General features: G+C 50.1%; 49 protein-coding genes and 1 other RNA gene (1 of these 50 running past the window's edge). 21 read left to right on the forward strand and 29 right to left on the reverse strand.

What is annotated here, in order from left to right; translation table 11 throughout:
- Positions 1-23 precede the first annotated feature (23 nt).
- Positions 24-212 carry a hypothetical protein gene (locus HUK38_RS08055; protein ID WP_182583817.1) on the forward strand — a complete coding sequence of 63 codons (189 nt, stop codon included), beginning with the start codon at positions 24-26 and terminating at the stop codon, positions 210-212.
- Between the two features lie 5 nt (positions 213-217).
- Here the strand turns inward: HUK38_RS08055 and tsaC are convergent, their stop codons facing one another.
- From tsaC to HUK38_RS15505, 3 genes are read right to left on the reverse strand one after another with little or no spacing between them, the layout of a single operon-like run.
- Complete coding sequence (gene tsaC / locus HUK38_RS08060) at positions 218-823, reverse strand: L-threonylcarbamoyladenylate synthase type 1 TsaC (protein ID WP_182583818.1); 606 nt, start codon at positions 821-823, stop codon at positions 218-220.
- 29 nt (positions 824-852) lie between these two features.
- Entirely contained in the window at positions 853-1,134 is a 282-nt protein-coding gene (locus HUK38_RS08065) for a circadian clock KaiB family protein (protein ID WP_182583819.1), read from the reverse strand.
- A 36-nt stretch (positions 1,135-1,170) separates the two neighbouring features.
- Complete coding sequence (locus HUK38_RS15505; protein ID WP_182583820.1) at positions 1,171-2,601, reverse strand: HD domain-containing phosphohydrolase; 1,431 nt, start codon at positions 2,599-2,601, stop codon at positions 1,171-1,173.
- Positions 2,602-2,795: 194 nt separating this feature from the next.
- Between HUK38_RS15505 and coaBC the strand changes: the two genes are divergently transcribed.
- The 6 genes from coaBC (at position 2,796) to ffh (ending at position 11,735) form a co-directional block, all read left to right on the forward strand.
- Positions 2,796-4,079: a bifunctional phosphopantothenoylcysteine decarboxylase/phosphopantothenate--cysteine ligase CoaBC gene (gene coaBC / locus HUK38_RS08075; protein ID WP_182583821.1), complete on the forward strand. Its 1,284-nt coding sequence runs from the start codon at positions 2,796-2,798 to the stop codon at positions 4,077-4,079.
- Complete coding sequence (gene dut, locus HUK38_RS08080) at positions 4,030-4,491, forward strand: dUTP diphosphatase (RefSeq protein WP_182583822.1); 462 nt, start codon at positions 4,030-4,032, stop codon at positions 4,489-4,491. Before coaBC ends, dut begins: the two co-directional genes overlap by 50 nt.
- 198 nt (positions 4,492-4,689) lie before the next feature.
- A complete protein-coding gene (locus HUK38_RS15120; RefSeq protein ID WP_238787533.1) occupies positions 4,690-7,302 on the forward strand; it encodes a phosphomannomutase/phosphoglucomutase in 2,613 nt (870 codons plus the stop codon).
- A 97-nt stretch (positions 7,303-7,399) separates the two neighbouring features.
- Positions 7,400-8,464 carry an MraY family glycosyltransferase gene (locus HUK38_RS08090; protein WP_182583823.1) on the forward strand — a complete coding sequence of 355 codons (1,065 nt, stop codon included), beginning with the start codon at positions 7,400-7,402 and terminating at the stop codon, positions 8,462-8,464.
- Positions 8,461-10,323: a polysaccharide biosynthesis protein gene (locus HUK38_RS08095; protein WP_182583824.1), complete on the forward strand. Its 1,863-nt coding sequence runs from the start codon at positions 8,461-8,463 to the stop codon at positions 10,321-10,323. Before HUK38_RS08090 ends, HUK38_RS08095 begins: the two co-directional genes overlap by 4 nt.
- Before the next feature lie 44 nt (positions 10,324-10,367).
- Positions 10,368-11,735, forward strand: coding sequence for a signal recognition particle protein (ffh, locus tag HUK38_RS08100; RefSeq protein WP_182583825.1), 1,368 nt, complete (start codon positions 10,368-10,370; stop codon positions 11,733-11,735).
- Between the two features lie 164 nt (positions 11,736-11,899).
- Here the strand turns inward: ffh and HUK38_RS08105 are convergent, their stop codons facing one another.
- From HUK38_RS08105 to lptF, 3 genes are all read right to left on the reverse strand, one after another.
- Positions 11,900-12,793, reverse strand: a complete 894-nt coding sequence (locus tag HUK38_RS08105; protein ID WP_182583826.1) for an HDOD domain-containing protein — start codon at positions 12,791-12,793, stop codon at positions 11,900-11,902.
- 277 nt (positions 12,794-13,070) lie between these two features.
- Complete coding sequence (locus HUK38_RS08110; RefSeq protein ID WP_182583827.1) at positions 13,071-14,990, reverse strand: GspE/PulE family protein; 1,920 nt, start codon at positions 14,988-14,990, stop codon at positions 13,071-13,073.
- Positions 14,991-15,022: 32 nt separating this feature from the next.
- Positions 15,023-16,165, reverse strand: a complete 1,143-nt coding sequence (gene lptF, locus HUK38_RS08115; protein WP_182583828.1) for an LPS export ABC transporter permease LptF — start codon at positions 16,163-16,165, stop codon at positions 15,023-15,025.
- 13 nt (positions 16,166-16,178) lie between these two features.
- Between lptF and bioA the strand changes: the two genes are divergently transcribed.
- From bioA to HUK38_RS08140, 5 genes are all read left to right on the forward strand, one after another.
- The gene (gene bioA / locus HUK38_RS08120) at positions 16,179-17,489 is read left to right on the forward strand and encodes an adenosylmethionine--8-amino-7-oxononanoate transaminase (protein WP_182583829.1); all 1,311 of its coding nucleotides are present in this window, start codon (positions 16,179-16,181) and stop codon (positions 17,487-17,489) included.
- Between the two features lie 83 nt (positions 17,490-17,572).
- Complete coding sequence (locus HUK38_RS08125; protein ID WP_182583830.1) at positions 17,573-18,136, forward strand: peptidylprolyl isomerase; 564 nt, start codon at positions 17,573-17,575, stop codon at positions 18,134-18,136.
- Positions 18,137-18,293: 157 nt separating this feature from the next.
- On the forward strand, positions 18,294-18,725 hold the full coding sequence (locus HUK38_RS08130; protein ID WP_182583831.1) for a DNA polymerase III subunit chi: 432 nt from the start codon (positions 18,294-18,296) through the stop codon (positions 18,723-18,725).
- Between the two features lie 26 nt (positions 18,726-18,751).
- Positions 18,752-19,142: RNase P RNA component class A (gene rnpB, locus HUK38_RS08135), an RNA gene on the forward strand.
- 92 nt (positions 19,143-19,234) lie between these two features.
- A complete protein-coding gene (locus HUK38_RS08140; protein WP_182583832.1) occupies positions 19,235-19,813 on the forward strand; it encodes a hypothetical protein in 579 nt (192 codons plus the stop codon).
- A 69-nt stretch (positions 19,814-19,882) separates the two neighbouring features.
- Here the strand turns inward: HUK38_RS08140 and HUK38_RS08145 are convergent, their stop codons facing one another.
- From HUK38_RS08145 to HUK38_RS08175, 7 genes are all read right to left on the reverse strand, one after another.
- Positions 19,883-21,016 (reverse strand): glycosyltransferase, encoded by a 1,134-nt coding sequence (locus HUK38_RS08145; protein WP_202985526.1) that lies wholly within the window; start codon positions 21,014-21,016, stop codon positions 19,883-19,885.
- Positions 21,017-21,143: 127 nt separating this feature from the next.
- Positions 21,144-22,118: a hypothetical protein gene (locus HUK38_RS08150; RefSeq protein ID WP_182583833.1), complete on the reverse strand. Its 975-nt coding sequence runs from the start codon at positions 22,116-22,118 to the stop codon at positions 21,144-21,146.
- Positions 22,119-22,220: 102 nt separating this feature from the next.
- The gene (locus HUK38_RS08155) at positions 22,221-23,150 is read right to left on the reverse strand and encodes a histone deacetylase family protein (RefSeq protein ID WP_182583834.1); all 930 of its coding nucleotides are present in this window, start codon (positions 23,148-23,150) and stop codon (positions 22,221-22,223) included.
- An 18-nt stretch (positions 23,151-23,168) separates the two neighbouring features.
- Positions 23,169-24,617 carry an Asp-tRNA(Asn)/Glu-tRNA(Gln) amidotransferase subunit GatA gene (gene gatA, locus HUK38_RS08160; protein ID WP_182583835.1) on the reverse strand — a complete coding sequence of 483 codons (1,449 nt, stop codon included), beginning with the start codon at positions 24,615-24,617 and terminating at the stop codon, positions 23,169-23,171.
- Between the two features lie 12 nt (positions 24,618-24,629).
- Entirely contained in the window at positions 24,630-25,616 is a 987-nt protein-coding gene (locus HUK38_RS08165) for a DNA-methyltransferase (protein ID WP_182583836.1), read from the reverse strand.
- Between the two features lie 128 nt (positions 25,617-25,744).
- Positions 25,745-26,026: an Asp-tRNA(Asn)/Glu-tRNA(Gln) amidotransferase subunit GatC gene (gene gatC / locus HUK38_RS08170; RefSeq protein WP_182583837.1), complete on the reverse strand. Its 282-nt coding sequence runs from the start codon at positions 26,024-26,026 to the stop codon at positions 25,745-25,747.
- Between the two features lie 71 nt (positions 26,027-26,097).
- Positions 26,098-27,576 (reverse strand): glycogen synthase, encoded by a 1,479-nt coding sequence (locus tag HUK38_RS08175; RefSeq protein ID WP_182583838.1) that lies wholly within the window; start codon positions 27,574-27,576, stop codon positions 26,098-26,100.
- Positions 27,577-27,740: 164 nt separating this feature from the next.
- Here HUK38_RS08175 and ilvA point away from each other — a divergent pair, with 164 nt between their 5' ends.
- The 3 genes from ilvA (at position 27,741) to HUK38_RS08190 (ending at position 32,393) form a co-directional block, all read left to right on the forward strand.
- Positions 27,741-29,288, forward strand: coding sequence for a threonine ammonia-lyase, biosynthetic (gene ilvA, locus HUK38_RS08180; protein WP_182583839.1), 1,548 nt, complete (start codon positions 27,741-27,743; stop codon positions 29,286-29,288).
- A gap of 104 nt (positions 29,289-29,392) precedes the next feature.
- Complete coding sequence (locus tag HUK38_RS08185) at positions 29,393-31,162, forward strand: SulP family inorganic anion transporter (RefSeq protein WP_182583840.1); 1,770 nt, start codon at positions 29,393-29,395, stop codon at positions 31,160-31,162.
- 268 nt (positions 31,163-31,430) lie between these two features.
- Positions 31,431-32,393: a serine hydrolase gene (locus tag HUK38_RS08190; RefSeq protein WP_182583841.1), complete on the forward strand. Its 963-nt coding sequence runs from the start codon at positions 31,431-31,433 to the stop codon at positions 32,391-32,393.
- Here the strand turns inward: HUK38_RS08190 and HUK38_RS08195 are convergent.
- The 4 genes from HUK38_RS08195 to HUK38_RS08210 form a co-directional block, all read right to left on the reverse strand.
- The gene (locus HUK38_RS08195; protein ID WP_182583842.1) at positions 32,381-32,959 is read right to left on the reverse strand and encodes a sigma-70 family RNA polymerase sigma factor; all 579 of its coding nucleotides are present in this window, start codon (positions 32,957-32,959) and stop codon (positions 32,381-32,383) included. The genes HUK38_RS08190 and HUK38_RS08195 overlap by 13 nt on opposite strands.
- Before the next feature lie 59 nt (positions 32,960-33,018).
- Positions 33,019-33,531, reverse strand: a complete 513-nt coding sequence (gene nrdR / locus HUK38_RS08200) for a transcriptional regulator NrdR (RefSeq protein ID WP_182583843.1) — start codon at positions 33,529-33,531, stop codon at positions 33,019-33,021.
- A 30-nt stretch (positions 33,532-33,561) separates the two neighbouring features.
- Positions 33,562-34,821, reverse strand: coding sequence for a serine hydroxymethyltransferase (gene glyA / locus HUK38_RS08205; RefSeq protein WP_182583844.1), 1,260 nt, complete (start codon positions 34,819-34,821; stop codon positions 33,562-33,564).
- An 85-nt stretch (positions 34,822-34,906) separates the two neighbouring features.
- Entirely contained in the window at positions 34,907-35,173 is a 267-nt protein-coding gene (locus HUK38_RS08210) for a ferredoxin (RefSeq protein WP_182583845.1), read from the reverse strand.
- Positions 35,174-35,445: 272 nt separating this feature from the next.
- Here HUK38_RS08210 and glgX point away from each other — a divergent pair, with 272 nt between their 5' ends.
- Positions 35,446-37,515 carry a glycogen debranching protein GlgX gene (glgX, locus tag HUK38_RS08215; RefSeq protein ID WP_182583879.1) on the forward strand — a complete coding sequence of 690 codons (2,070 nt, stop codon included), beginning with the start codon at positions 35,446-35,448 and terminating at the stop codon, positions 37,513-37,515.
- Between the two features lie 4 nt (positions 37,516-37,519).
- Here the strand turns inward: glgX and HUK38_RS08220 are convergent, their stop codons facing one another.
- The 4 genes from HUK38_RS08220 to HUK38_RS08235 form a co-directional block, all read right to left on the reverse strand.
- Complete coding sequence (locus HUK38_RS08220) at positions 37,520-38,443, reverse strand: DnaJ C-terminal domain-containing protein (protein WP_182583846.1); 924 nt, start codon at positions 38,441-38,443, stop codon at positions 37,520-37,522.
- A 7-nt stretch (positions 38,444-38,450) separates the two neighbouring features.
- Positions 38,451-39,908: a DUF945 family protein gene (locus tag HUK38_RS08225; protein WP_182583847.1), complete on the reverse strand. Its 1,458-nt coding sequence runs from the start codon at positions 39,906-39,908 to the stop codon at positions 38,451-38,453.
- The gene (dxs, locus tag HUK38_RS08230) at positions 39,905-41,842 is read right to left on the reverse strand and encodes a 1-deoxy-D-xylulose-5-phosphate synthase (RefSeq protein WP_182583848.1); all 1,938 of its coding nucleotides are present in this window, start codon (positions 41,840-41,842) and stop codon (positions 39,905-39,907) included. The genes HUK38_RS08225 and dxs overlap by 4 nt, the downstream gene beginning before the upstream one ends.
- Before the next feature lie 70 nt (positions 41,843-41,912).
- Positions 41,913-42,092 (reverse strand): hypothetical protein, encoded by a 180-nt coding sequence (locus tag HUK38_RS08235; protein ID WP_182583849.1) that lies wholly within the window; start codon positions 42,090-42,092, stop codon positions 41,913-41,915.
- A gap of 65 nt (positions 42,093-42,157) precedes the next feature.
- On the opposite strand from HUK38_RS08235, the gene HUK38_RS08240 reads away from it, so the two are divergent.
- From HUK38_RS08240 to HUK38_RS08255, 4 genes are all read left to right on the forward strand, one after another.
- Positions 42,158-42,895 (forward strand): thioredoxin fold domain-containing protein, encoded by a 738-nt coding sequence (locus tag HUK38_RS08240; RefSeq protein WP_182583850.1) that lies wholly within the window; start codon positions 42,158-42,160, stop codon positions 42,893-42,895.
- A 58-nt stretch (positions 42,896-42,953) separates the two neighbouring features.
- Positions 42,954-43,739: a PP2C family protein-serine/threonine phosphatase gene (locus tag HUK38_RS08245; RefSeq protein WP_238787535.1), complete on the forward strand. Its 786-nt coding sequence runs from the start codon at positions 42,954-42,956 to the stop codon at positions 43,737-43,739.
- A 69-nt stretch (positions 43,740-43,808) separates the two neighbouring features.
- Positions 43,809-44,585: a 4-hydroxy-tetrahydrodipicolinate reductase gene (locus HUK38_RS08250; RefSeq protein ID WP_182583851.1), complete on the forward strand. Its 777-nt coding sequence runs from the start codon at positions 43,809-43,811 to the stop codon at positions 44,583-44,585.
- Positions 44,586-44,601: 16 nt separating this feature from the next.
- The gene (locus HUK38_RS08255) at positions 44,602-46,161 is read left to right on the forward strand and encodes a hypothetical protein (RefSeq protein ID WP_238787536.1); all 1,560 of its coding nucleotides are present in this window, start codon (positions 44,602-44,604) and stop codon (positions 46,159-46,161) included.
- Positions 46,162-46,210: 49 nt separating this feature from the next.
- Here HUK38_RS08255 and hisF read toward each other — a convergent pair whose 3' ends face one another.
- The 4 genes from hisF to rsgA all read right to left on the reverse strand — a co-directional run bounded on the left by hisF (position 46,211) and on the right by rsgA (position 50,853).
- The gene (gene hisF, locus HUK38_RS08260; RefSeq protein ID WP_182583852.1) at positions 46,211-47,806 is read right to left on the reverse strand and encodes an imidazole glycerol phosphate synthase subunit HisF; all 1,596 of its coding nucleotides are present in this window, start codon (positions 47,804-47,806) and stop codon (positions 46,211-46,213) included.
- An 89-nt stretch (positions 47,807-47,895) separates the two neighbouring features.
- Positions 47,896-49,116 (reverse strand): sensor domain-containing diguanylate cyclase, encoded by a 1,221-nt coding sequence (locus tag HUK38_RS08265; RefSeq protein WP_182583853.1) that lies wholly within the window; start codon positions 49,114-49,116, stop codon positions 47,896-47,898.
- Positions 49,117-49,241: 125 nt separating this feature from the next.
- Positions 49,242-49,706 carry a rhodanese-like domain-containing protein gene (locus HUK38_RS08270; protein ID WP_182583854.1) on the reverse strand — a complete coding sequence of 155 codons (465 nt, stop codon included), beginning with the start codon at positions 49,704-49,706 and terminating at the stop codon, positions 49,242-49,244.
- Positions 49,707-49,854: 148 nt separating this feature from the next.
- The gene (gene rsgA / locus HUK38_RS08275; RefSeq protein WP_182583855.1) at positions 49,855-50,853 is read right to left on the reverse strand and encodes a ribosome small subunit-dependent GTPase A; all 999 of its coding nucleotides are present in this window, start codon (positions 50,851-50,853) and stop codon (positions 49,855-49,857) included.
- A gap of 72 nt (positions 50,854-50,925) precedes the next feature.
- Between rsgA and orn the strand changes: the two genes are divergently transcribed.
- The gene (gene orn, locus HUK38_RS08280) at positions 50,926-51,486 is read left to right on the forward strand and encodes an oligoribonuclease (RefSeq protein ID WP_182583856.1); all 561 of its coding nucleotides are present in this window, start codon (positions 50,926-50,928) and stop codon (positions 51,484-51,486) included.
- Positions 51,487-51,489: 3 nt separating this feature from the next.
- Here the strand turns inward: orn and HUK38_RS08285 are convergent, their stop codons facing one another.
- The 4 genes from HUK38_RS08285 to HUK38_RS08300 form a co-directional block, all read right to left on the reverse strand.
- Positions 51,490-52,773, reverse strand: a complete 1,284-nt coding sequence (locus HUK38_RS08285) for an alpha-amylase family glycosyl hydrolase (protein WP_182583857.1) — start codon at positions 52,771-52,773, stop codon at positions 51,490-51,492.
- On the reverse strand, positions 52,770-54,785 hold the full coding sequence (locus HUK38_RS08290; RefSeq protein WP_338065385.1) for a glycogen synthase: 2,016 nt from the start codon (positions 54,783-54,785) through the stop codon (positions 52,770-52,772). The genes HUK38_RS08285 and HUK38_RS08290 overlap by 4 nt, the downstream gene beginning before the upstream one ends.
- Before the next feature lie 15 nt (positions 54,786-54,800).
- On the reverse strand, positions 54,801-57,059 hold the full coding sequence (gene glgB, locus HUK38_RS08295; protein ID WP_182583858.1) for a 1,4-alpha-glucan branching protein GlgB: 2,259 nt from the start codon (positions 57,057-57,059) through the stop codon (positions 54,801-54,803).
- Positions 57,060-57,583: 524 nt separating this feature from the next.
- Positions 57,584-57,671 carry the 3' portion of a hypothetical protein gene (locus HUK38_RS08300; RefSeq protein WP_182583859.1) on the reverse strand. Its footprint extends 143 nt past the window's final position, so the window shows 88 of its 231 coding nt (coding positions 144-231); the start codon falls outside the window, past its right edge — the gene reads right to left on this strand; the stop codon is at positions 57,584-57,586.

Consider the following 57,671-nt stretch of genomic DNA (forward strand, 5'->3'; position numbering starts at 1 on the left):
GTGACTTGACATGGTGAATACTCATGGTTGAGTGGGAAAGAAATCTCCCCAGCCCAATTGTTTATTTAAATCCCCTCCCGCCTTTTACAAAGGGGGCAAGAATGACGACTGTATTAATTAACAGCCTGACCCTTTTGCAACGGGGAAATAAAAACCTTATTCAATTAATGATGCTGAATTGCAAAGATGCGGTGGGCGGGCAACCCAACTGACTGATTTAATTCCGTATTACCCGCCCCGTCATGCCATCCCGAATGACCGACGGCCGCCGCGCCCCGCCACACGGTGCGTTAATAATTAACTGTGGTAAATGTGCCAACCGCTGCCGCACCTGCAACGCCGTCCGCGCCGGCCGCCGTCCGGCTTGATTAGCACTGGTGGAAATGAGCGCCCCACCCCACATGTCGCACAATCGCAACACCAGCGGATGGGCGCTCACCCGCACCGCCACCTGCGCGTGATCGCCCGTCAACCAGCGCGGCGCGCTCGGGTGCGCGGGCAACAACCAAGTATTGGCGCCCGGCCAACTGGCATGAATCGCGGCCATTTGCGCATGATTCAGCGGTAAAACAAAGGGTTGCAGCGCAGCAAAATCGGCCGCAATCAAAATTAACCCCTTGCTGACTGTCCGCTGTTTCAGCGCCAGCAGGCGATTAACGGCGTCGCCATTGCGCGGATCGCAGCCCAACCCGTACACCGCCTCGGTGGGGTAGGCGATCACGCCGCCGGCAGTCAAAACCTGACGGGCAAGGCGCAGCGCGTGGGCGTGACTGCCAACCTGTTGTTTGGTCAGCAGATTTTGGTTAAGTGGCGGCAAACGCATCATGTCTCACCTGCGCAACAGCTTGTTAATCAACGAGTTGCGGCTAACATCCCCAAGCCGCGTCGCAGGCGCTCGACATCGGACAAATCACCGATCAGGCGGCGCTCCGGCGCGGGGGCGGTGACGACCACCGTTGGCGTTAATAAAATATGAAAGGGGATGGTGCATTCGGGATTTAATAGCACGTCCACCAATTCGAGCGCATAATCATCACCAAATTGTTCATAGCAAAAGTGCCGTAAATTATCTAATGCGCGGCAGGTTAACTCGCTGTCGCCGGCATGAAACAGCATTAAATGATAGGTCGCCATTTGTATCATTAAGTCCGCTAAAAAATGGTTAAACAATTACTCTGCCAGCAATGGATTGCCGGGGATTTCTAAATCAGCCACTTGTAATCCTTGTTGATTAAACAGGCGAATGCAGGCGGTGACGATGTCGGGATCATAATGATTGCCGCTGCCGCGTTCTATTTCAAATAATGCGGATACCAACCCGCGTGCTTCGCGGTAGGGACGGCGGGAACTCATGGCATCTACCACGTCGGCTACGGCTAATACCCGCGCCTCTAAAATGATTTGTTCACCTTGCAACCCTTGTGGATAACCGCTGCCGTTTAAGCGCTCGTGATGTTGATGAACCATTGCAGCGAGTGGCCATGGATAGGGAATACCGGCAATGATGTCGCGCCCGACGGTGCAGTGGGTTTTAATTAATAAATATTCAATTTCACTTAAACGCCCGGGGCGGGTGAGGATTTGTTCTGGCACATATAATTTGCCGATGTCGTGAATGATGCCGCCCATGTAAATACCTTCGACCGTATCAATTGGCAGCCCCAATTCAATTGCTAATAACCGCGCTAATGCGGCGACGCGGCGTTGATGACCGGCGGTGTAGGGATCGCGGGTTTCGACGGTGCGCGACATGGCGTCGAGGGTTTGCACCAGTGCGGTGCGCAGGCGGTCAGCGGTGGCGCGGTAGGCATCTTCGCGCCGCCGGCGCTGGGTGAGATCGCGCAGGGTCAAGACGTGTGCCGGCTGACCGTTCCAGGTCGTCACCGTTGCCCGCAGTTCAATCGGGACGCGCTGACCGTCGGGGCGGTGCAAATCCAATTCGCCGCGGCCGGTGTGTGAGGTCAAGCCGAGTGGAAAATCGGTCAATTCGGCTAATGTCCGCCCGAGGAGCGTTTGCGCGGCGGGATTGGCAAATTGGACACAGCCGTCGTCATCTGTGACTAAAATGGCATCGGCGTTGTGTTGAATCAGGTGCGCGAGTTGCGGATGGGCAACGGTGTTACCATTCGCCAACAGGTGATAGTGATCGAGGGCGATGGCGAATTGCCGCGCAATGGTGGCGAGAAATTGGATGTGCGCGGCGCTGAATTGATGCGTGCGCGAGCAGGTGGCCACGACAAAGATCGCGGTGTTGTAGCGATCACAGTTGATCGGGTAGGCGAGTACCGAGCGCACGCCGAGTGCCGCCAGCGCGATCAGCGGTTGTGGAAACTGCTGATAGTCTTCGGTGATGACGTAGGTTTGGCGGCGCAGCGCTTCACCGGTCACGCCCAATTGGTGGTCAAATGGTTGGCACAGTTGCGCACGGGTCACGGCCGGCAGCGGTTGCCCGGCGAGCGGACTGAGCCAGCGATACACCAGTTGCGTCCCGTTATTGGTCAGCACGGCAATGGCGGCGAATTCGGTGTCCGTCAAGCGCATCGCCGCATTGAGTGCCTGCTCGGCAAGGGTGTCTAAATTGAATGTCTGTTCGTGTGTCACGGCAACCGCGGAATTTGACCAACAGTGTTTGGTGCATCATAAACAAAGCGGCGGGAATGATACGATGCTTATTTGACGCGCATGGCACATGCTCACATGCCAGTCAGTGTCGCCTTTACAATTCACCGCAGACATGCGACCAGTCTAATTGTGACTGACCGATTTAATTTTTAATTGCCACCAATCTTGCCATCATGTCTAACAATCCACCGCCGCCGTCATCTCCCCGCATCCTCTTGGGTATCAGCGGTAGCATTGCCGCGTACAAAACGGCTGAATTAACCCGCCAACTGCGCCAGCGCGGCGCTGAGGTGCGGGTGGTGATGACGCCCGCCGCTGCCGAGTTTATTTCACCGCTGACGTTGCAAGCGTTGAGTGGACATCCGGTGCGCAGCGCGTTATTTGACGCGGCCGCCGAGGCGGGCATGAGTCACATCGAGCTGGCGCGCTGGGCAACGCAAATCTTGATTGCACCGGCGACTGCTGACCTGATCGCCCGCCTCGCGCACGGGTTAGCGGATGATCTGCTGACCACGTTGGTGTTGGCCACCAGCGCGCCGGTGACACTCGCCCCCGCCATGAATCATCAGATGTGGGCGCACCCGGCTACCGTCGCCAATGTCGCCCAACTGCGCCAGCGCGGGGTGCAATTCCTCGGGCCGGCAGTCGGTGAACAAGCCTGCGGTGAAATGGGCGCGGGGCGGATGGTGGAACCGGCCGCGCTGGTTGAACAGTGGTGGCCGCGGGTGATGCGGCACGGTGACGATGCCGAAGTTTTAGCCGCGCTGCGCGGGCTGCCGGTACTCATCACCGCCGGCCCGACCCGTGAAGCACTCGACCCGGTGCGCTGTTTGACCAATCACAGTTCCGGCAAAATGGGGTACGCGCTGGCGCAGGCGTTGACGGCGGCCGGGGCGGAAGTGACGCTGATTGCTGGCCCGACGGCACTGCCACGCCCGGCGCTTGACCAATTCGTCGCGGTCGAATCGGCGCTGGACATGTACGCTCAGGTGCTGGCGCGAGTTGCCGAGTGCGCCATTTTCATCGCCGCCGCCGCCGTTGCCGATTACCGCCCCGCGTCGCCCTTGCCAACCAAGTTCAAAAAACACACTGCCGACTTGACGCTACACTTGACGCGCAATCCCGACATTTTGGCCGACGTTGCCGCCCGAATCGCGCCACCCTTCACCGTCGGCTTTGCGGCAGAAACGGTGACAACGGTTGAAGAATTAGCCGATTTAGCCACCGCCAAACGGTTGAATAAACGGCTTAACATGATCGCCGCCAATCGCGTCGGTGGCGACAGCGGCGGATTTGAACGCGACGACAACGCGCTGCTCGTTCTCTGGGACGGCGGCAATCACCACCTGCCGTTACAATCCAAAACCCAACTCGCCGCCGCCCTCACCATCCTGATTGCCGAACGTTATGCCTTATCCACTGCAAGTCAAACTTCTCGACCCGCGCCTCGGGCGTGATTTTCCACTGCCGCACTACGCCACCGACGGCGCGGCGGGACTGGATTTACGCGCCATGTTGACTGACCCACTGGCGCTGGCCGGCGGCGCCACCGTGTTAATTCCCACCGGATTAGCCATTCACATTGCCGACCCGGGCGTTGCCGCGTTAATCATTCCGCGCTCTGGATTAGGGCATAAACACGGCATTGTATTAGGCAATTTAGTTGGGTTAATCGATTCGGATTATCAAGGTCAGATTTATATTTCCTGTTGGAATCGCAGTTACACACCCTTTCGACTCAACGTCGGTGAACGAATTGCGCAATTAGTCTTGGTGCCGGTTTTACAAGCCTCATTAGAAATTGTCACCGAATTTGACAGCAGTTCAATACGCGGTGAAGGCGGGTTTGGACACAGCGGACGGCATTAAAATAAATGAGTGCGGCGGATGCAATCATGCACAAACCTCATTATCTTTAACGACATTTATCCAATCAACACTAGGCGTGAGGAGTGACGCAACCGCGAATACTGTGGTTCGCAAACTCGCCGTATCCTATACATCAACAGCAAGACGCTTTCCCAATAAAACAATTCCCCAGCGAAAAGCGTGAGGAGACAATTCGGCATGAGTTCCCAATTAAAATCCGCCAGCCATCAAAATCGTACCAGCACACCCAAATACCGCAGCTTGCGGCGCTTTTGGTTAATCACCTGGGCGGGCGTGACTGTATTCGGTATTGCCGCGTTATTACTCGTGATCTGGCAAAGCCGCGCCGAGCAACAGCAATTACGGTTAGACCTCCTCCGCATTGGCAGCAGCAGCATTATTGAAGAACTCGCCACCCGCAGTTTTACATTACGCAATCAATTAGATGTTTGGGCCGCCGACCCGCACCTGCGTGACCTATTCAAATACGCCGATCAAAGCAATTTCACCGCCGAAAGCCAATTGCTCATGCAACGCCTCCCGACCGCATTAGCCATCAATTTATTTCAAGTTGAAATGACTGCCAACGGCGCCAACCTCCGCGCCATTGATGAACGCCGCCTCAGTTATGCCGGCATTGATTTAGTGCGCCAAGTAATGAAATCTAAACAGGTTTCATTATTAGAAGCACACCGCGTCAATCAACAAGACGCCCATTTAGCAATTGCCCAACCGGTCTTGAGTGATGATGGCCAACAGGTCGTGGGCGTGATTCATCTTGCCCTGCCATTATCATTATTGCCTAAACCGTCTAAACAACTAGCCGCAACCGCGCAATTAACGATCCAACAAACCATTGGCAATGACAGCATTGCTATTAATACAAAAAATGCGCCGCCACCGCCGCCCACGGCAATTATCTACACCGCCACTGTGCCAATGACCCGCCTAAACGTGACCGCCTGGATGGCAATGCCCGAATGGTACACCACCCAATTAGCTTGGACGGCACTCGCCCTCGCGTTATTATTAATAGCGTTCTATACAGCGCTCATTGCCGCATTGGCCAGTGCGCAGCGCCGGAATCTATTCAATGATGTGCAGTATTGCACCGCAACGCTCACTGCATTGGCGAATAATCAAGTCCCCCCCAAACGCCGCCTGCGCAATCAAGAATTCATCCCACTCGATGCCGCCCTCACGCATTTAACCGAAGTGTATGGCAATCGCGTTGTCAGTCATCAAGTGGCAGGACATGACGCACAGACTGAATTTGACGCTGATCTAGCTGCTAACTTCCCCGATCTACCGGCAACGTCGGTGATGTTGTCCAATCCAACCGCCATCGTTAATCCACCCAGTACGCATTCAGTTTCATCTACCCATTCATTAATAAAAACCACCTCCAGTCCGCGCCTGGAATTATTATCCGGCACCATGCCAGCGCGAGTATTTCGCCCCTATGATATTCGTGGATTAGTGGACAGCGAAATGACTGATGAATTCATGCAATTATTAGGTCGCGCCGTCGCAACTGAATCACTCGAACGCGGCACCGGTTCAATGTTGGTGGGACGTGATTATCGCCCCAGCAGTGAACATTTAACTGCCGCGTTAATAATTGGATTGCGTTCCAGTGGCTGCAATGTCATTGATTTAGGGCAAGTTCCGACACCGGTTTTGTATTTTGCTAGTCAACTAGCAGGAAATATCTCAGGTGCCGTCGTGACCGCCAGTCATCATCCAATTGAATACAACGGATTAAAACTCGTATTCGCCGGACAATCGGCCACGCCATTAACTATTGCCAAATTACGCCAACGTTTGCAACATGGTCAATTCACCAGCGGCGACGGTAGTTATCACGAACAATCCGTATTAACCGATTATTTAGATGAAATAGAACAAAACATTCGACTCACACGGCCATTAAAAATTGTCGTGGACGGCGGCTTCGCCACCCCTGCATTAGTTGCACCGCTACTGTATCAAGCATTAGGGTGCGAAGTGATTGCATTGCGATGTGATTTAAATGATGCCCAGGCCGGTGTGTTAATTCCCAATCCGGCTAAAATTGATAGTTTGCAATTATTAGCAGATCAAGTATTAGCCAACGGCGCGGATTTAGGGTTAGGTTTCGGTGGTGATGGCGACCGCTTAGGTGTAATTGATTCCAGCGGGCAAATGATAACCACCGACCGCGTGTTAATGGTATTAGCCACACATTTACTATCGCAATTACCCGGCAGCGACGTTTTATTTGATGTTAAATGCAGCAGCCGCTTGGCTGAAATCATTCATCATCACGGTGGTCGGCCGGTCATGTGGAAATCCGGTCATGCGTTCTTAAAAGAAAAACGCCAAGAATTAAATGCACCATTGGCCGGCGAATTTAATGGACATATTATGTTTGCTGATCGCTGGAATGGCTTTGATGATGCCTTTTATGCCGGCGCCCGCTTATTAGAAATTCTCACGCAGGACTCACGCCCCAGCAACGCCGTCTTCGCCGATTTTCCAATTGGCATTGCCACACCCGAATTGATTTTACCGGTCGCCACGGGTGAAGAACAGGAAATCATGGCAATGGTATTAGAAGCCAAAGGGCGTTTAAGTGGTGTGCGCGTCACCACCATTGATGGCTTGCGTATAGATAGTGAACAAGGCTGGGGATTAGTGCGCGCTTCTAATACCGAACCGGCGCTCAGTTTCCGCTTTGAAGCCGACGATCAAGTGACATTAAACAAATTACAAGACCTATTCCGGCGGCTAATGAAAGTCGTGGCACCAAAATTAACAATGCCGTTCTAAGTGCAATGACTTGTCATTTAGTCAACAACGAGTTTTAATTAAAAAGTTGCGTTTTTAGTTTGACGGTTTATTATTTCATGTTAATTGCCACCACACCATGAGTTTATTCACTACATTTGCTATTACGACAGGTGTGACCTGCCTCATTAGCGCCGGCATCACACGCTGGCTCATCACCCGCCCCGCGTTATTTGCCAGCATTCTTGACCATCCCAATGCCCGTTCATTGCATCAACAACCAATTCCCCGCACCGGCGGCATTGCGATATTCATTGCCATTCTATTCGGCGGCGGCGCGATGATTGCTATCGTACCACCGCTCACCAATGCACAAATGACCCGCAGTCTTGTATTATGTTTAGCTGTTTTATTAGTCGGTGGCGTATCGTTTTTAGATGACTGGCGACAAGTAGCACGGCGCTACCGCTTATTGATTCATTGCACCGCTGCATTACTCGTGTACAGTGCTAACTTAGCATGGGATTATTCATGGTTGCCAGGTAGCACGGGATTAATGCCCAGTTTTATTGCGCTACCACTCACCCTTTTATTTATCATTTGGATGATTAACCTATACAACTTTATGGATGGCATGGATGGCTTTGCCAGCTCACAAGCAATCATTGGTTTCAGCGCATTAGCAATACTCGGTATTCACGCCGGCGATTGGGTATTTACCGGTTTCAGTCTGGTGATTATTGCCGCTGCATTAGGGTTTTTAACGGGTAATTTCCCCCCCGCCCGCATCTTTTTAGGTGATCTTGGCGCTTCACTATTTGGCTTACTCGCCGCAGTCTTGATACTCTGGGGTGCGAATGACGGGCTATTTTCATTATGGATTGGCGCATTAGCCTTTTCACCGTTCATTGTTGATGCGACCTGGACGCTATTGCGCCGCGCAATGCACCGCGAACCCATTTGGAATGCTCATCGCTCACACCATTATCAACGCCTCGTGCTATCCGGTTGGAGTCATCGCAAAACTTTATTGGCAAGTTATCCAATCATAATTGCCGCCGCTGCGACCGCTGTTGCTGCTGTATCATTAGCGCCCATCGAGCAATGGCAATTACTTTTTGGCTGGGCGGGCATCTATAGTTTAATTCATCTCAAGGTGCGATTTGTTGAACGTCATCATTCATCATCCCCGAATAATCCATGAAACGCTGGTATGAACGGCTGCGGTCACGCACCGCCGCTTTATTACACGATATTTTAATGATTCCCGCGGCCTGGCTGCTGGCATTTTGGACCCGGTTTAATTTTGAAACCATTCCCGACCCGTATGCAAACAGTGCCATCATCACGCTCGCGTTAGTTGTTCCAGTCTGTGCCGTTAGTTATTGGCAATTTGGCTTATATCGCGGCGTGTGGCGCTTTGCTTCACTGCCAGATTTAACCCGTATTGTTCAAGCAACCCTGACCGCCACCGCCGCAATTTTAGCACTGCTGTTCATTGTTAATCGGATGGATTCAATTCCCCGTTCAGTGCCACTGCTATTCTTGTTATTTCAATTAGTCTTACTCGCTGGGCCGCGCTTGCTATACCGCTGGATAAAAGATCATCGCCTCACATTGAGCAATGGACAACGGGTGTTAATTATTGGCGCGGGACGGGCAGGTGAAATGCTGGTGCGCGACATGTTGCGTGATCCACATCGCACTTATCAACCCGTGGCCTTTATTGATGATCGCCCGCGTCGAGATGGCGGCGCTATTCATGGTATTCCAATTCACGGCAACACGGCGCGTCTTTCTGAATTAGTGACGGTGCTCAGTATTGATCTAATTCTATTGGCCATTCCAAGTGCATCCGCGCCCGTCATGCAACGGTTAGTTGAATTATGCGAACAAACGCAATTGCCATTTCGCACCGTCCCACAATTACATTCACTCATGTCTGGGCAGGTGACTATTAACCAACTGCGCGAAGTGTCAATTGAAGATCTACTCGGCCGCGAGCCAGTGACATTAGATTGGGATGCCATTCGTGCTGAATTAGCTGGACGGGTGATTTTAATTACCGGCGCCGGCGGCTCTATTGGCGCTGAACTGTGTCGGCAAATCATTCCTGCCGGCATTAAACGGTTAATTCTCGTGGATCATTGCGAATTAAGTTTATACCGCGTGGATATGGAATTGGCGGAAACCTATCCGCAATTACCCCGGCGACGTTATTTGTTCAATGTCGCTGATGCAATTGCAATGCAACGGTTATTCGCTCACGAGCAACCCAGTATTGTTTTCCATGCCGCAGCGTATAAACATGTGCCATTATTAGAAGACCAAATTGATGCCGCTGTGCAGAATAATATCATTGGCACTTATACGGTTGCGCATACCGCCCAATGTTATAGGTGCGAGCGTTTTATATTGATTTCAACCGATAAAGCAGTGAACCCAACCAATGTCATGGGCGCGAGTAAACGGGTGGCTGAATTATGCTGTCAACGCCTGACGCGATTGCCGAATTCACCCACCCGTTTTATTACCGTGCGCTTTGGCAATGTATTAGGTTCTACGGGGAGCGTTGTGCCGTTATTTCGCCGTCAAATTGCACAGGGCGGGCCGGTGACAGTCACTGATCCAGAGATTGAACGCTACTTCATGACGATTCCTGAAGCCTGTCAATTGATTATGCAAGCGGCGGCAACGGCGAATGGTGGTGAGATTTTTATTCTCGATATGGGTGAACCTGTGAAGATTCGTTTTTTAGCTGAACAAATGATTCGTTTATCTGGTCGGCAACCGGGGAGTGAAATTCCTATTCAATATATTGGATTACGGCCCGGCGAAAAACGCTTTGAAGAATTGTTTTATGCGAATGAAAATACAATGGCAACGGCGCATCCAAAAATCCGCGTTGCGCGTCCGATCAATTCACCTCCCACGTTTGATCCTATTGCGATAATTGATGAGTTGAATACTGCACTGGCGGCGCATGATGTTTTACAATTGACGCGACTATTAAAACATCTTGTGCCAGAATGGCAGCCGGATGTCAGCCATGCTTTTCACTAAATCATACCATTATTCCTTCGCCAACCATTTAGCAGCAATTACCTATGTTTAATACTTTACAAACCCGTTTTGGTGACGTTGTTAAACACCTACGCGGTCAAGCCCGTTTAACTGAAGAGAATATTAAAGACAGTTTGCGCGATGTGCGCATGGCATTATTAGAAGCCGATGTTGCATTGCCAGTGGTGCGCGATTTTATTGAACAAATTCGAGTGCGCGCCCTCGGTGCCGAAGTTGCCCGCAGCCTCACGCCGGGGCAGGTTTTAATTAAAATTGTCCATGATGAATTAGTTAAACTCATGGGTGAAGTGAATGAAACACTTAATCTCAACACGCAACCACCGGCGGTCATTTTATTAGCGGGATTACAGGGATCGGGTAAAACAACGAGTGCGGCCAAATTGGCGCGTTGGTTACAAGAGCGGCATAAAAAGCGGGTGATGTTGACTAGTTGTGATGTGTATCGCCCTGCCGCAATTGAGCAATTAGCGACATTAACCGCCGAAATAAACGCGACCTTTTTTCCCAGTGATGTTCATGCTAAACCAGCGCAGATTGCATTAGCGGCATTAGAGGCAGCGCACAAACAACTCTATGATGTGTTAATTGTAGATACCGCTGGACGGTTGGCAATTGATGCAATGATGATGACCGAAATTCAACAGATTCATGCGGCACTTAATCCAATTGAAACCTTGTTTGTTGTAGATAGCATGACGGGTCAGGATGCGGCAAAAACGGCGCGGGCATTCCATGAAACCTTGCCATTAACTGGCGTGATTTTAACAAAAGCGGATGGCGATGCACGAGGCGGCGCGGCCTTGTCTATTCGCCAATTGACGGGTCAACCAATTAAGTTTATTGGTGTGGGTGAAAAGACAGCGGCATTAGAACCCTTTTATCCTGACCGTTTAGCATCACGCATTCTTGGCATGGGCGATGTGGTGACGCTGGTTGAAGAAATGCAGCAAAAATTCGATCATACCCAAGCAGAGCAATTAGCAAACAAATTGCGCAAAGGGCGCGGATTGGATTTAGTTGATTTTCGTGACCAATTAAACCAGATGAATAAGTTGGGCGGGATGACTGGGTTATTGGATAAATTGCCTGGGATGAATCAAGTGCCAGATCATGTGAAAAATCAAATCAATGATCGTGAATTGATGAAGCTGATTGCAATCATTGATTCGATGACACCGCAGGAACGCGCTTTCCCCCAGATTATTAAAGGATCGCGGCGGCGGCGTATTGCATTGGGGTCGGGAACGCGAGTGCAGGATGTCAATCAACTGCTAAAACAATTCACCCAAATGCAGAAAATGATGAAGAAGATGAAAGGCGGGAATATGGCAAAATTGATGCGGCAAATGTCTGGCAATCTGCCACCCGGGATGGGCTTGCCATTCAAATGATTGAGTTGTAACGCGCTTCAAATCAACAGTCAGTGACACATGTTGGATAGTTAATTATTGATTGAGAGGGCGGCGTTTTGCGCTATTAAAGCTCGATTTGAACACAATCAACGACTTTTTAATTACAGTACACTGCTGATTAGAATAAAAGCAGTATTGAACGATCACATAAGATGAAGCATTGGAGTTATTTCCTGATTATCGGTTAAAAATTCGTTTGTATCGAGTCGGGTGACGGCATCTTCAAGCATCACTTCTAATTGTGCCAATCGAATTTCTTTAATGCCTAATATCTGGGATTCTGAAGTCGCTGCTAAAACAATGTTTGGCTCTGCTGGTTGCCCAACCCCGAGTTTGTGATGAATAACATTAATTAAACGCACCATGACTAATAGGGTATTGGATTCATCAATCTCTTCGTTGTGATGATCGCGGGCGACAGTGGCATACATGTCCGGTAATTCCCATTTTATCATTAACCGATACCCTATATCGGTGTGCATAGATGTTAATACTTCTTCGATCAGAGCATCGGTGAGTTTAATTTGATAGTTTTCATTTGTCGCCGCTGCATCTAATGCTTTAAGCAAAAATAATTTACCAATGTTATGTAGCAAACCGCATAAGAATGCTTCTTCAGTCTGGTTTGCATAACCAACATGTGGCGCTAACCATTGCATTCCCGTTGCTGTCAATAATGAGTGGCGCCATAGATCAGGCATATAACCTGACACCATTTTCAATTTGGCAGTATGCACTAAAAGTTGCGATGCAACCATTGCCAGGCTTGCAACACGACTCATTCCCAAGCGTTGCACTGCGCCTAATATTGTCGTGACCTGTTTTAATCCGCCGTAAAATGCCGAATTAGCTGTTTGTAAAATACGCACGGCTAACGCTGGATCACACATAATTAAATCGGTGAATTGTTGCAAGGTAATCTGTTTAGAATTTTTCAGTTCTTGCAACTTTAACGCGACAAGATTAAATACCGGTAATTGGGTACTATTGGTGTCGAATTCTTCTTCAATTAAATCGCGTAAAGATTTTTTGGACACTGCTACCTCGATAATATTTATTAGCATTGCTAATTTGATGACACAGAATGCTGCATTATTTCTAGTGTGATCAAAAACAAACTATTCAGTAATGTCAGCATGGTCTCTATTGCAATTAAATTGGTTTGAAATCCATTCGTGCTTTAGTGAGTAATGTCGAGCGTTAGTTAAACGATTGACAGAATCCATTAAACACTCGCTGATCCACCGATTAAAGCACCTTCTGACAAAAGATCGTCAATACAAACATGCTCGCTAAAGCGTGCAAGTTTATTTATCAACTTTGACCAACTAATCGAATAATTTCGCGTAAGGAACGTGGACGCCCTAAACGTGGTAGGTGACGTAGTGCTTCTTGCAAACTAGTGGACCCTTGAGCAGCTTTTGCTAAACCATCTTCCATTAACGTCACCAATCCAGAGGTATCAATACTAATACGACGAATTTCGGACGACGTTTTTTTACTAAGAATAGCGTCGCGCACCGGTTCATTCAAAACTAATAATTCAAAGATACCAACTCGTCCGGCATAACCAGTAAAATGGCACTTTTTACACCCCCGTCCGATTTGAAATTTTGCTGCAGCAATATCCGCAGGTGCCCAGCCAATCCGTTGTAATTCATGTGCTGTTGGTCGATAAGGTTCGGCACATTGGCTACAAACACGCCGTAATAAACGCTGTGCAAGAATTGAAACAACTGTTGATGAAATTAAAAAACTTTCAATTTGCATATTCATTAACCGCAATAACCCACCAATACTATCTTCGGTATGAAAGGTTGCTAATACCTTGTGTCCAGTTAGCGCCGCTTGAATAGCAGAATCCGCCGAAAACCGGTCACGGATTTCACCAATCACAATCACGTCTGGATCCTGACGTACCATGTGACGCAAGGTTTCATCAAAGGTTAAATTAATTTTAGGATTCAGACTACATTGCGCAATTCCATCAATCACATATTCTACCGGTTCTTCGGCGGTAATAATGCAGCGTTCACTGTCATTTAAATAATTCACACAACCATAAAGACTGGTCGTTTTTCCCGAGCCAGTTGGACCTGTAATTAAAACAACGCCACTGGGTAAATCTAACGCATCTTCTAAAAAAACGTCTAACATGCCACTTGCTAACCCGACTTCTTTAATATCAAGCAGCATTGCTTTACGACTTAATAACCGTAATACAATTTTTTCACCAAAAATGGTAGCATAAAAGGATGCACGCACATCACAAGAGCGACCAGTACGCGCATCTTCAAAACGAAATCCGCCATCTTGATGCCGTCGTTTTTCAGTAATATCTGCTGAGGCTAAAATCTTAAGGCGACTGGTAATAGCTGCTGCTAATGTTAAATCAACTTCTTTATGAAGAATTAATGCTCCATCACGCCGCATTCGAATACGCAGTATCTGTCGCATCGGCTCAATATGAATATCACTAGCACCAAATTCCAATCCATCTATGATTAAATCATTTACAAAGCGGGAGGTATTTGCTTCATCTGATACTGCCACTCGTTGACGCGCATATTGCCGGCTATTCTCAAACTTTTTAATTGCATCTTCAAGCGCTCGCCAAGTACAAATTGCCGGAATAACCGTATCAAACACCGCTTCTGCACCTAAACGAGCGGTTGTGTCTAATGGATTAGTAAATGCAACTAAAATACCATCAGGGCGACGCTGTAAAGGGAGTGCTTGCAAATTACGACACCAATCCGGTGAGATTTGCGTTAATAATGCTTGATCGATTTCACTAAACACCGGTTCTTCGTGTAAAAAATCTAATTGATCGGCCAGTACTTCAATCAGACGCTGTTCTTGAATCATGCCCATTTCTACCAACACTTCACCGAGGCGTTTATTTTGAAACGCTGGATCGTTTTGCGCTTGAAGTGCGGTACGAAGTTCAATTGCTTTAATTAAACCAAGCTCTACTAATAAATTGCCCAGTGGCACAGCTTGACGATTCGTGCGCAAGGTTGCACGTAATTGTTGTTGATTAATATATCCCAAATCCAATAGGACACTCGTTAGTGAGTAATTATCGCCTAATTTAGTGTGTATGCGATACGCATAATTTAATTGCTCTTGCATTAATAATCCATTTTCGATTAATAACACTGCGATCTGATTATTGACAGGTGGCGAGATATTCGATTGCATCGTATTCGGTAAAGTGATGATATTGCTCATAGTATTGTTAAGTCTCAGTGGTAATAAAACTATTAACCATGTAACTGCGAAGAACGCAGCATGGGATTAAATGACTCAAGACGTTTCAACCAAAAACTACTTGGAACAAGTGCTGCTATCACAATTACGACCACAACAATCTGATACCACAAACTCCCCAACCATAATGGTGAGACACCGTTCTCTAACCAGTTTTCGGCAAGCCGTTGTAAATTAAAAAAGGCAAAATACGCAAAAAATGCTAATAACCAACGTCCATTGCCGGCATGACGTGGCGATAAAGTTATTAATGGGATAGCAATCAACAATAACGCAAACACAGCTATTGGATTGGCAACACGATGCTCCAATTCAGCACGATTTGCGCGTTGCATTGTCATAGTTGTTTCTACGGTTGTGAATAAATCACGAGTCGGTTTACTCGATTGCTTGCGCGTCGCCACTGGTAAAAGCGTATTATTATCTGGCAAATGCAAATGATAACGACTGAATTCACCAATGCTGTAAGCACCAGTGCCAGGATTACCGTCATAACGACGACCATTGTATAAAACAATAGAACGCTCTCCAGTTTCTAAGTTTTCATTATAATACCCTGCTTCTGCTAAAATTAAACGGATGGGAACATGGCGTTGATCTTGTAAAAAAATCCCTTGAAAATGTTTATCCTGATTAATAGCGGCGGCATAAAATACTACCTGACCATCTGCCTGTTGATAATAACGTCCAGCGCGAATACCGGCGATTTGAGTTGCCTGTTCTTGCTGTAAATCACGAATAGTTTGAATCTGCGCAGCAGCATAGGGCTGTATGATGAGGGCTAACCAAGCAGTTAATATAGCTAATGGAATAGCGAAATATAATAGGGCGCGGTATAACCCTAATGTACCAATACCGCAGGCTTGTACCGCAATTAACTCGCTGTCACGCGCCATGCGGCCTAGCGCCATGAGAGTGGATACAAAAAAAGCGGGCGGTAATAATTGCGCACTATCACGCAATAGCTGATAGCCTAAAAAGCGGAACGCAATAGTTGTATTGAGCGCCCCAAGATTAATCTCTTCTAAGGTGCGCAAAAACAGTAAACTCATCGTTACTAATAATAATGTCACCATAATAGCAGTGAATACTTTAGCAACTTCAGTCAATACATAACGATCAAGAATAGTCAACATTTGAGAAGTTCCAATGACATTAACGCCCAATCCCGATGCCCCATTTTTTAATTGGGCGCAGCTACTGGCGACCGACGCGGCGCATGTTTGGCATCCTTATAATACAGCACCGGCGCGGGACATGGTATATCCTGTTTGCGCAGCGCAGGGTTGTTTGTTGGAATTAAGTGAAGGTCGGTTTTTAATTGATGGCATGGCATCGTGGTGGTGTGTCATTCATGGTTATAATCACCCCGTATTAAATGCTGCATTAACATCGCAATTAAATTGTGTTGCGCATGTGATGTTTGCCGGCTTAACACATGCACCCGCTATTCAATTAGTTGAGCGCTTAGTTAAATTGACACCGGCGCCATTACAGCGCGTTTTTCTATGCGATTCTGGTTCAATTGCCGTCGAAGTCGCATTAAAAATTGCATTACAATATTGGCAAGCACTGAATGAACCGCAACGCACACACTTTTTAAGTTTTCAGCAGGGGTATCATGGTGATACTTATCATGCCATGTCAGTGTGTGATCCCATTACAGGAATGCACCGTTTATTTACAGATTCATTACCACAGCAATTCTTTGCGTCCGCCCCGACGCCGAATTTTGGTCAATCCTGTACTGATGCTGATGTGCATGAATTGACCCAGTTATTAGAACAGCATCATCAGCAACTTGCAGGTGTCATTATAGAACCCATTGTACAGGGCGCGGGCGGAATGCGGTTTTATTCGGCAGAATATTTAATACGGCTGCGCCAATTGTGCGACCATTTTAATGTATTACTCATTGCTGATGAAATCGCCACCGGCTTTGGCCGTACCGGACGATTATTCGCCTGTGAACACGCTGGTATTAGCCCAGATATTCTCACTTTAGGCAAGGCTTTAACTGGTGGTTATCTCACGCTCGCTGCCACATTGACAACCGATGTTATTGCGGCGACACTCTCCGCCCACGCCCCTTTATTACACGGGCCGACCTTTATGGCTAATCCACTCGCTTGTGCCGTCGCCAATGCGAGTATTGATTTATTATTAGCCAGCGATTGGCAAACGACAATTCAACGAATTGAAAACGGCCTGCGTTGTGGATTAGCACCGGCGCGCACTTTGCCAAATGTGATTGATGTGCGCGTATTGGGTGCAATTGGCGTGATTGAAATGAACGCGCCAGTTGTATTAGCGAATTTTCAACGCCAATGCGTCGAACGTGGGATTTGGGTGCGTCCTTTTGGACGGCTGGTGTATCTAATGCCGCCCTATATCATTGATGATGCGCAATTGACCTATTTGTGCCAAATGCTGATTGAGATTCTCTCCCAAAACAAATAACACTATTGCCAATAGCCACTGCTCTATGCTAGGATTCAATCTCAGTTTTCAACCACTTTATTTGCCCAAGAGGGTTTTACATCATGCGTTTATCTACTGTCACCTTTGCCAGTTTATTAGCAATCACCGCAACCCAATCTATTGCCGCCACCAATCCACACATTGCCATTGATGTCAGTATTGATGGTCAAGCGGCCGGCACGGTTGAATTCGAGTTATTTGCCGACGTGGTGCCGAAAACAGCAGAGAATTTCCGCGCACTTTGCACGGGCGAGCGCGGTGAAGCATTGCGATATGCCGGCAGTCCATTCCATCGTATTATTCCTGATTTTATGATTCAAGGTGGCGATTTTACCAATGGAAATGGCACGGGCGGCCAATCAATTTACGGCGAACGATTTGCTGATGAAAACTTTACATTAAAGCATACACAAGCTGGGTTATTATCAATGGCGAATGCTGGACCCAATACCAATGGCTCGCAGTTTTTTATTACCGTTGCACCGACTGACTGGTTAGATGGCAAGCATGTCGTATTCGGGAAAGTCGTAAAAGGCATGGACGTGATTAGCAAGATTGAAGCGCAGGGAACGTCCAGCGGCCGGCCGCTCAAGCCAGTGGTATTAGAGCGTTGTCGGCAATTATAATCACACGGTTTGACTAACCAGTTCAATGAGATTATAGTGAATCACCTGGCGGTGTTCATTCGTATTCATCGCCAATTTGTGCATCACTTGACGCCGTTACTGTTCAACACTGCCGCCGCTTTTAATTCCTTTATTTATTTTACAGCGCGACTAGGCTATGACACGCATTGACTTTTACTCATTGAAAGAAGGCAGCACTAGCAACCGTTTAAGTTTGACCTGTCGCTTGGTCGAACGTATTCGAGCGGCCGAGCGGCGCATCCTGATTTATTGCCCAGAATTTGCAATTGCGGAACAACTAGATCGGTTATTGTGGGTCTTTCGTGATGGCAGTTTTTTACCGCATGGATTGATTAACAAAGTTGATGTTGAATTAACACCGGTATTGATTACTACGGAAGATCATGCCGCCGGTGAGCATCAGGTGTTAATTAACTTGTCATTCACTGTGCCGAGCTGTTTTAATCAATTTGAGCGCGTGTGTGAACCACTTGATCGTCAGCCTGATATTCTCGCGGCCGGGCGTGAGCGGTGGAAGTTTTATCAAGCGCAAGGCTGTTTATTGCAGCACAATCCAGTTGCAGATTAACCGCCAATTCGATTAAACTCATTACGGGAGTTGGTTAGACAGTCGCTGCTGCGCTGCTGCCAGCGTCGGTGGAGGAAAGTCCGGACTTCATAGGGCAGGGTGCTAGGTAACGCCTAGACGGTGTGAGCCGATGGAAAGTGCCACAGAGAATAGACCGCCAACCCCGTTCACTTGACTGAAATTAAGTATCGGGCGGCAAGGGTGAAACGGTGCGGTAAGAGCGCACCGCGTGGCTGGCAACAGGCACGGCACGGCAAACCCCACCCGAAGCAAGACCAAATAGGGAAGCGATGCGATGCAAGTCGCGGCAGGTTGCCCGCCTGAGTTTCCGGGTAGGTCGCTTGAGGCGCTCGGTGACGGGTGTCCCAGATGAATGACTGTTCACGACAGAATCCGGCTTAACGACTGACTCCCACTTTTCAATTCAGTTCATTTCAAATCTTATTTAACTTAATTGCTAAGTTAATTCTAAAATTCCCCTCTATCTATTTGCTACTGCCGCAATGACAATGCAATCTAAACCACGCCGTTCATTGTTCCTGTGTATTATCACTACTGCGACTTTATTTGCGTTATTTGGATTTGCAGCGGGCTGGTTGGTTCACGGGTTCATTACACCACCACCGGCTGCTTTACCACCGCTGGTCGGGCTGCCTTATGCTACCAGTACCCCCCAATTTGCCACCTACACCAATCAACGGTTTCATTACAACTTGACCTATCCCAGTCACCTTTTATATCCACAAGGTGAATCCGATAATGGCGATGGTCAAACGTTTTTATCCAAAGATGCCACAGCAAAATTAACGGTGTTTGGTAGTTTTAATGCAGAAGAAGAAACGCTCGATGCCGCATTTAATACCGCGCTGCAAATTGCTGCGATGAATGAACGTGTCATCACTTATCAGCGCAAGGCAGATAATTGGTATGTTCTCTCCGGCTACGATCACGGTGCAATTTTTTATTCCAAGTTCTTTTTAATTGACGGGCAATTGATTGGGTTTGACCTGATGTACAGCGAAGAACAACGGCGTATTTGGGACGAAGTCACCAATCAAATCAATGCTAGTTTCCGTCCACAGGGTTAATTGCCAACTGCAAATAAATCCTCGCGGGATTGAAATAGCGCACCGCCCGTTAATGTTCGTTAATCAATTTTAGTCACCCGCCACTCCACCATTTTTTAATAACGCCAAATAACGGGCGCTGCTCATCTCTATTGTATATTCACTCACTGCCGCCCGCAATTGTGCCGCCGGTAATGGATGATCTAAGGTGTGTGCAATCGCTGTTGCAAGCGCCGCTGCATCACCCACTGGCACTAATGCGCCGAATTGACCATTAGCTAATAACTCCGCCGGTCCACTCGGGCAATTTGTTGCAACAACCGGCGTCCCTAATGCCATTGCTTCCGTTAATACATTGGGCGATCCTTCCCACCGCGACGATAATACAAAAGCATTTGCGCGTGCTAATACCGAATAAGGATTTGCATAAAAACCCGGCAATTGCACCACATCCTCTAATCCCAAACTGCGAATGAACTGTTTTAATTCAACCCGCCCGCGGCCTTCGCCCAGGATGATTAAACGGCAGGGGCGTTGTTGGCGTAAAATACCAATAGCGCGAATTAACGTCGGAAAATCTTTTTGCGTTTGTAATCGCCCAGCGCCAACTAAAGTTGGAATACCATCATTGGCACACAACCAATGATGTGAACAGGGCGCCGCCGCGAGGTGTTTTAATTCAGGCGTAATGACTGGATTGCGAATGACGGTAATCCGTTGACGTGGTAATTGCGCGAGGGTGGCAATGTCAGCGGCGACGCCTTCAGAAACGGCAATGATCCCATTTAATGACGGATATAACCAGCGCAATGGAGCGCGGCGCACCCAGCGATAGAACGCGGAGTGATCGGCAATGGCAGTTGATAAATGCGTCCCGAGGCGCAGGATAATTGGCGTTTGAATACCGGCGACATGACGCGCAATAACTGCGGCGCGCCCCGCCCGTTCTTTTACGGCTAGTAATGCGAATGGACGGCGGCACCGCAAATAATGTGCTAATTCAGGAATGACTAATAAGCTGTGTCGGGCGCGCAATGGAATGAGGTTGACTGCGGGCGGTAATTCAATTAAATGTGGGCTGTCACGGCGCATGATTAATAATTCAACTGTGACGCCTTGTTCAATAAAACCACGCATTAAATTGATTAACATACGCTCTACACCCCCGCTGCCGGAAAAAGAGGCGAGAATAGCCAGAGGGGCGGAATGATGATCGGCAGTCATGGTGAGGTCATTCAGTTGGGAGACGTGATTGATGTGAATAATGCAATCAATTCTATAACGGATAAATGATTCTAAATTTTGATTAACTTAATTTAATCGTCATGGTCGTTTTAAAATCGTATTGTGATTAACAGCAGCGCCCCGCTTCAACGGGCAATTGCGTTAATAACTGCAACATGGCATCAATTAAACCCCGCTCATGTAGCGGTAAATTGAACATAAACCGCCCACCCGCCCCAACTTGATAGGCGTGACCACCTAAGTCTAATTGTGTCCCCGGCGGCGCCTGCCCTTCGATGCGCAAATGTCCCCAAACTGCAACTGTTGTATTTGGGTAAGGTGACAGCGGTCCACTACCCGCTAATACAGGATTTTTTGTAAAATCAACGGGTTGTATAGTTGTAATCGGCGGGGGCAGCTGTGAGGAACACTCAGCAGCGGTGACGTGCTGCAAGGGGACATTTGCGATTTCCGCCACAGTGGTATGACTGAATTTGAACGGTGCTACCGTCTCCACTGCGGCGGTGGCGATTGGAAGGGAATGTAGAAATGCAGCGCCAACTGCTTGACTTAACTGTAAATAATTTGACCGCACCAGCATCAACCAACCGCCGTCTGCAGTGGTGACACCCAACTCAGCTTGATAATTGCCAACCAGTGTTGGCGCCAAATAATAGGCATATCCGCGACGTTGCGCATTGGCGACAGTTAGGTACGCAACAGCGACCAGTAACTCAGCGGGTTGTTGACCTTCCGCAACGCCCCGTTGGTAAAGACGCAACATTAATTGCGGTTGCACGAGTCGGGCTGTCAATGCCGTCAAGCTAATAACAAAATTCTCATGCGGCAGATTCCAATTCAACGCTATACCACCGCTTATTGGATAAAGCACCATACCAACTGTTTGCGTACATAATGGAAAAGGCGCGGCGGGTGGTGTAGCAGCTAATAAATCAAGCGTTGGTTCAAGCGCAATGACATCTTGAGTGAGCGACTGCGCAGTGCGATTAAGAAGTGTCGTCGCCAACGTGGTCAAAATCAATGTGCCTGCATTACGAAAGTTAATAAAGATGGCGGGGGTTATTTCCCCAATCGTAGTCACAATCTAATTGGCGAGGCGTAGGTTTTTATTATAGGTGATGCCAAGTGATTGAATAAAAATGCGCGCCGAAAATCAAACTATGACCATGCGCTTCACCGCTGATTAATGTCCAATCAATTCGTCAATATGCACTGCGACGCTGCGACCTAATGCAGATAAATGATAGCCGCCTTCTAAACAAGAGACCACGCGCTCATTCGCGTGACGCACCGCTAATTCATGCAATGATCGCGTTAACCACGCATAATCCGGTTCACGCAATTTGAAATGTGCCATATCATCTTCGGCATGACCATCAAAGCCAGCTGAAATCATAATCAATTGCGGGGCGAATTGATCTAAACGCGGCAGCCAGGCCGTTTCAATAGCAGCGCGCAATGCCGCACCATCCGTCCCGCTCGGCAAGGGTAAATTGATGATATTTGACGCTTGGCTATTAGCACCACTGCCAGGATAAAATGGATGTTGAAAACTGGAGCAAAATAAAACGCGCTCATCACCGGCAAAAATATCTTCCGTGCCATTGCCGTGATGCACGTCAAAATCAATAATGGCAATGCGTGTTAATGCGTGTTCGGCTAACGCATGAGCCGCGCCAATAGCCACGTTATTAAAAAAACAAAAGCCCATTGCTTGATGACGTTCGGCATGATGACCCGGCGGGCGAATTGCGCAAAAGGCGGCATGATGACGTTCACTCATCACTAAATCAACGCCTAAAATCGCCGCACCCGCAGCGCGTAACGCGGCGGATAAACTGCCAATAGACATGGCGGTATCACCATCTACCCACGTTAAAATATCATTCACACGGGGCGCGGCGGCAAATATCATGTCAATATAATCGGCATCGTGAACGCGCAATAATTGTTCACGGGTAGCCAATGGCGCATCATAATGCGTCATTAACATTTCCATGCCGGCAGCAATTAAGCGGTCATTAATTGCGTATAAGCGTTCCGGCACTTCGACATGGTGTGCGCCCATGCGATGTTCATAGCAGTCTGGATGAGAAATGTAAGCTAGATTCATAGCCACCTCATGCGCAATTTATATTAAAGGTGCGGCGCGGTGCCAATCGGTGATTTGTTGCAGGCGATGTGCAAGATTTAATAACCGCGCTTCTTGAAAATCATTTGCCACTAATTGTAACCCGACGGGGAGTCCATTCACCGGCGCGACAGGTAATGATAACCCAGGCAGTCCGGCTAAATTGGTGGAAATCGTGTAGATGTCATTTAAATACATTGCCACCGGATCATCACATTGATCGCCTAATAAAAAGGCAGTGGTCGGCGCAGTTGGACCTAAAATGACATCTACATCTTCAAAGGCGCGTTGGAAATCATCTCGAATTAACCGCCGAATCTGCTGCGCTTTCAAATAATACGCATCATAATAGCCGGCCGATAAGACATAGGTGCCGATCATAATACGGCGTTTGACTTCGGCGCCAAAGGCTTCAGCGCGACTGCGGCAATATAAATCATTTAAATCACGCGGGGCAGTGCAGCGATGACCAAAGCGCACTCCATCATAGCGGGCTAAATTGGATGAGCATTCGGCGGGTGCAATGACGTAATAGGCTGGGACGGATAGGGCGCTATTGGGTAAGCTAATATCACGCACTCGGGCGCCAAGTGATTCATAGAGTTTAATTGCTTGTTGAATTGATACGGCGATGTGATTATCTAATCCAGCGCCGAAATATTCACGCGGTAATCCAATGGTGACGCCATGCAAATCATTATTCAAAGTGGCGCTATAATCGGGAACGGCGACATTGGCGCTGGTGGAATCACGCGCATCAAATCCTGCCATTGTATTTAATAAAACAGCGGCGTCGGCGGCGCTGCGGCTCAATACGCCCGCTTGATCGAGGCTAGAAGCGAATGCAATCATGCCCCAGCGAGAGCAGCGTCCATAGGTCGGTTTAATTCCCGTAATACCGCAAAAGGCGGCGGGTTGGCGAATAGAACCGCCGGTATCAGTGCCGGTTGCGGCAATACAGAATTGGGCGGCGACTGCTGCTGCGGAACCCCCCGAGGAGCCGCCCGGGACGCGGGTTTTATCCCAGGGATTTTTCACTGCACCGTAATAACTGTTTTCATTCGATGATCCCATAGCGAATTCGTCCATATTGGTTTTACCCAATAAAACGACGCCAGCGGCGGCTAATTGACTCACGACCGTTGCGTCATACGGAGCAATGAAGTTATCCAGCATTTTTGATCCACAACTGGTGCGAATACCGGCAGTGCAAAAAATATCTTTATGCGCAATTGGAATGCCGGTTAATAAATGACAATCGCCCTGAGTTAATAGCGCGTCAGCCGCATCCGCTTGAGCGAGTGCTAATTCTGGCGTGACGGTAATAAAACTGTTCAATTGAGCATCATAACGGGCAATACGGTCTAATAGCGTTTGGGTCAATTCCCGACTGGAAAAGTGCCGCTGCCGCAATCCGGCGCTGAGTTCGGCAATGGTGAGATCAAGCATGGCAGGCGGTTCCTAATCTAATGTTTGATGCGGGCGTATTTTATTTGAATTTCTTTGTTCAGCCAATTGATAGTGCAATGTATTTCTTTCCCAAAACACCCCGCCCGAATAACCCTGAATGGTTTTGTCAATATCGGCTTGTGCCAAGCGTTTTTCAGCCCACAGACAATACGCTTCATTCATTTCAATGCCAACATATTGGCGCTCTAATTTCTTGGCAACAACGGACGTAGTACCAGAACCAAGAAACGGATCTAATACAATGCCATGCACTGGACAACTGGCTAGAATTAACTTGGCAATTAACTTTTCGGGTTTTTGCGTGGGATGATCGGTATTTTCAGGCATTGACCAATACGGAATGGACAAATCATCCCAAAAATTACTCGGATGCGTTAAACGAAAATTGCCCTCTTGCGTGATTTCCCAATCTTTTGGTGCGCCATCTTGTTTATACGGCGCCATCACTTTGCGTTTTTGTTTAACCGCATCCACGTCAAAATAATAATCATCATTAGACATCACGCCAAACCAAATATCTTCGGCGGCATTTTTCCAATTCGTTTTCGCACCACGTCCCTTTTCCCGTTGCCAAGTAATGCGGTTTTTTATTTGTACTGTGTCACGCATCACTTGATAAAGACACGCTGAATTCTGCCAATCACCGCATAAATAAACCGAGCCGTTAGGCTTTAGCACTTTAATGAGTTTTGGAAACCAACTGCGCAAATATTCAAGATAAGTTTCATCATCACGCTTGGAAAATTTGAGACCGTGAAAATTCTTGTCGAGGTTATATGGCGGGTCAATAATGAGCAAATCCACGAATGACTGCGGCAGAGCGTCAATGATTAACAGCACATCGGCACAGATGGTTTTATTTATGATTGTGCTAATAGTAAGCGGCTGATTTGAATCAAGTAGCTTTGTTTTATAAAACACTTTTTCGGTATCGTCAACCGTTAATGTTCTATTCCGTGCCGCCCGTACTTTTTGCATGACAGGTGTCTCATCATTCGTTCATACTGACCCGCATTGTTCCGTTTTAATAGAGACCGGTTGCGCGATCCAATAATGCGCAAATACAAGCACGGCGAGAGGTGTTACTATCGCTGTCTCCTGAATATTTATTCAATGACACGCGGCACCAAATAAAACCCCTCGCGTGTAAGGGGTGCGCTCTGTTGAAATAATTCCCGCTGATCCAATTCAGTCACTTGATCGGCGCGCAGGCGTTGCGTTAATTGCAATGGATGCGCAAGTGGTGTGACTGCGGCGGTATCTACTGCATTCATTTGTTCAATCATCGCCAAGATTTGGGTTAATTCCTCGGCGTAATGCGGACATTCTGCCGGCGCTATTGCCAGTTTGGCTAATTCTGCAATACGAGTGACGGTTGAAGTTTCCATAAATAGCGTCTCAGGTTTCAATGAAAAATGGTATTAAAACGGTGGCGGCATTTACCATGCAATCGTGCTGCTCAAGCGGGCAAATCACGGCAAATATGATGGTAAATATCTAAATAATGTTGGCTTGGACGGCGCCATGAATTATCGGTGCGCATCCCATTTAAACGCAATTGCCGAAAATGATCGGGATGATGAAACCACAAACCAATAGCGCGTTTCAATGCAGATTCAAGTCCCGCCGGTGTTAGTTCATCAAACACATAACCATTGCGCTCTTCAAATGGTTTGTCGCTATAATTGGCATCAAATACTGTGTCGGCTAATCCGCCCACGCGCCGCACAATAGGAACACAGCCATATTTCATGGCAATCATTTGCGTTAATCCGCAGGGTTCATAGACGCTGGGAATTAAAATCATATCCGCACTAGCATAAATCAAATGTGCCAGTTCTTCATCATAACCTAACTCTAAATGACAGTTGGGATTACCCAGTTTATCGCACTTGGCTTGTTGAAATTCGGCATCAATGGCTGGATCAAGCGCACTACCCAATAACACAAATTGGCAGTTTTCAGCTAATACATAATCAATGGCATGGCGAATTAATTCGACGCCTTTTTGCCGATCTAAACGACTGACCACTGCAACAATGGGTTTTAAGCCTGATGCTAAATTGAGCCGCCGCCGCAGTGCCGTTTTATTCGCTGCTTTACGGCGTAGATCATCGGCGGTATAACGACTGGTAATTAACGGATCGGTAGCAGGATTCCAGGTTGCATCATCAATTCCATTTAATACTCCGCCGAATTTTTGGTCATATTGGCGTAATAAGGGTTGCAATCCCATGCCTTGTTGTGTGTGTTGAATTTCCCAAGCATATTGCGGTGACACGGTCGTGACAAAATTAGAAAAAACAATACCGCCTTTCATTAAGTTCAATAACTGTGGATTACTGGGGTCTTGCAGACGATCCGCTGTTAATAGCCGCGTCACCTCTAATCCATTCATTTGCAATACATGCGGGTCGGTTTGACCTTGATAACCGACATTGTGCAGAGAATAACACACGCGGGTGCGGTTCATACCCAAACGTTCGTAAATTTCATATAATAGCACTGGTAATAAACCGGTTTGCCAATCATTGCAGTGAATGACATTGGGATGTTGACCAGTCATTAAAAAGTATTCTAAAACGGCCCGGCAAAAGAGCGCAAAACGATCCATGTCATCAGGTTCACCGTAAATACGCCCGCGGCGAAAAAAGCCTTGCGGTGAATGCGGCTCAATAAATAAACACCGCAGTCCATCTACGTCACCGCTTTCAACCGTACAGGGAATACGCCGATCATAAAAGGGCACCCATAAATCCCGATACACTGGCTGGAGATTTTGAATAAAACTGGTGCGCAATACATCATATTTTGGTAATACGATGGTGACTTCGTGACCCTGTATTGTCAGCTCACGCCCTAATCCCTGGATGAAATCTCCGAGGCCGCCGGCTTTTGCCACCGGCGCACATTCGGCGCTGACCATAACGATGTACATAGCAATTGATCCTAATAAACTGGCGAACGATTTGTGCGCATTTTAATTAAATAACGGTCGCAGGTGCGCGAGACTCAATGGTGACGATGATTTTACCACCAGACTTGGTGCAATCTGGGTGGTCACTTGATTTGCACCACAAAAACCGTAAAAATGGTCACATCATGCCGCAATCTTACCTTGAACGTATCCTAACTGCCCGCGTTTATGACGTGGCGCATGAAACACCACTCACCCGTGCGCCGTTGTTATCGCGCCGATTGGGTAATCATGTTTGGCTAAAACGCGAAGATTTACAACCGGTTTTTTCATTCAAATTGCGCGGCGCATATAATAAATTGCATCAATTAGATGCGACAGCGCGGGCGCGGGGTGTTATTGCAGCCTCAGCCGGTAATCATGCGCAGGGCGTGGCGTTGGGCGCGGCGCGATTAAAAATTGAGGCAATGATTGTCATGCCATTAACCACGCCGACTATTAAAGTTCAAGCGGTGCGGCAATACGGTGCGCATACCGTTTTGTATGGCGATTCTTATGATGAAGCCTATGCACATGCGCGGGCGCTGGCGAATGAACGTGGCTTGACTTTTATTCACCCGTTTGATGATTTGGATGTGATTGCCGGGCAAGGCACAATTGGTATGGAGTTGCTGCGCCAACATCCTGAGCCGCCTGCGGCAATTTTCGTACCAGTTGGCGGCGGCGGGCTGATCGCCGGCATCGCCGCTTACGTCAAATCGCTGCGCCCGCAAGTGCAAATCATCGGCGTTGAGCCAGCAGAAGCGCCCACTTTACACGCGGCGCTGGCGGCGGGTGAACCAATTGAATTACCCGAAGTCGGGTTATTTGCCGACGGCGTGGCGGTGCGGCGAATTGGAATTGAACCATTTCGCATTGCGCGCACCTGTGTTGATGCGGTGATTTTAGTGACGGCGGATGAAATCTGCGCGGCAATTAAAGATATTTACGATGACACGCGGGGAATTGCCGAACCGGCGGGCGCATTAGCGATAGCGGGATTAAAACGCTATGTTGAGTTGAATAAAATCAGCGGGCAATCTTTAATTGCGATTGAAAGTGGGGCGAATAGTAATTTTGATCGCCTGCGTCATGTGGCCGAGCGCGCTGAATTGGGTGAGCGCCGTGAAGCGTTATTAGCGGTTGGTATTCCTGAACGCCCGGGGAGTTTTTTAACCTTTTGTAAAGCATTGGGCAAGCGCCAAATCACTGAATTTAATTACCGCTATTCGGATGTGAATACCGCGCACATCTTTGTCGGCGTTGAATTGGGTGGCGGCATTGATGGACGTCACGAATTGATTGCGCGATTAGAAAAAAAAGGGTTTCCCGTCCTTGACATGACCGATAATGAAACAGCTAAATTGCATATTCGGTTTATGGTCGGAGGTCATGTCGCACAAATTGATAATGAGCGACTCATTCGCGTTGAATTCCCCGAACGTCCGGGGGCGTTATTGCGCTTTTTAACGCAATTAGATCGGCAATGGAACATCAGTTTATTCCATTATCGCAATCACGGTGCCGCCTACGGGCGGGTGTTAATGGGGATTCAATTAGCACCTGAGGCGATGACTGATTTAACGCAACTACTCAACACGTTGGGTTATCGTTATTGGGATGAAAGCAATAATCCCGCCTGTCGTTTATTTGTCGGCGCCCATTCCTCTACACCACCCGCAACGGCGGGTTAATCATTGCGTTGGTATTGGTAGTCATTGTCACCCTAAGCAAGGGTTGTTTAGCGTGTCATTGCTATGGTTGATTGTTATTTATCATTATGAAGGGACACGTTGTTATGCCCACATCTGGAACTGTGCATTCTCACCGCCTCAGTTGGTTATTTCCATTTGTATTATGGTTACCCAAAGTAAAGGCGGGCGATGTACGCGCTGATCTCATTGCTGCATTCACTGGCGCCATTGTGGTATTGCCGCAGGGCGTCGCCTTTGCCACCATTGCCGGAATGCCGCCCGAATACGGACTCTATGCGGGCATGGTGCCGGCGATCATTGCCGCTTTATTCGGTTCATCACGGCATCTAGTTTCAGGACCAACGACCGCCGCATCGGTCGTCTTATTTTCATCGCTCTCATTGATGGCGATTCCTGGCACACCCGATTACGTCACCCTCGCATTAACCCTGACCTTGATGGTTGGCGTATTAGAATTATTACTTGGCTTCGCTCGTTTAGGGGCGCTGGTTAATTTCATTTCCCATGCTGTCATTGTCGGATTCACCGCCGGCGCGGCATTTTTAATTGCTGCTAAACAATTAAAACACTTCTTCGGTGTTGACATGAGCAGCGCTGGTGAATTGCACGATATTTTAATTGAGTTTAGCCATCACATCACCGAAATCACCCCGGGCGCCACCCTAGTTGCGGTGATTACTCTACTGGTTGGAATTGAAGTAAAGCAGCGCTGGCCGAAAATACCCTATATGATTGTTGCATTATTAGCCGGCAGTTTAGTCGCCTTTGGATTAAATACATGGTACGGCGCTGAATACACTGGGATTACCACAGTCGGCGCTTTACCGGCAAGTTTACCGCCATTATCCGCCCCAAGTTTTGCATTTGAACACATTCGGCAATTAGCCCCCACTGCATTAGCCGTCACCCTGTTTGCATTAACCGAAGCCGTCTCAATTGGCCGCGCTTTAGCGGCTCGCGGCGGCTATCGAATTGACGGCAATCAAGAGTTTATTGGACAGGGTTTATCCAACATTGCCGGCGCATTTTTCTCCGGTTATGTCGCCACCGGTTCATTCAATCGCAGCGGCGTCAATTATGAAGCTGGAGCGCGCACTCCATTAGCTTCAATTTTCGCTGGCATCCTGTTGATGTTGATTGTGTTATTAGTCGCACCCTATGCCAGTTATTTACCCAAAGCCGCGATGGCGGGTATCTTATTTTTAGTCGCTTGGGGGTTGATTGATTTCAAAGAAATCCGCCATATTCTGCATTCTTCTAAACGCGAAACCGGGGTGTTGCTCGTCACCTTTTTATCCGCACTATTCCTAGAATTAGAATTCGCCATCTTTGCCGGCGTTTTATTATCATTGGTGTTGTATTTAGAACGTACGTCAAAACCGCGTATTGTCACATTAAGTCCTGACCCTCGTTTACCCAAACGCGCCTTTTCGAGCGAGCCAGACGTGCCGCAATGTCCGCAATTACGGTTTATTCGGATTGATGGCTCATTATTCTTTGGTTCTGTGGCACATATTGAACGCGCATTTGATGTGTTACGCGCTCGGCATCCCGACCAAAAGCATTTAGCGATTTTAGCGGAAGGAATGAACTTTGTTGATTTACAGGGCGGACAAGTTTTATTAGATGAAGCGATTCGGCGGCGTAAAAATGCCGGCGGATTGTACTTAATCAACGTAAAACAAGGCTTGTGGGATACATTAGAAGCGAGCGGTTGTATGGAAGATGATGAGGCACGCAATGTATTTCAAACGAAAGAAGCGGCAATTAAAGCGCTGTATCATAAACTCGATAAACGCATTTGCGAAACCTGTGATAAACGCATCTTTAATGAATGTCGCGTGAATAGATAGCGGTGGTTATTTAGTGAATAACTTGGGTTGGATTGATCGAATAAACCCAACCCGTTATTGCCACCAGCGAATGATACTTAGCGCGGGGTCACTTGCCGTTATGCTATACGAATTATGTATGAAATGACTTGAATAATCCCGCCGAGCTAGTTGACTGCACTTGTTTTTTTGACCGCATTGGTTAAGCTAGGCGTTGAACCCAGTGTGCCGTTCGTTGTTAGCACACTTCAACGCCGAGCGCTTACTTTTGACTTGTGCGGAGTCACCCATGTCTCATCAATTCACCTCTCCCACCATTAACGCCGACATTGCGAATGAACATATGAATAATATTAAGCATGAACGGCGACATTTTCTTATTCAACTTGCCGCCCTCAGTACCGGCTGTCTATTGAATACAACGAGTTTATTGACCGAAGCGGCGCCCCAATCGCCATTACAACGCCAAGTGGCCGCATTACTTTATCGGTTTCGTCAACAAGGTTTGATTAACTCCGCTGAAGGAACTTCATGGTCGGTGTATGATTTCACCAGCCAACGTAAATTGGTGGCAATTAATGAAGATGCACCACGCCAAGCTGCAAGTATGATTAAACCGCTGGTCGCATTAGCGTTTTTCTATACCGCCCGGCGGCGGGGATCAGGCTTGCGTTATACACCTGAAATTCGCGCCACAATGGAGCGCATGATTCGCAATAGTGATAATAACGCCACGAATAAAATCATGCATTTGGTGAGTGAACATAATGGCAATCGTGGCCCAAGCGCAGTGGAAATGGTATTAAAACGGGATGCGCCGGGTATCTTTGCGCAAACCGATATAGTTGAATACATTCCACCGAATGGCCGTACTTATAAAAACCGCGCTTCTGCCCATGATTACAGCCGTTTTCTTTATGCACTGTGGTTGGATCGCCTGCCGCAAGCAGCCGAATTACGCAATTTAATGGCTTTGCCGAATCGTGATCGTATTACCACTGGTGTGAGTGCAATTCCAGCGCATGTGCGGGTGTATGATAAAACGGGTTCAACTGCGCAATTGTGCGGTGATATGGGAATAGTTTCGACGCAAATGCGTTCGGGGCGGCCGCATGTGTATACCTTTGTTGGTATTATTGAACGTGACCAAAGTGGTGATTATGGTAGCTGGATTAAATCGCGGGGGGATGCAATGCGTGGCGTATCAAAACTGGTGTATCGCTATATGGAAGAGCGGTATCAATTAGTGTAATACGGCGGTGTAATCACTGCGCAAAATACTGATTGATTAAAACAACACACGCGCCCGCTTGTATCAAATCGCACCCCGCACTGACGTATTAACTGTTGTTTTAGACGCACCCGAGCGCGTTGAATACGCGATTTAACCGCAGACAATGACAATCCCAGTCGTTCAGCTAATAACTGCTGGGGATGTCCTTCAAGATCACAAAAGGTTAATGCGAATTGATCGGCAGTAGATAATTGCGTAAACACAGTTGGCAAACAATGCGCTAAGTCATCAACGGGCGGACGTTGATGATTGAAAATGTCCGGCAATTCATCAAATAACGGCAACATGGGACGCCGCTGTCGTTGCCGATCAACTAATAGGTTGCGGGTAATTTGAAATAGCCAAGCACGGGGTTGTTGTATAGCACAAAAGCCCCGTCCTTGTTGTAACGCATTAATGAAAGTATCATGCAAAACGTCTTCCACATCAGCCGGTTCTGATAAGCGGTGACGTAAATAACGCTGCAATGACGGGGCTTGTGTTGACCAGGCGGTTAATAAACAGAGCGGGGGTGATTGAATCATTATAGAAAGTCACTCATTGATCCAATAATGCCTTGTCCATCCAGTATTTGCGCTAGTTATTAATTACACAAATCCAGCCCGACAAATAAATCTAATTGCGCTTGCCGTGCTTCTGGTGATGGCAAATGTTGCAACCGTTCTATTTCCTCTTTAAATGCCATAATATCATCAAATTTGCGATACACCGATGCAAAGCGCACATAGGCAACGGGGTCAATATCGCGCAATTCATCTAATGCACATTCACCGACTTCACGGGTGGTAATTTCATTCGTACCTAATGCTAATAACCGCCGCCCAATCCGCGCCACCATTGCCTCAATCACATCAGCGCTAATTAACCGCTTTTCGGATGCGCGCAAAATACCCGCCAATAATTTTTGCTGATCGAATGGCACCCGCGTACCATCTCGTTTCACAACGCGGGGCATTTCTAATGCAATAGATTCATAGGTATTAAATCGTTCACAACAGATGCCACAGCGCCGCCGACGTCGCACCTGATCGCCCTCGGGTGATAAGCGCGAATCAATGACTTTCGTATCAGGAGCGCCACAATAAGGGCAACGCATGGGCGGACGGCTCAATAATAATTAAGGCAATTAGGGACGGGTGTACACGGGGAATTGTGCGCACAGGGTTACTACGCGGTTTTTAATTTTGGCAATGACCTCTGCCGCACCGCGACTATCAATAATGTCGCACATCCATTCGGCTAATTGACGCGCTTCATTCACACCAAACCCGCGTGTGGTCATTGCCGGCGTCCCAATTCTAATGCCGCTGGTAATAAATGGTGACTGCGGATCATTCGGCACGGCATTTTTATTCACGGTGATATTCGCCGCCCCCAACCACGCATCCACGTCTTTACCAGTTAAGCCCTGTTCAATAAAGCTGACCAAGAATAAATGGTCATCCGTGCCGCCAGACACGACTGAATAACCGCGTGTCATAAACACCTCAGCCATGGCGCGGGCATTGGTAATAACTTGCTGTTGATAGACTTTGAATGCCGGCTCCATTGCTTCTTTAAACGCCACCGCTTTGGCGGCAATGACGTGCATTAACGGCCCGCCTTGAATACCGGGAAAGACTAATGAGTTGAGCTTTTTTTCAATCTCGGGATTCGCCCGCGCTAGAATTAACCCGCCGCGTGGCCCGCGTAATGTTTTATGCGTAGTAGTGGTGGTGACATCGGCAATTGGCACGGGATTGGGGTAATAACCAGCGGCAACTAAACCGGCGACGTGTGCCATGTCAACAAATAAATATGCGCCCACGCTGTCGGCAATAGATCGAAAGCGCGCCCAATCAATTACCCGTGAATACGCGGAGAAGCCGGCAATCATCATGCGCGGGCGATGTTCATTGGCTAATGCTTCCACTTGGGCATAATCAATTTCACCCGTGTTGGCATCAATGCCGTATTGGACAGCGCGATAGAGTTTACCGGAGAAATTGGGTTTAGCACCATGCGTTAAATGGCCGCCGTGCGCTAAACTCATGCCCAAAATCGTATCACCTGGTTCGCATAATGCCATATAAACGGCGGCATTGGCTTGTGATCCTGAATGCGGTTGGACATTGGCATAGGCGGCGCCGAATAATGCACAAGCGCGATCAATCGCTAATTGTTCGGCAATATCAACGTATTCACAGCCGCCGTAATAGCGCCGCCCCGGGTAGCCCTCCGCGTATTTATTGGTTAATACCGAACCTTGCGCGGCTAATACACGCGGGCTGACATAATTTTCGGAGGCAATTAATTCGACGTGTTCTTCTTGTCGCCGTTCTTCATTGCGCAACGCGGCAAATAACTCGGCATCATAGTCAGCCAGTGATTGATTAGACTCAAACATAACACCATTCCAGTTTCATTCGCATCAGCGGCGTGACACCGCTGATGATGTTTAATAGTAAAGCACCCAGATGTGCAATGAACAATCACCAATCGGCGGCGTGATCGCGGGCGGCACGTTGTTCGGCGCTGGGGAATACGATTTGCCCCTGTTCATCTAATAATAGAATTGCTAATGTTGGGCAACTTTCGGCAATGATGCGCAGGCGCGCTTCATCCAGGTTAATTGCACCAGTGGCGGCGGCGCGGAGTTCGCCATCCACATGGGCTTCACAAAACATGTGCGGTTGTCCGACCCAGCAGGTGCCGCAGCCAATACAAGCGATTTGATCAATGTCAATTTTTTTAATCATGGTGATAAATAAAAAAGCGTTAAAGGAGGGTAACGGTTGCGTGAAAACAACTGTTTATATTACCCCGTCTGCGCATTCTGTGCATTGCATCCTGTCAACTGCGCGCCCGTCGCCTGCTTAACCATGACCTGCTGCCCAGGCACTGGTATCCTAACGGCACGATTTGTCAGGGGCGCGGCGCATCAACACAACTTGTGCTGCCAGGCTGACAATTGCTGCCGTTATCTGCTGTAACGAACGGATTTTATCTAGGTTTGAGGAGAACATGAGTGATGCGCGTTTATGAGGTGTTGCCCGGTAACTGGGATTTGGCCGGGGCGACCTTCGTCGCTGACGGAGTCAATTTTTGCTGTTTTTCGCGTTATGCCACGCGAGTTGAACTGCTGTTATTTGACCGTGACGACAGCCCCCAGCCGTTTCAAATGATTACGCTCGACCCACGCATTCACCGCACCTTTTTCTTTTGGCATTTATTAGTCAAAGATTTACCCGACGGCATATTTTACGGTTGGCGGATGGATGGGCCGAGTAACACCCGCGAGAGCGGCGGCCGCTTTGATCCGCACAAACTGCTGCTCGATCCCTGGTGTACCACCGTCAGCAATCGCCTGTGGGAGCGCCGCCGCGCCTGTCAAGCGGGTGATAATGTCGCGCAGTCCATGCGCTCACAGGTGGTACGCGATCATTATGATTGGGAAGGCGATTGTCATTGCACCATTCCATTAACCGACGCGGTGATTTATGAATTGCACGTCGCCGGTTTTACGCAACACCCATCCGCGCAAGTCACTCACCCCGGCACTTTTTGCGGGTTCATTGATAAGATTCCGTATTTACAGGAATTGGGCATTACGCACGTTGAATTATTACCGATCATGGCTTTCGACGTGCAGGACGTGCCGCCGAAAACTGCCCATCTCGGTTTGAGCAATTATTGGGGCTACAGCACCCACAGTTTTTTTGCACCGCATCCCAATTACAGCGTTGATCCACAGCGGGCGCGAGATGAATTCCGCGATCTGGTCAAAGCACTGCACCGCGCCGGCATCGGCGTCATTCTCGACGTGGTGTTTAATCACACGGCCGAAGGCGGCGCAGATGGGCCGTTAATTAACTTCAAAGGCATCGGCAATGAAGTCTTTTATCATCTTGATTTATTAGATCGCAGCCGTTACCGCGATTACACCGGCTGCGGTAATACGTTCAATTGCAATCATCCGCTGGTCACGCGCTATTTGATTGATTGTTTGCATTATTGGGCGCATGAAATGCACGTTGACGGCTTCCGCTTTGATTTAGCCAGCGCAATGGCTCGCGGTGAAGATGGCAATCCACAACATCACGCGCCGGTCTTATGGTCAATTGAATTATCCCCCGAATTAGGGCGGGCGCATATTATTGCCGAAGCGTGGGACGCGGCGGGTTTATATCAAGTCGGTGACTTCCCCGGCTTTCGCTGGGCGGAATGGAATGGGCGGTATCGGGATGTCATTCGTGCATTCGTGCGCGGTGATGGCGGGTTAATTGCCGAAATCGCCACGCGCATTGCCGGCTCTAGTGATTTATACGAAGTGCGCGGCCGCCGCCCGGCCAATTCTGTTAATTTTGTCACCTGTCACGACGGGTTTACTTTGCATGATTTGGTCAGTTACAACCAAAAACAGAATCAAGCAAATGGCGAAAATAATCTCGACGGGCATAATCATAATTTAAGTTGGAATTGCGGCATTGAAGGCGCGACCACTGATCCGGTTATTCGCGCCCTGCGCCAGCGTCAAGCAATGAACTTCATGGCGATTTTAATGCTCAGTCAGGGCGTGCCAATGATGTTATCGGGGGATGAAATCCTGCACACTAAAAACGGCAATAATAATACCTATTGTCAAAATAACGCGCTGAGTTGGTTTGATTGGAATCAATTAGATCAGCAGCAAATGATGCGCGAATTCACACGCGGCATGATTGCGCTCCGCCGTCGCCATGCCACGCTGCGCCGTCGGTGGTTTTTAACCGGCAAACCCGACGCCCCGGGGCGGCTGCCGGACATCCGCTGGCACGGCGTGGACTTGGATAAACCGGCGTGGGATAGCACGACCAGTCAGTTGCTCGCGTTCACACTTGCCGGCATTGCCGAAGCGGAGGAGCATTTGCACGTCATTCTCAACATGAGCAGCGTTGGGCAGCGGTGCGCCATTCCCGACATCCCCGGGCGCAGTTGGTGGCGGGCAGTGGACACCGCCGATCAGCGCCCACTGCTGGCGCTCGGTGAGCAGGCACCGGTGCATGGCAACCGCATCGCCGTCGCCGCCCGCAGCGTGGTGGTGCTGGAAGCGCGGGTGTGAAACGTCATTCCTGCGCAAGTGTCGCTCGCGGTTGAAATGCGCTGAATTGCTCGGCCAGGCGTTCAAAGACCGCCCGCTGCGCATCAGTTTTCACCGGCGGATTGACAATTTCTAATTGCACCAGCGTATCGCCGGGCGGATTACCCGTTAAACCCCGCCCGCGCAAGCGCAACTTTTGCCCCGACTGCGACTGCGGCGGAATGCGCAAACTGATCGCCCCACCCAACGTCGGCACCGTGACCGTCGCCCCGAGTGCCGCTTCCCAGGGCGCAATCGGCAACGTCAAGGTCAGGTGTTTGCCGTCCACGCGGTAGAGCGGATGCGGCGCCAGATGCACCTCGACAAACAAATCGGTCGCCACCCCGCGCACCGTCGCCCCCTGACCGGCAAGGCGAATCTGCTGCCCATCAGTCACACCGGCCGGGATGCGAATTTTCAACGTCCGCCCGCCTGACCCGTCACCCGACTCGATGCGCAACTGCCGCACTGCGCCTTGAAATGCCTCCTCCAGTGTCAACTCAATCGGCATGGTCGGCGGCTGCTCGGCACGCGCCGTCGCCTCAGCATTGGGTGGCGCATCACGGCGAAAGCCACCGCGACCGAACAGGCTGGAGAAAAAATCGCTAAATTGTTCAATATCTTCGGTGGCAAACGCCGTCTCCCGCCCTCGCGGTCGCGCACCCGGTGGCGGATGAAATGGCTGACCCGGCCGCCAACTCCGCCCAAGTGCATCGTAAGCAGCGCGTTTCTCCGGATCCTTCAGCGCCTCGTGGGCTTCGTTAATTTCTTTAAACCGCCGCTCGGCCTGCGCCTCTTTGCTGACATCCGGGTGATATTTGTGCGCCAACTTGCGATAAGCACGTTTGATTTGCTCCGGCGTCGCATCGCGGGTGACACCGAGGATGCGATAATAATCTTTATATTCCATAATACTTTCAAGGTGTTACCGATGTTGCCGGCGACGGCAGCGCAAACACCGCGCTCGGATTGAGTGCCTGCAAGCGGTGATAATTGACGCGCACCTGCCCCTGATCGAACGTGACCACGGCCGCCAAACCCGCGCCACTCGGCACCAGCCAGCCGTCGTGTACCAACCCCACCAGCGCCGTTTTGGCCGTGTTAGTCAGTTCCCGTTCCAACACCAGCGGCAGCGGCGCGATCGGCTCACCGCGCTGTGCCAATTCCGCCTGCACCCGGCGCCGTTGCCACATTTCCAACCACACTTGCAGCAGCGGCGGCGGCATGGTGATCCGCCCGCTGCCGGTCAGGTGCGACGCCCACTGCACGGGCGCATTCCTATCCAGTTGGGGATCAGACACACTCAGATCAACATTCGCCCGCATCTCGCCGTACACGCTGCCAATGGTGAACGGCTCTACCTGCAACTTGGGGCGGCCGCTCGCCAGCCAGCGCCGCAGTGCCATCTGCCAAGTAACGGGTTGTGAATCCGTCATAGCGGTTGACAGCAACGGCGCGTTCAGATCAACGCCGCTCAACTTGGCTTGGAAGCGCAGCGGGTGATAGGTACTCTCCGGCACCGTCAACGAATCCAGCGTCACGTTCAACTGAATAGCACCCTGAGACTGTGGCAAATCCGCCATCGGCGGCAGCGCCCGCGTGGCGCTATCAGCGGACAAAGGCGCGGCGGGTGACGCGCTGGTGGTCAATTCCACCGCCAAGTTTGACCACTGCATCGTGCTAATCCCGCCCAATCCTTCAATTGCGAGACCGTTCAACGTCACCAGCGCCTGCAACTGGTCATCCCAGCGCAGCTGCACTCGCAAATCCCGCAGCCACACGCCGCGCTGGTCAGGTGTCGCCACCTGCACGGCGGCCAATTCCAGCCACGCTTCACTCGGCTGCGGCGGCTGCTGTGACCAGCGCAACTTACCCCGCCCATCAGTCACCTGCACCACCAGCGGTGCGCCGTTGTAAGTGACAAACGGAGAACGCAACTCGGCCGTCAACTCGCCTGCCCAGTTGAGCGTGACTTCAGTGCGCAGCGGCGGCAACTCGCGCCCGGCACCGAGTAACCGCCACCGACTGAGCGCCTGCACCCGCAGCGGTGGCCACTGCTGCCAGTCGTTCCAGCGCCAGCCGTAGTCAAATTGGGTGGTGATTTCCAGCTCGTACTGGCGCCAGCGCGGAGTCAACCACGCTGCCGGCAATGACAAGCGCGTCACCGCCTGCGCGTGCGTTGGAGACCGTTGCGTCAATTCACGGTGACGAATCCAGACGCCGTTGCCTTCCAGTTGATTCACCAGCGCCTGATAGCGGTCGCTGACTAATTGGGCGGTGCGCTGTGGAACGCTGATCCACGCGGTCACGGCCGCGGCTACGCTCACCACCGCGCCAGCGAGGATGACGACGATAATGGCGCGGCGCCGTGTCAAAATCCCCCCTGCCCCCCTGTGTCAACGGGAAGAGCAGCGGGCGGCAGCGGCAAGTCCATTTCCGCCATTTCCGCCGTCACCAGTGCCAAAATACCGGCGGCGTCCAATCCACAGGCGCAGAGTTGTTCCTCGTGCGCGGCCTGTTCTTGGCAGCAGTCGGGTAAACCTAAATGCAGGCAGCGGATCAGCACGCCGTGTTCCGCCAGTAACTCAGAAATGGCCGATCCCGCGCCGCCGGCCACCGCGTGTTCCTCCAGCGTCACCAGCAATTGGTGTTGACTGGCGAGGTCGAGAATTAGGTCAGCGTCGAGCGGCTTGATAAACCGCATGTTGGCAACCGTTGCGTTCAAATGTGCGCCAACTTCGAGTGCTGGCGTGACGCGGCTGCCAAAGGCCAACAGCGCGACGTGTTGACCGTGACGGCGGATTTCGCCCTTGCCAAACGGCAGCGTCTCCAGTTGCGGCGTGACTGGTAGCCCCGGGCCGCTGCCGCGTGGATAGCGCACTAACGCGGGGCCGGGGTGCAGGTACGCAGTTTGCAACATCCGCCGACATTCGTTTTCATCCGCTGGCGCCATGATGACCAAATTGGGCAGCGGGCGGCCGAAGCTGATGTCATAACTGCCGGCGTGGGTGGCGCCGTCAGCGCCGACTAGACCAGCGCGGTCAACGGCGAAGGTGACATCCAAATTTTGCAAACAGACATCGTGGACGAGTTGGTCATACGCCCGCTGCAAAAAAGTTGAGTAGATCGCCACGACCGGTTTCATGCCCTCACACGCCATGCCGGCCGCGAGTGTCACCGCGTGTTGCTCGGCGATGCCCACGTCGAAATAGCGCGTCGGGAAGCGTTTGGAAAATTCGACCATGCCCGAGCCTTCGCACATCGCTGGCGTGATGCCGAGGAGGCGCTCGTCACCCGCAGCCGCATCGCACAGCCACTCGCCAAAAATGTCGGTGTAACTTTTGGCGTGACTTTTTTTCAACATTACGCCGGTTTTGGCATCGAACGGCGTGACGCCGTGAAACGCGGTCGGCTGCCCTTCGGCGGGTTTATAGCCGCGACCTTTGCGGGTGACGATGTGTAAAAACCGCGGCCCGCGCATGTTTTTCATGTTGCGCAACGTGGACACCAGCGCGTCCAGATCGTGACCGTCAATTGGCCCGATGTAATTAAACCCAAGTTCCTCAAACAGGGTGCTGGGCATGAGCATCCCTTTCATGTGTTCTTCCCAGCGCCCAACCAGTTCGCGCAAATGCGGCAGGGTGCGCAGCGCGGTTTTGCTGCCCTCGCGCATCGAGGTGTAAAACCGCCCCGACAAGAGTCGCGCTAAATGGCCGCTAATTGCGCCGACCGGCGGCGAAATGGACATGTCGTTATCGTTCAAAATCACCAGCAGGTCGGGATCGAGCGGGCCGGCGTGGTTGAGCGCCTCAAATGCCATGCCGCCGCCGAGCGCGCCGTCACCGATCACCGCAATCACGTCGCGCCGTTCGCCCTTCAACTTGGCCGCCAGCGACATGCCCAGCGCGGCGCTGATCGAGGTGCTGGAATGCCCGACGCCGAAGGTGTCATACGGACTCTCGCTGCGCTTGGGAAATCCCGATAACCCGTCTTTTTGGCGCATCTTGTGCATTCGGTGACGGCGAGCGGTGAGGATTTTATGCGGGTAGGCTTGATGGCCGACATCCCAGACGAGGCGATCTTTGGGCGTGTTAAACACATAATGCAGCGCGATAGTCAGTTCCACCACGCCCAACCCGGCGGCCAGATGTCCACCGGTGCGCGAGACGCTTTCAACCAGAAAAATGCGCAACTCCTCGGCGAGGATTTTTAATTGGTCAACGGACAACGGGCGCAGATCGGCGGGGTCGTTGATGGTGCTTAATAACGGAAATTCTTCAGCATCGGTGGGGGAGGAGAAATCGGACATGCGACAACTAGTCAGGTGGGAGGGGCATGGCGGGAGATTTTAGTCGAATCTGTGACCCAACGTCGCTATCCTAAACGGCCGCCCGCCACTTGTTAATGAGTAACAGTGGTGGATTGCGCCGATTAGTGGCAACATAGGTTAAAATCCCCCAGGCGCTGCGTTGAACAAAACCACAACCCATCAATTGATATTGAATGGTATTACGGCATTCCTGTTCTAAAGTAATTAATTGTTTTGAATTTTGAAACAATTAATTCAACATTATTTAAAAACTATTCCATCACCTGGCGCACGCGCCACCAAGGATTATTCATTATGACCTTGCGTTTTCAATCATTATTATTCGCAGCGATGTGTGCCAGCAATTTGACAATTGCACCGGCATTTGCAGATGAAACGACGGCCATTCGAGCGGCGCTGGCAAAAGTCCTACCCGATGAACAAGCCACTGCTATTCAACCCAGCCCAATTAAAAACTTATTTCAAGTGAATGTCGGTTCACAGGTGATCTTTATGACTGATGATGGGCGGTATCTAATTGATGGCGCCATTATTGATTTAACCACCCGCAAAGATATTACTGAAACGGCGCGAGCCGCGGCGCGGCGAGTGGCAGTAGCTGCGCTTGGCAGCGATAAAATGATTCAATTTAATGCGGATAAACCGAAACATACCGTGACGGTTTTTACTGATATTGATTGCGGGTATTGCCGCAAATTGCATCAAAAGATTGGCGATTATAATGCTGCCGGCATCAGCGTTAATTACCTGTTCTTTCCGCGCAGCGGCATCAATACGCCGTCTTATGATAAAGCGGTGTCAGTCTGGTGCGCAGATGATCGTAAAGCGGCCATGACCGCCGCTAAAAATGGCGAAACCGTACCGAATAAAACCTGCGATAATCCAATTCAACAACAAATGGAATTGGGTGAGCAGTTGAATATTCGCGGCACCCCAGCTCTGGTATTAGATAGTGGCGAATTGATCCCCGGTTTTGTTGAGCCAAAACAATTAACAAAAATGTTAGATCAATCACAAGTCAGCGCACATTAATCACAGTGTGCGGTGCAATTAACCCCTTGTTCGTTTTCATTTAAGAGAGCGTGACACCTTGGCTGAGATCGCACAACCGGCGCTGGAATTTGCCTGGCGCACTCATCGTGGAATGGTACGGTCGAGTAATGAAGATGCCGTCGCCGTTCATCCCGATAGCCGCCTCATTATTGTTGCCGATGGTGTTGGTGGCGCCAGCGCTGGCGAAGTCGCAAGTCGCATGGCGGTTGATATGATTGGTGAGCGGTTTATTCGCCGTCTGCCGCCGTGTGATGAACCGCGTCCGGCGCAATTATTAACCGAAACCGCGGTTGATGAAGCGAATGGTGCCATTATTAAATTGGCAACAGAACAAACCCAATACGCCGGCATGGGCACCACCATTGTCATGGGCTATGTGGGCGATGATTGGTTGGTGTATGGACATGTCGGTGATTCACGGCTCTATCGCTTGCGTGGCGGGCAATTAGAACAATTGACTAAAGACCATTCGTTTATTCAAGAGGTCGTAGATCAAGGGTTCTTTCCTAGTTTAGCCGAAGCGCGGGAATACGGCATCACTGATAATGTATTAACTCGTGCATTGGGATCAACCGCGCATATTAAAGCAACGACCGCGATTACGCAATTAATCGCTGGTGATCTGTATTTGTTTTGCACCGATGGATTAACTGGGATGCTACCGCATACCGAGATTCAAAATGTATTAGCCGCCGCGCATGGTCAATTAGACACCGCCGTCGAAACATTAGTCACATTAGCTTGTAAGCGCGGTGGAATTGACAATATCACGGTCGCCCTGCTGCGCGTGAATGCTGTGCAACCGTCGTCAACTGAACCCTGAATAATTGCGGGGACTGGTCAGTATTAATTCAATTGACTGGCAGTTGGCGTCGCATGAGGAGACGCTCTGATGAAAGTAGGTTTATTTGGATTTGGTAGAACCGGCAAAGCCGTTGCGTCGGTGTTGTTATTAAATAAAAGTGTGCATCTTGCTTGGGTGATTCGTAAATCAAACACGTTGCAACATCGCTCAGTTCCGGAGTTTTTAGGTGTTGATTCGGATGAACCGGGACTGATTTTTTCTAAAAATGAATGGACGGCAGCGCGGTTATTAGACGAAAAACCCGTTGATGCCATCATTGATTTTTCCGCAGTAGATGGAATTGAGTTTTACGGTCACGAGGCCGCCAAGCGGAATGTAGCTATTGTCACGGCGATCTCGTCTTATTCTGATGAGCAGATTGCGTTAATCAAACAATTGGCCGAATTAACGCGCATTCTGTGGTCGCCCAATATCACCATCGGCATTAACTTTTTGATTATTGCCGCCAAAGTGTTAAAACAAATTGCGCCCTATACCGATATTGAAATCATCGAGGAACATTTCAAAGATAAGAAAGAAGTGTCTGGCACCGCTAAGATCATCGCGCATAATTTGGATATTGATCCAGAGTTGATTAAAACGGTGCGAGCGGGCGGAATTGTTGGACGGCACGAAATCTTATTTGGCTTCCCCTATCAAACCGTGCGTTTGACCCACGAATCAATTACCCGCGAAGCCTTTGGTAACGGCGTCCTCTTTGCCGTCACTAATCTGATTGATAAAAAACAAGGCTTTTATACGATGGAAAACCTGTTGCTGCCGTATTTTAATCAATTTGATCCAGCGTCAGCGTGTGTCTGCTAATTGAGTGAATTAAAATATGGTTGCGCATAATCGGTTATTGGTGAGGCTATTGGTATTGGTTTGGATGGGATTAAATGCAATTGGATTAATCACCACCGCCCAAGCGGCGACCTTAATTCCCGCCGCGCCGGTGATGACTCTGTATCAATTCAACGGCCCAGCGCGCATGTCTTATTACGCGCTCACCCCGCACGGCGTCGGCGCGGCTGTCGGTTCTTTACCACAAGGCACGTCAGTTATTCCCTGCCTTGTGGTACGCAACGGACAGGCGTTGACCGACGACAGCGGTGCGCCCTACGTCGGCTTTGAAATCGTCGTCAATCCCGACGAGGCCACGCCCGCTGCAACTGCGCGCTTCCAACGCGCTCTTGCCGAGCGCAAAACGCGACAGGTGACTAATCACCACTGTAGCGCCCAACCAACACACGTCCTGCGCATCCGTGACCTGTCTGTACTGGAGCGCCCGCCGTCATTCGATCCGCCCGGCCGCGGTGATCCAGATCGCGCTGCTCGCGCTGCCACCAGTCGCCTCGATGCCATCGTGCGGACTTTTCACAACAGCCCCGAGTGTGCGCAGGTCAATCGTCATCTGGTCGGACGGCGGGCGGCGTTGGCGACGGCGTGGGATCGCTTTATTGCCAATCATGCCGGGCAGTGGGAAAAAACCACAGTGGCGCGAGCGAAACATTTAGATTACACCCTGCGCACCGCGTTGTACGAAGGACATTTGGGGCGCGGCTGCAATGCCTACGGGGCGTGTGAGCGTAACGTGATTGTGTTGTCTATTCGCAACCGCGCTGTCGGGCAGTGCAGTTCACGGCAAGGCTGCCAATTTCCTGGTGATTTTCAAGGCGTTACGTCCAATCCGAGGCAGTACAACATTTGGGATGCGTATTTGACGCAGATTTCCGGCCTGACCTCGTGTTATTTGCGTACCGATTTGGCCGAGCAACCCGCCCCGCAGCGCTTGCAGGCGATGTACACGCAAACCGTTGGTGCAGCTGAGAAAATTCTGTACGGCAGTTCGGCGGAGTTGTTGGAACTGTTCCCCGGCAATGACCTGGATGATCTGACCGCGCTGCGGCATTATTACCACCCGCCGGCGATGGGCAAATGCTTTCCCACCGAGCGGCGGTTGGAATACATCACCGGCGCGGTGGCGGAACGCGGCGGCAATTTTGCGCTGATTGCCAACCTGCGGGTTCACGTTGACACGGCAGTCAGCGGCGGCTACCGCTTTCGGGAGGCGCGCACTACCACCGACGCGGGCGGCAATGACCGCATCCAGTTGATAGATCGTTACCCGGGGTTTGTGTTAGACGAGCGCAAGGTGGAATTGAGTAGCGGTGGCGCGGCGCGGCGTTGCACCCCCTACGGCGTGTCAACCAGTTGTCAATTTGACGAGATCGGGCGCTATCGCACCACACCCAGTTGGTTGACCGCTGGCAAACCGCTGGCGCTGACCTGCCGCATTCAAACTCGCGGGCGCAGTTGCACCGACTCGCCGCGCCAGCAGCGGGTGACGGTCGGTGGGGCGTGTGATATTGACATGATGCCGATGACGCGAGTGCCGTAGGATGCGGTCGGCGAATAAACCGCATCGCTCGCGGGAATGCCCCAATCAATTAGCGCGTTTCAATTCCGCAGTGCCGCAATTCGGTTTTGACAGCGGCAATTGGCACTTCGTGGCGGTGAAAAATACCGGCAGCCAGCGCCGCTTCAACTGTATTGATCGCGGTAAATAACTGGGTGAAATGTGCCGGACAACCCGCGCCGCTGGAGGCAATGACCGGAATAGTCACGGCGTCGCGGATCAAGGCAATTAACTCCAAATCAAACCCTTGTTTGCTGCCGTCGCGGTCAATTGAGTTAATTAATAATTCACCCGCGCCCAGCTCTTCACACACCCGCGCTAATTGCACGACATCTAAATCCCGCCCTTCACGCCCGCCGCGCACCGTGCATTGAAACCAGCAATAGGTTTCGCCATTCGGACCCGGTTCAGTGGTGGGAATACAGGTATGCGTCGTTTCATCGGGTGAGGCAACATAAACCCGGCGCGGGTCAATTGAAATCACCACCGCTTGATTGCCATACACCGCCGCGATCTGTTCAATTGCACTGCTGCCATCTTTATTACCGCGGTTTAAATATTCTTCCGCCGCGTACACCGCATCCGAACCAATAGAAATCTTATCAGCCCCAGAGCGGAAGTATTCAGCCGCGACCTCTAATGCCGAATAAAACCGCCCGTCTTGATCGGTAAAGGCGCGAATCCCGCCGCCAATAGTTAATGGCACAAACACCTGTTCAGAGGTGCGGCGTAAGACTTCTAACATCGGTTGATCGGCTAATGGCGAATCCCGAAACGCGGTGATATTCAAAAAGGTGATTTCATCTGCGCCTTCTTCATAATAGCGCCGCGCCAATTCAATTGGTTTACCCAAATTGCGCACCTCGCCGGCCTCGCGCACGTCGTATTGATCGCCTTTGGTCACGACCAGATCGCCCTGATCGTTGTTGCGCACGTCCAAACACGCGATGATGCGTTTGGCCAAATGCGTCGCGCTGGCAACCGGGGCGTAAATCATCTGATCGCGCCGCGTCATCTGCCCGCGTCCGGTCAAAAATCGCCGCAGAATTTCCAAGCCAACCGCGCCGCTTTTTTCGGGGTGAAATTGCACGGCGCGCACCTGCCCGCGTTGCACGGCGCTGATAAACGGCTGACCGTAGTCGGTTTCTGCCAACACCCAGTCGCAGTTGCTGGCGGTACGGCGGGCGGCGTAAGAGTGGACAAAATACAACTTGGCGGATTTTTCTGTTGCTAACCAGCGACTGGTGCGCGTCAAGCGGATACCGTTCCAGCCCATGTGTGGTACGGACAACGAATGCGGGTCGAGGCGGCGCACTTGCCCGGGAATGATGCCCAGTCCCGCCACGCCGGGCGCTTCGTCGCTGCCTTCAAACAGCGATTGCAACCCGATGCAAATGCCCAAAAACGGGCGGTCGGCGGCCAAATACTCGCGCAGTGGTTCGATGTAACCGAGCTGTTGTAACCGCGCCATCGCGCTGCCAAATGCACCAACGCCGGGGAAAATGATGCGTTCGGCGCGCAAAATGTCCTCGGGTGCGGTGATGTCGGTCAATTGACAACCGAGTTGGGCGACGGCGTTGCGGACACTGCGCACGTTGCCAGCGCCGTAATCAAGTAATGCGATCATGGGATTTTTACCGTTGTTTTAATTAACATAGTGGAAGCAATAATTGATTCGTGGTTTCGCAATAAGGTTAATTAACATGGCCGTCTTGTTTATTCCACTGAATCAATTACCACGCGATTACGCCCCGCCATTTTAGCGGCATATAACGCACGATCCGCCTGTGCCAATAACTCGCGGGGGGCGTGATCGTGTCCATCACAACGAATAGTTGCCACGCCTACACTCACCGTCACCCATTGGGCAATACTCGATCCCGAATGTTCAATACCGAGTTGTTCAATAGCAATCCGAATTTTTTCTGCCAAGTTCATTGCCCCGATTCGATCCGTTTCTGGCAAAACACAGGCGAATTCTTCACCGCCATAGCGCGCCGCCAAATCAGATGGGCGATTCAAACAGATGGTGATGGTATTTGCAACACGCATTAAACACGCATCGCCCGCCAAATGTCCATAATGATCATTAAAATTCTTGAAATAGTCGATGTCTAATAAAACTAAGGACAGTTCGGCATGTTGTCGGGATAGGCGTTTGTATTCCAATGCGAACCGTTCATCAAAGTAGCGGCGGTTTGCAATCCCCGTCAAACCGTCCGTATTACTCAATGCCGCCAGTTGTTTATTTGCTTTTTTTAATTCTTCTTCACTCTTTTTTAACGTATTCTGCATCGCGTGTAATTCACGATAACTCTTTTCATTTGCCAATAACAGCATACTAAAACCACTCATCAACACAATGCAAAATACCGCTAATGGTAAGCCATACTCACACACCTGTTGCCAAACAACGTAAGAATGATCTGGCATAAACGCCAGGCAAATACCGCGCCCACCAAATAGCAATGCTAATATCCAATAACTAAATCCTAACACCGACTGCAATAATGATCTGGCTGAGTTGCGTAACAATGCCCAGCCTGGCAACGCATAAAAAGTCGTGTGAATCAGAAACAAAATTGATGCTTGATGCGTCAAGTTTAGATTAAGCGTTGACAAGCAAATAACCACAATAACTAGGCTCACTAGCCATTGTGTTTGCTGATTAACAGATTTATCCGTGATGTAAAATATTGCCCAGCTTTCATACGCACACCCAATGATAATAAGCGTCTCGGCAATTAAAAATAAAACCTCTGCGGGCAGATTAAGGTAGAGTAACAGCGAGCCGGCGCCCTGTAGAAATTTTGCAATAATCCAATAGCGGATGACCTGCGAATCTAAATTCTCTTTTTGATGTTGAAAAATAATGAGCAAAAAACCGAAAACAAACGAGCTAATTGCCAACGTTAAAATAACGGTTCTGACATCCATAACGTTTATTAACTCACCACGTTGATCGTTCCCACGCGCCAGCGTGGGAATGAAAACCTGTTTGAAAATCAATTCACGAGAATCTGGACACTCCTGTCACGACATTGAATTTCGGTTAGCTGTTTTCAACTTGGACGGCGCTGTTCAGGGCGCAGTTGCGGCGTAAAATACTCATCTGCCCTATCCAAATCAACCGCCTGTTCGTTGCCATCTATTAACGGTTGTTCATAATCTTTCCAACCGCGCACGCCAGTTTTTAATGACACGACATCGGTATACCCCAACACCTGTAATGAATGCGCGGCGAGAATACTGCGATGTCCCGAGCGACAAATCACCACCACTTCGCGCTCGCGGGCCGTGACTAATTCTGGTAGCGTTTCTTCATAATCCCATTCACAAGCTGATTCTAAAATACCCCGCGGCACGTTAATAGAATTAGGAATGTGCATAGCGGCAAACTCGGGCGGCTCGCGCACATCGAGCAATAAAATATTGGGATTGATTTGCAACCGCTCTTCTAAATCCCAGGGCATGATTTCACGGACATCGGTTAAACAACTTCGGATAAGTTCTAAAAAGTTTTGCATAAAATGACCCTAATATAAACAACAAGAGGGGCGCTGATAGTGCAATTAGCCAGCGCACGATTGCGGCGGCGGTGAAGCATGAACTTCATCATTCGATTCAATATGGTGACAAATAATGCGGTTCGCAAGCGCACCGCATCCTACGGTATTACCCGGTGCAATACTGATTCACTAATGAATGAAAACTGCTTAAGCGCTGGGGATTGATTTGACCCGCGGTGACGGCGGCGTTAATTGCACAGCCGGGTTCGCTGCGATGCTGACAATCATTAAAACGGCACTGCTGCAAATACGGCGCGAATTCACGAAACCCGCGTTCTAATTCATTCAAAGTTAAATGCTTTAAACGAAAACTGCGCACCCCGGGCGAATCAATCAAGCCACCACCAGTTGGCAAATAATAATAGGTTGCGGCGGATGTAGTATGCCGTCCCAATCCAGTTGCCGCTGATAACTGACCAATTTGCACCGCTTGATCGGGTAATAACGCCGCAATTAACGAGGATTTACCAACGCCGGATTGCCCGACGAATATTGCGGTCTGTGATTGCAAGTGCGCCATGAGCATTGTCAATTCAGCGCCCGGCACCGCACTCATGGGTAATAGCGCATAACCAATAGCAGGATAATAATCAAATTGAGAAATGAACTCAGTGGCCGCCGCTGTGGTTAATAAATCTATTTTATTACAGACAATTAACGTCGCTACGCCAATCAATTCCGCTGCAATTAAATATTGATCTATTAAACTGTTCGACGGAAGCGGTTCAGGTGCAATCACAATGACCATTAACGTGACATTGGCGGCTAATGGTTTATCACGCCCGCTATAATCCGGGCGACTTAATACCGTATGACGCGGCAGCAGCGCGGTAATGACACCGCTATTATTACCCGTCGGCTGCCAAATGACTTCATCACCGCACACTAAATGACCTAAATGTTGGCGGCTGGTGCAATGGTACAATTGTTGATTGATGGCCATGACCGCGCATTCAGCACCATAACGCACAATAACTTGACCGCGCTGTGGGGTGAGATCATCAGTGGCCATTGCGTTGATTGACGGTGCTTCTAATTGCTGCCGCCGTTCGTGGGCTGCGTTAATACGCCGCGCTTGCTGTTTAGATAATGCGCGGCGTGGCATAATCGTTGAGATAATCGCGCCAGTGAAACCCCGTTGGCGGCAATGTTTTAATTAACAAAATATGGAATACCAATGATTAATAAAGACGATACCTGGGTATGGATGGATTTAGAAATGACGGGATTAAACCCATTCACAGATCGGATTTTAGAAGCTGCCGTTATCATTACAACCAATCAATTAGATGTATTAGCTGAGGGGCCGGTGATTGCCATTCATCAATCCGATACTTGCCTCGCCGCGATGGATGAGTGGAATAAAACGCATCATCAACAATCGGGATTATTAGCACGAGTGCGCACCAGCACTTATAATGAACAACAGGCGGAACGGGTGCTATTGGACTTCATCATGCAATACTGCAATCCACAACGAGCGCCGTTGTGTGGCAATAGTATTTGTCAAGATCGGCGGTTTTTAGCGCGCTGGATGCCTGAATTAGAAGCCTTTGTGCATTACCGCAATTTGGATGTCAGTAGTATTAAAATCTTGGCAAAATCTTGGGCGCCAACAATTGCGGCGGGGTTTAAGAAAGCCAATCAACATTTGGCGCTCGCTGATATTCGGGAATCTATCAGCGAGCTGCGTCATTACCGCAAATATCTATTGCGTATTCAGTATGATGGGGAATGAGTGTTACTTTGCTAATGACGCATCGTTGACTAAAACCCGCGCCATGCCCGGACCGAGTGTGAAATTAAATGGCGTGGGTAAATAATCCATTGGCCAGTCGGGCGATACATCAATTAACAATGAGGTGGCGCGGATGAGTCGATATAAATCTTCGGTATAAAAGTGCTGTTCATTCCACGGATCCTTGTTAATAATTAACAAGGCCTCAGCTTTGCTTTTCGGCAAACACTTGCGCAGAATTAAAATTGCCGGGTTATGCGGATGCTCTAATCGCTCAATCGGTGCTTCGCTGGATAATACGGGATAGCGATCTTTAATACCGTTGATGTGGGTAATAAAATCAGTTAAATCACAATTCGGTGCTTCCCAATCCTCAGGGCGGGTATTAACGACATGCAGCCGCCGCCGCGCCCCGTATTCAAAGCCCATAGTCATCATCACATGACTAGAGAATAATGCGGTGAATAGATACCGCTGCCGCAGTGCATTGACATTGCCGTACGTTTCATTTAATAAGCGGTCAGTGTCATGGCTTTCGGGGAAGGCAATCGAACCGGCGAGGGTGCGCGTCAGGGCGTATTGATCTAATAACCATTCGCCATCGAAATCCCACCACTTGGCGCTATTATAAATGGCATCAAATCCCGCAGCCGCGGTGGTGCGCATTTGTTTGGGAGAGCAGCCCAGCGTTTCGGCAATAAAAATTAAATCAGGATGATTAGCACGACTCAGGGCAATTAACTCACGCCAAAATTCGGCGGGAATTTGATAGGCGGCATCACAGCGAAATCCACGAAAGCCTAGACTAATTAGATGTTCAATGACAGCGGCGCAATAGTCTAATAACTTGGGACGCGCTGGCGATTTACGATGGTCGAATTGGGCTAAATCTTCCCAAATCACTTTACTGCCATCTTGCTCAACACAAAACGGGTGAGTTGGCTGCCCATGTTTTAATACGAACCATTCGGGATGTTTGGTGACTAACGGGCTATCAATCGCACAGTGATTAATGACTAAATCTGTGATTAAACCCAATCCTAATGACTGCGCTTGCGCGGCGACGGCGCGGACTTGATCGTCGGGCGTTAAATCGCTATTCGGCGTTACAAATGTGGGATTGATCGCCAAATAATCGGCAATGGAATAGAGGCTACCAGACCGCCCCAGTTGTTGAATCGGATTGACAAATACCCAATCAAATCCCATTGCCGCAGCGCGGTCTAAATGCGGTGGCCAACGTGAGAAGTCGCCCGCTAATAACGGGAATAAATTATAGATTTTCATCGGTCACGAATGAAGTCATAAATGTTCAAGTAATCTTCACCAGGACGATTCCAGGAGAAGTCAGCACGCATGGCGTTTTCAATTAAATGGCGGAAATGATCCGGGTATTCGTAATAACACGCAATAGCGCGACCGAGGGCGGATTCCAAGCCCAGGGCATCATAATTATCAAAGCGATAGCCATTGCGCTCGTGTAATGGCCGGTCGGAATGATCTTTATCATAAACCGTGTCGGCTAATCCACCAATGCTGCGCACGACGGGAATGGTGCCGTAGCGCAAGGCAATTAACTGCGTCAATCCGCAGGGTTCAAAGCGACTGGGTACCAGCATCATATCTGAGCCGGCATAAATTAAATGCGCTAAATCATCATCAAAGCCAATTTCGACATGACAATCAGGGCTGTCATTGAGCATCCGTTTTAAGCCCCAGAAGTCATTGTTAATGGCGTGATCGGGGCTGGCGCCTAATAATACGAATTGGGCGCCGTGTTCGAGTGAATAAAAAATGGCATGGCGGACGAGTTCTAAACCCTTTTGCGGATCCAGTCGGCCAATGAACGCGACGATGGGTTTTTCATTATCGGCCAGCATGAACCGCTGCCGCAATGCCCGTTTATTATCGTATTTAGCATCAATATTGCTGACGCCATAGCGCGCTGGGATTTGTAAATCTACTTCGGGATTCCACACATCATAATCAATACCGTTGACCACGCCACCGTATTTGGTTTGATGGGTGTGCAGTGTCGGTTCTAATCCAAAACCCTGCCCCTGTTCTTTGGCTTCAAATGCATGACGCGGCGAAACAGTGGTAATGAAATTGGAATAAACAATGCCGGCCTTTAATAAATTCAGCGCGTTGGGATGGTGATTATCGCGCATCCGGTTGTAATCAAAAAACCGTTCGGGTTGATGCAAACCGCTGGCGCGTAATAATTCGGCACCGGTGACGCCCTGATGTTTGAAATTATGAATGGTTAAACAGATTCGCGGGTGCATCATGCCGAGGCGTTGATAAAACTCGTATAAAAACACCGGCACCAGCGCGGTTTGCCAATCATGACAGTGAATGATGTCGGGATGTTTGCCGGCTTTCCACAGGAATTCAATTGCCGCCCGCGAGAAGAAGGCGTAGCGTAAAACATCATCATTAAACCCATACACACTGCCGCGATTGAAGAAATTATCTTGGGAGTGCGGTTCAATAAAAAAGCATTTGCGGCCGTGGACAAAACCGAAAAAGACGGTGCAATGAACTGCGCCTTCGTACCACGGCACCCATAAATCATCATAGACGCGGTGCATTTCAAAAATGTGGTCATAACGCAGCGTGTCATATTTGGGCAGAATCACTTCGACGTGATTGCCGCGAATGGCCAATTCCCGACTCAAGCCGAATACCACGTCCGCTAATCCACCGACTTTGGCCACCGGCGCCATTTCCGGCGTGATATGCACAATAAATAAACTCGGGCGCTGGGCGTGGAAATGCAGCGGGGGTTGCGCGGCTGGTTCGGGTGGTGTTTCTAATGAAACTGGCTCGGGCGGAATGAAAAACTGCTCGGGTTCTGGTTCAGCCGCTAATTCAAATGTCGGTTTAGATTTCTGCTGCGATTTGGATTTTGGTGAATTGATTTCGGGTAATGAATCAGCCGCCGGCGCGGGCGGCTCATCAATGACCAGCGGCGCGGCGTGATCATCAATAACCGGCGGCGTCAATTCCAAATTCGCCGCTGTCACCGCGCCAGCAGCGGGTGGCGCATCGCTTGACGGCGCGGCCGCAGTCACATCCGCTGCGACGGCCGCTGTTTCAACCGCCTCCGTCGCAACCGCCTGCGCGGCCGGCGGCGTGACCTCAGCCACTGCCACGACCTGTTCAACTGGCGCGGCCGCCGGGGCGGGTGACGATGTCACCGCCGCTGGTGGTGCGGTGTCAGTCACGTCCTCGGTAGCAAGCGCCGTTGTCACCGATGACTTGACCGCTGGGCGCGGCGGTTTACGGGGAGACACTTTTCTGACCATTGCTTAATTTCCTGAATCGGTATCGTTAGATGAATTCAGACCAGCCGTTGTTGCGCTTTCGCTACAGCCGCTGGTGTCAAGTTGTAACAGGATGCCGGCCAGCGGTGGTAAATTGACCACGAGTGAGTCGGGGCGTCCCATCCACGCCACTGCTTCGGTGTGACGCGGGGCGCTGCCATTGCCGACATCGCTGCCACCGAACGCCGCCGCGTCAGAGTTGAACAGTTCGCGGTAGTAGCCGCCGCTGGGTAAGCCGATGCGGTAGTCCAGACGCGGGACGGGCGTGAAATTGAGCGCGACGATCACGGGTGGGGTGGTGCTGCCGTCGGCGGACGGACGGGCGCGGCGTTGGTAGATCAACACGGAATTCTGCGCGTCGTGGCAGTCAATCCACTCGAAACCTTGCCAGTCAAAATCCTGATCGTACAGCGCGGTTGTGCTGCAATACAGGTGATTGAGTTGCTGCACCAGTTGCTTGATGCCGCGATGCAGCGGGTATTCCAGTACATACCAATCCAGCACTTTGGTGCTGTCCCACTCGTCACCCTGCCCGAACTCGCAGCCCTGAAACAGCAGTTTTTTGCCCGGATGCGTGAACATGTAAGTGTAGAGCAGGCGCAGGTTGGCAAAGCGTTGCCACTCGTCACCGGGCATCCGGTAGAGCAGCGAGTGCTTGCCGTGCGTGACCTCGTCGTGGGAAAACGGCAGCAGGAAATTCTCGGTAAAGGCGTACAACATGCTAAAGGTGAGCATGTCTTGGTGATATTGGCGGTGAATCGGGTCTTCGCTCATGTAACGCAGCGTGTCGTTCATCCAGCCCATGTTCCACTTCAGATCAAAGCCCAGTCCGCCTAAATACGTCGGGCGCGTGACTTGTGGCCACGAGGTGGACTCTTCCGCCATGATGAGCGTCCCCGGTACCTGATCGTGCGTGATCGCGTTCAATTCGCGCATGAAATCAATCGCTTCGAGATTCTCCCGCCCGCCGTAGCGATTCGGCAACCAGTCGGTGCGCGAGTAATCGAGGTACAGCATTGACGCCACCGCGTCCACGCGCAGCCCGTCAACGTGGAATTCTTCTAACCAAAACAACGCGCTGGAGATGAGGAAGTTTTTCACCTCGTTGCGGCCGAAATTAAAAATCAGCGTTGACCAATCTAAATGCTCACCCAAGCGCGGGTCTTCGTGTTCGTACAACGCCGTGCCATCAAACCGCGCCAGCGCGTGGGCATCTTTCGGAAAATGCGCTGGTACCCAGTCGAGGATGACGCCGATGTCGTGCGCGTGGCAGTAGTCCACAAACCAGCGGAAATCGTCGGGCGTGCCAAAGCGGCTGGTCGGGGCGTAGTAGCCGGTCGCCTGATACCCCCACGACAAATCAAACGGATGCTCGGTGATCGGCATCAGTTCCAAGTGGGTGAAGCCCATTTCCTGCGCGTAGCTGACCAGTTGCCGCGCCAGCTCGCGGTAATTGAGCAACTCGCCTTCGTAACCGCGCCGCCATGAACCAAGATGCACTTCGTAAATGGACATGGGCGTATGCAGCCAATCATGTTCAGCGCGGGCTTGCCGCCAGGTCACGTCGGCATCACTCCAAGTGAAACTGGACGGTGGCTCGACAATCGCGGCGGTGTTGGGGCGCAATTCAAACTGCCGCCCGTAGGGATCGGTTTTTAATAAAATAGCGCCGTGGCGCGAGCGGACTTCGTATTTGTACAGCCCGCCCGGGGCCAAGTCAGGAATGAAGATTTCCCACACGCCATTACCGTGAACCCGCATTGGGTGACAGCGCCCGTCCCAGCGGTTGAAATCGCCCACCACGCTGACGCGCTCGGCATTCGGTGCCCAGACGGCGAATAACACGCCCGCCACGTCGTCGGTCTCATGCACCCGCGCCCCGAGCAGGCGGTAGGCGTGCCAATGTTTGCCTTCACCAAACAGATGCAGGTCGAAATCCGGCAATTGTGACGGGAAACAGTAGGGATCGTGCGTGATGTGTTCGTGATGGGCATCGTCGCGCCAAATCAGGCGATAACGCGCTGGGACATCTGCCGCTTTGCCGTGCCATTCAAACAGCGCCGTGTCACCCACCCGCGTCATGGCGTGATTGCCCTCAACGATGGTCACGCTCTCGGCATGTGGCAGCAGCGCCCGAATCACGAGCGCGTTGCCGTGATTGTGACGCCCGAGGTGCGCGAACGGGTCGGCACTGCGGGCGTCGAGCAGGGTTGTCAATTCGGGGGTCAGAGAAGAGTGGCTCATGCGTTGGAATCCTTTGAAGTGCGGGGGCGTGACCAAAATAATGCGGCGCTGCGGCTGTCACGCAGGGCAGTCAGTGGTAATTATGCTGGATTTTAGCGGGGGCGGGGTAATTTTCGGCAATTCAGGGCGGGCGCGGCGAGCGAGTGGGGGCGATGAGCGAGTGGGGAGCTGGCGCGGCGGTAATTGTAAATAAGAATGCGACCACAAAGTTGAGATAAAAATCAACCTAAAAAATCGTCAAAACAGCATCACTTCTATTTGATTTGTACAAGTAAAGTTAAGTACTTTATTCACCAAAGATGACGGCTCACACGTCGGAAACTCATCCGGTTTTAGTTGATTGCTAATTGTCGGGTTGCCACAAGCGGCAATTTAACCGCCGCTGTTTTTTTTCATTAGAGTTGTTTTGACGGCGTGAGCAGTATCACGCTGATTTATAAGATTTTATTTTTGCCACATCCACAGAAATGTGGAGATTTTAGCGTTGCTAACTCCTTGTTTTATAAGTGTTAGAACAAGTCTATTTAGCGGAGTCCGCTGGAACGCTGAGTGAGGCTTGCCGAATGTTCAGCAATTTCAATAAGATAACGCAGAGCTTCGTTTACGGTTTCG

This window comes from Thiospirillum jenense (genome assembly GCF_014145225.1).
GTDB lineage: Bacteria > Pseudomonadota > Gammaproteobacteria > Chromatiales > Chromatiaceae > Thiospirillum > Thiospirillum jenense.

Coding starts and splice junctions, on each gene's coding strand:
- HUK38_RS08055 (WP_182583817.1), top strand. CDS start 24: ATGGTTGAGTGGGAAAGAAATCTCCCCAGCCCAATTGTTTATTTAAAT.
- tsaC (WP_182583818.1), bottom strand. CDS start 823: ATGCGTTTGCCGCCACTTAACCAAAATCTGCTGACCAAACAACAGGTT.
- HUK38_RS08065 (WP_182583819.1), bottom strand. CDS start 1,134: ATGGCGACCTATCATTTAATGCTGTTTCATGCCGGCGACAGCGAGTTA.
- coaBC (WP_182583821.1), top strand. CDS start 2,796: ATGTCTAACAATCCACCGCCGCCGTCATCTCCCCGCATCCTCTTGGGT.
- dut (WP_182583822.1), top strand. CDS start 4,030: ATGCCTTATCCACTGCAAGTCAAACTTCTCGACCCGCGCCTCGGGCGT.
- HUK38_RS15120 (WP_238787533.1), top strand. CDS start 4,690: ATGAGTTCCCAATTAAAATCCGCCAGCCATCAAAATCGTACCAGCACA.
- HUK38_RS08090 (WP_182583823.1), top strand. CDS start 7,400: ATGAGTTTATTCACTACATTTGCTATTACGACAGGTGTGACCTGCCTC.
- HUK38_RS08095 (WP_182583824.1), top strand. CDS start 8,461: ATGAAACGCTGGTATGAACGGCTGCGGTCACGCACCGCCGCTTTATTA.
- ffh (WP_182583825.1), top strand. CDS start 10,368: ATGTTTAATACTTTACAAACCCGTTTTGGTGACGTTGTTAAACACCTA.
- HUK38_RS08110 (WP_182583827.1), bottom strand. CDS start 14,990: ATGAGCAATATCATCACTTTACCGAATACGATGCAATCGAATATCTCG.
- lptF (WP_182583828.1), bottom strand. CDS start 16,165: ATGTTGACTATTCTTGATCGTTATGTATTGACTGAAGTTGCTAAAGTA.
- bioA (WP_182583829.1), top strand. CDS start 16,179: ATGACATTAACGCCCAATCCCGATGCCCCATTTTTTAATTGGGCGCAG.
- HUK38_RS08125 (WP_182583830.1), top strand. CDS start 17,573: ATGCGTTTATCTACTGTCACCTTTGCCAGTTTATTAGCAATCACCGCA.
- HUK38_RS08130 (WP_182583831.1), top strand. CDS start 18,294: ATGACACGCATTGACTTTTACTCATTGAAAGAAGGCAGCACTAGCAAC.
- HUK38_RS08140 (WP_182583832.1), top strand. CDS start 19,235: ATGCAATCTAAACCACGCCGTTCATTGTTCCTGTGTATTATCACTACT.
- HUK38_RS08145 (WP_202985526.1), bottom strand. CDS start 21,016: ATGACTGCCGATCATCATTCCGCCCCTCTGGCTATTCTCGCCTCTTTT.
- HUK38_RS08155 (WP_182583834.1), bottom strand. CDS start 23,150: ATGAATCTAGCTTACATTTCTCATCCAGACTGCTATGAACATCGCATG.
- gatA (WP_182583835.1), bottom strand. CDS start 24,617: ATGCTTGATCTCACCATTGCCGAACTCAGCGCCGGATTGCGGCAGCGG.
- HUK38_RS08165 (WP_182583836.1), bottom strand. CDS start 25,616: ATGCAAAAAGTACGGGCGGCACGGAATAGAACATTAACGGTTGACGAT.
- gatC (WP_182583837.1), bottom strand. CDS start 26,026: ATGGAAACTTCAACCGTCACTCGTATTGCAGAATTAGCCAAACTGGCA.
- HUK38_RS08175 (WP_182583838.1), bottom strand. CDS start 27,576: ATGTACATCGTTATGGTCAGCGCCGAATGTGCGCCGGTGGCAAAAGCC.
- ilvA (WP_182583839.1), top strand. CDS start 27,741: ATGCCGCAATCTTACCTTGAACGTATCCTAACTGCCCGCGTTTATGAC.
- HUK38_RS08185 (WP_182583840.1), top strand. CDS start 29,393: ATGCCCACATCTGGAACTGTGCATTCTCACCGCCTCAGTTGGTTATTT.
- HUK38_RS08190 (WP_182583841.1), top strand. CDS start 31,431: ATGTCTCATCAATTCACCTCTCCCACCATTAACGCCGACATTGCGAAT.
- HUK38_RS08195 (WP_182583842.1), bottom strand. CDS start 32,959: ATGATTCAATCACCCCCGCTCTGTTTATTAACCGCCTGGTCAACACAA.
- nrdR (WP_182583843.1), bottom strand. CDS start 33,531: ATGCGTTGCCCTTATTGTGGCGCTCCTGATACGAAAGTCATTGATTCG.
- glyA (WP_182583844.1), bottom strand. CDS start 34,821: ATGTTTGAGTCTAATCAATCACTGGCTGACTATGATGCCGAGTTATTT.
- HUK38_RS08210 (WP_182583845.1), bottom strand. CDS start 35,173: ATGATTAAAAAAATTGACATTGATCAAATCGCTTGTATTGGCTGCGGC.
- glgX (WP_182583879.1), top strand. CDS start 35,446: ATGCGCGTTTATGAGGTGTTGCCCGGTAACTGGGATTTGGCCGGGGCG.
- HUK38_RS08220 (WP_182583846.1), bottom strand. CDS start 38,443: ATGGAATATAAAGATTATTATCGCATCCTCGGTGTCACCCGCGATGCG.
- dxs (WP_182583848.1), bottom strand. CDS start 41,842: ATGTCCGATTTCTCCTCCCCCACCGATGCTGAAGAATTTCCGTTATTA.
- HUK38_RS08240 (WP_182583850.1), top strand. CDS start 42,158: ATGACCTTGCGTTTTCAATCATTATTATTCGCAGCGATGTGTGCCAGC.
- HUK38_RS08250 (WP_182583851.1), top strand. CDS start 43,809: ATGAAAGTAGGTTTATTTGGATTTGGTAGAACCGGCAAAGCCGTTGCG.
- HUK38_RS08255 (WP_238787536.1), top strand. CDS start 44,602: ATGGTTGCGCATAATCGGTTATTGGTGAGGCTATTGGTATTGGTTTGG.
- hisF (WP_182583852.1), bottom strand. CDS start 47,806: ATGATCGCATTACTTGATTACGGCGCTGGCAACGTGCGCAGTGTCCGC.
- HUK38_RS08265 (WP_182583853.1), bottom strand. CDS start 49,116: ATGGATGTCAGAACCGTTATTTTAACGTTGGCAATTAGCTCGTTTGTT.
- HUK38_RS08270 (WP_182583854.1), bottom strand. CDS start 49,706: ATGCAAAACTTTTTAGAACTTATCCGAAGTTGTTTAACCGATGTCCGT.
- rsgA (WP_182583855.1), bottom strand. CDS start 50,853: ATGCCACGCCGCGCATTATCTAAACAGCAAGCGCGGCGTATTAACGCA.
- orn (WP_182583856.1), top strand. CDS start 50,926: ATGATTAATAAAGACGATACCTGGGTATGGATGGATTTAGAAATGACG.
- HUK38_RS08285 (WP_182583857.1), bottom strand. CDS start 52,773: ATGAAAATCTATAATTTATTCCCGTTATTAGCGGGCGACTTCTCACGT.
- glgB (WP_182583858.1), bottom strand. CDS start 57,059: ATGAGCCACTCTTCTCTGACCCCCGAATTGACAACCCTGCTCGACGCC.